The sequence below is a fragment of the Sulfolobus tengchongensis genome (assembly GCF_036967215.1).
Classification (GTDB): domain Archaea; phylum Thermoproteota; class Thermoprotei_A; order Sulfolobales; family Sulfolobaceae; genus Saccharolobus; species Saccharolobus tengchongensis_A.
The window spans coordinates 152501-210171 of record NZ_CP146016.1; the positions used below are offsets into that span (position 1 = coordinate 152501).

General features: G+C 35.1%; 56 protein-coding genes, 3 tRNA genes, 1 rRNA gene and 1 riboswitch (2 of these 61 running past the window's edge). Of the genes, 35 read left to right on the forward strand and 25 right to left on the reverse strand.

The features are described from left to right. Nucleotides 1-1566: ribosomal RNA gene (locus tag V6M85_RS00890) — 23S ribosomal RNA — on the forward strand; it begins 1485 nt to the left of the window's first position. Between the two features lie 891 nt (nt 1567-2457). On the opposite strand, the gene V6M85_RS00895 is transcribed toward V6M85_RS00890, so the two are convergent. Then, the gene (locus V6M85_RS00895) at nt 2458-3537 is read right to left on the reverse strand and encodes a HoxN/HupN/NixA family nickel/cobalt transporter (RefSeq protein ID WP_338601823.1); all 1080 of its coding nucleotides are present in this window, start codon (nt 3535-3537) and stop codon (nt 2458-2460) included. Nucleotides 3538-4144: 607 nt separating this feature from the next. On the opposite strand from V6M85_RS00895, the gene V6M85_RS00900 reads away from it, so the two are divergent. Then, entirely contained in the window at nt 4145-4975 is an 831-nt protein-coding gene (locus V6M85_RS00900; protein WP_338601826.1) for a sulfurtransferase, read from the forward strand. 357 nt (nt 4976-5332) lie between these two features. Here the strand turns inward: V6M85_RS00900 and V6M85_RS00905 are convergent, their stop codons facing one another. The 6 genes from V6M85_RS00905 to V6M85_RS00930 are packed head-to-tail and all read right to left on the reverse strand — an operon-like array spanning nt 5333 to nt 11788. After that, nucleotides 5333-7069 (reverse strand): proton-conducting transporter membrane subunit, encoded by a 1737-nt coding sequence (locus tag V6M85_RS00905; protein WP_338601828.1) that lies wholly within the window; start codon nt 7067-7069, stop codon nt 5333-5335. Further along, a complete protein-coding gene (locus V6M85_RS00910) occupies nt 7066-7671 on the reverse strand; it encodes an NADH-quinone oxidoreductase subunit B family protein (protein WP_338601830.1) in 606 nt (201 codons plus the stop codon). Before V6M85_RS00910 ends, V6M85_RS00905 begins: the two co-directional genes overlap by 4 nt. Further along, complete coding sequence (locus V6M85_RS00915) at nt 7668-8846, reverse strand: formate hydrogenlyase (protein ID WP_338601833.1); 1179 nt, start codon at nt 8844-8846, stop codon at nt 7668-7670. Before V6M85_RS00915 ends, V6M85_RS00910 begins: the two co-directional genes overlap by 4 nt. Continuing rightward, on the reverse strand, nt 8843-10186 hold the full coding sequence (locus V6M85_RS00920) for a hydrogenase 4 subunit F (protein WP_338601834.1): 1344 nt from the start codon (nt 10184-10186) through the stop codon (nt 8843-8845). The genes V6M85_RS00915 and V6M85_RS00920 overlap by 4 nt, the downstream gene beginning before the upstream one ends. A 4-nt stretch (nt 10187-10190) precedes the next feature. Next, complete coding sequence (locus V6M85_RS00925; protein ID WP_338601836.1) at nt 10191-10829, reverse strand: hydrogenase; 639 nt, start codon at nt 10827-10829, stop codon at nt 10191-10193. Between the two features lie 5 nt (nt 10830-10834). Further along, nucleotides 10835-11788: a respiratory chain complex I subunit 1 family protein gene (locus V6M85_RS00930; protein ID WP_338601838.1), complete on the reverse strand. Its 954-nt coding sequence runs from the start codon at nt 11786-11788 to the stop codon at nt 10835-10837. 15 nt (nt 11789-11803) lie between these two features. Beyond that, a riboswitch (Fluoride riboswitch) is annotated at nt 11804-11891 on the reverse strand. A 1098-nt stretch (nt 11892-12989) separates the two neighbouring features. Here V6M85_RS00930 and V6M85_RS00935 point away from each other — a divergent pair. The 7 genes from V6M85_RS00935 (at nt 12990) to V6M85_RS00965 (ending at nt 21458) form a co-directional block, all read left to right on the forward strand. After that, a complete protein-coding gene (locus V6M85_RS00935) occupies nt 12990-13391 on the forward strand; it encodes a hypothetical protein (protein WP_338601841.1) in 402 nt (133 codons plus the stop codon). A 141-nt stretch (nt 13392-13532) separates the two neighbouring features. Further along, the gene (locus tag V6M85_RS00940; RefSeq protein ID WP_338601843.1) at nt 13533-14225 is read left to right on the forward strand and encodes a TatD family hydrolase; all 693 of its coding nucleotides are present in this window, start codon (nt 13533-13535) and stop codon (nt 14223-14225) included. 54 nt (nt 14226-14279) lie between these two features. Then, the gene (gene fdhF, locus V6M85_RS00945; protein ID WP_338601845.1) at nt 14280-16259 is read left to right on the forward strand and encodes a formate dehydrogenase subunit alpha; all 1980 of its coding nucleotides are present in this window, start codon (nt 14280-14282) and stop codon (nt 16257-16259) included. A 192-nt stretch (nt 16260-16451) separates the two neighbouring features. After that, nucleotides 16452-17195: an SDR family oxidoreductase gene (locus V6M85_RS00950; RefSeq protein WP_338601848.1), complete on the forward strand. Its 744-nt coding sequence runs from the start codon at nt 16452-16454 to the stop codon at nt 17193-17195. Nucleotides 17196-17264: 69 nt separating this feature from the next. Further along, nucleotides 17265-18410: an extracellular solute-binding protein gene (locus V6M85_RS00955; protein WP_338601851.1), complete on the forward strand. Its 1146-nt coding sequence runs from the start codon at nt 17265-17267 to the stop codon at nt 18408-18410. After that, on the forward strand, nt 18385-19179 hold the full coding sequence (locus tag V6M85_RS00960) for an ABC transporter permease (protein WP_338601853.1): 795 nt from the start codon (nt 18385-18387) through the stop codon (nt 19177-19179). The genes V6M85_RS00955 and V6M85_RS00960 overlap by 26 nt, the downstream gene beginning before the upstream one ends. Nucleotides 19180-19295: 116 nt before the next feature. Further along, on the forward strand, nt 19296-21458 hold the full coding sequence (locus V6M85_RS00965) for a fibronectin type III domain-containing protein (RefSeq protein WP_338601855.1): 2163 nt from the start codon (nt 19296-19298) through the stop codon (nt 21456-21458). A 3-nt stretch (nt 21459-21461) separates the two neighbouring features. Here V6M85_RS00965 and V6M85_RS00970 read toward each other — a convergent pair. Then, nucleotides 21462-21558 (reverse strand) — tRNA-Pro (locus tag V6M85_RS00970). A 205-nt stretch (nt 21559-21763) separates the two neighbouring features. Between V6M85_RS00970 and V6M85_RS00975 the strand changes: the two genes are divergently transcribed. Next, a complete protein-coding gene (locus V6M85_RS00975) occupies nt 21764-21955 on the forward strand; it encodes a hypothetical protein (RefSeq protein WP_338601858.1) in 192 nt (63 codons plus the stop codon). Here V6M85_RS00975 and V6M85_RS00980 read toward each other — a convergent pair. Genes V6M85_RS00980 through thpR form a run of 3 tightly spaced genes read right to left on the reverse strand, consistent with a single transcriptional unit; the run spans nt 21935 to nt 24304 of the window. Further along, nucleotides 21935-22534, reverse strand: a complete 600-nt coding sequence (locus tag V6M85_RS00980; protein ID WP_338601860.1) for a serine/threonine protein kinase — start codon at nt 22532-22534, stop codon at nt 21935-21937. The genes V6M85_RS00975 and V6M85_RS00980 overlap by 21 nt on opposite strands. Next, the gene (gene cca / locus V6M85_RS00985; protein WP_338601862.1) at nt 22522-23760 is read right to left on the reverse strand and encodes a CCA tRNA nucleotidyltransferase; all 1239 of its coding nucleotides are present in this window, start codon (nt 23758-23760) and stop codon (nt 22522-22524) included. Before cca ends, V6M85_RS00980 begins: the two co-directional genes overlap by 13 nt. Beyond that, complete coding sequence (thpR, locus tag V6M85_RS00990) at nt 23720-24304, reverse strand: RNA 2',3'-cyclic phosphodiesterase (protein ID WP_338601864.1); 585 nt, start codon at nt 24302-24304, stop codon at nt 23720-23722. The genes cca and thpR overlap by 41 nt, the downstream gene beginning before the upstream one ends. 18 nt (nt 24305-24322) lie before the next feature. Here thpR and V6M85_RS00995 point away from each other — a divergent pair, with 18 nt between their 5' ends. Beyond that, nucleotides 24323-24889, forward strand: a complete 567-nt coding sequence (locus V6M85_RS00995; RefSeq protein ID WP_338601866.1) for an AAA family ATPase — start codon at nt 24323-24325, stop codon at nt 24887-24889. Then, nucleotides 24882-25319, forward strand: coding sequence for an RNA-binding domain-containing protein (locus V6M85_RS01000; protein ID WP_338601868.1), 438 nt, complete (start codon nt 24882-24884; stop codon nt 25317-25319). Before V6M85_RS00995 ends, V6M85_RS01000 begins: the two co-directional genes overlap by 8 nt. Here V6M85_RS01000 and rnz read toward each other — a convergent pair whose 3' ends face one another. From rnz to prs, 3 genes are read right to left on the reverse strand one after another with little or no spacing between them, the layout of a single operon-like run. Next, nucleotides 25320-26195, reverse strand: a complete 876-nt coding sequence (gene rnz, locus V6M85_RS01005; protein ID WP_338601871.1) for a ribonuclease Z — start codon at nt 26193-26195, stop codon at nt 25320-25322. After that, a complete protein-coding gene (locus tag V6M85_RS01010) occupies nt 26192-27139 on the reverse strand; it encodes a TRM11 family methyltransferase (protein ID WP_338601873.1) in 948 nt (315 codons plus the stop codon). Before V6M85_RS01010 ends, rnz begins: the two co-directional genes overlap by 4 nt. Further along, entirely contained in the window at nt 27136-28011 is an 876-nt protein-coding gene (gene prs / locus V6M85_RS01015; RefSeq protein WP_338601876.1) for a ribose-phosphate pyrophosphokinase, read from the reverse strand. The genes V6M85_RS01010 and prs overlap by 4 nt, the downstream gene beginning before the upstream one ends. Before the next feature lie 54 nt (nt 28012-28065). Here prs and V6M85_RS01020 point away from each other — a divergent pair, with 54 nt between their 5' ends. Genes V6M85_RS01020 through V6M85_RS01055 form a run of 8 tightly spaced genes read left to right on the forward strand, consistent with a single transcriptional unit; the run spans nt 28066 to nt 32457 of the window. After that, a complete protein-coding gene (locus V6M85_RS01020) occupies nt 28066-28833 on the forward strand; it encodes an ATP/GTP-binding protein (RefSeq protein ID WP_338601879.1) in 768 nt (255 codons plus the stop codon). A 32-nt stretch (nt 28834-28865) separates the two neighbouring features. After that, complete coding sequence (locus tag V6M85_RS01025; protein ID WP_338601881.1) at nt 28866-29603, forward strand: DNA polymerase sliding clamp; 738 nt, start codon at nt 28866-28868, stop codon at nt 29601-29603. Further along, nucleotides 29569-30561 (forward strand): DNA primase small subunit PriS, encoded by a 993-nt coding sequence (priS, locus tag V6M85_RS01030; RefSeq protein ID WP_338601884.1) that lies wholly within the window; start codon nt 29569-29571, stop codon nt 30559-30561. The genes V6M85_RS01025 and priS overlap by 35 nt, the downstream gene beginning before the upstream one ends. After that, nucleotides 30551-31006 (forward strand): hypothetical protein, encoded by a 456-nt coding sequence (locus V6M85_RS01035; protein WP_338601887.1) that lies wholly within the window; start codon nt 30551-30553, stop codon nt 31004-31006. The genes priS and V6M85_RS01035 overlap by 11 nt, the downstream gene beginning before the upstream one ends. Further along, nucleotides 31003-31290, forward strand: a complete 288-nt coding sequence (locus V6M85_RS01040; RefSeq protein ID WP_338601889.1) for a 50S ribosomal protein L44e — start codon at nt 31003-31005, stop codon at nt 31288-31290. The genes V6M85_RS01035 and V6M85_RS01040 overlap by 4 nt, the downstream gene beginning before the upstream one ends. Continuing rightward, a complete protein-coding gene (locus tag V6M85_RS01045; RefSeq protein ID WP_338601892.1) occupies nt 31290-31487 on the forward strand; it encodes a 30S ribosomal protein S27e in 198 nt (65 codons plus the stop codon). The genes V6M85_RS01040 and V6M85_RS01045 overlap by 1 nt, the downstream gene beginning before the upstream one ends. 2 nt (nt 31488-31489) lie before the next feature. Next, complete coding sequence (locus tag V6M85_RS01050; protein WP_338601895.1) at nt 31490-32290, forward strand: translation initiation factor IF-2 subunit alpha; 801 nt, start codon at nt 31490-31492, stop codon at nt 32288-32290. Next, nucleotides 32287-32457, forward strand: a complete 171-nt coding sequence (locus tag V6M85_RS01055; protein WP_338601897.1) for an RNA-protein complex protein Nop10 — start codon at nt 32287-32289, stop codon at nt 32455-32457. The genes V6M85_RS01050 and V6M85_RS01055 overlap by 4 nt, the downstream gene beginning before the upstream one ends. Here the strand turns inward: V6M85_RS01055 and V6M85_RS01060 are convergent. After that, nucleotides 32447-34741 carry an STT3 domain-containing protein gene (locus V6M85_RS01060; protein ID WP_338601899.1) on the reverse strand — a complete coding sequence of 765 codons (2295 nt, stop codon included), beginning with the start codon at nt 34739-34741 and terminating at the stop codon, nt 32447-32449. The genes V6M85_RS01055 and V6M85_RS01060 overlap by 11 nt on opposite strands. 2004 nt (nt 34742-36745) lie before the next feature. Next, nucleotides 36746-36831, reverse strand: a tRNA-Ile gene (locus V6M85_RS01065). A gap of 394 nt (nt 36832-37225) precedes the next feature. Between V6M85_RS01065 and V6M85_RS01070 the strand changes: the two genes are divergently transcribed. The 3 genes from V6M85_RS01070 (at nt 37226) to V6M85_RS01080 (ending at nt 39425) form a co-directional block, all read left to right on the forward strand. Continuing rightward, nucleotides 37226-38752 (forward strand): ammonium transporter, encoded by a 1527-nt coding sequence (locus V6M85_RS01070; protein WP_338601902.1) that lies wholly within the window; start codon nt 37226-37228, stop codon nt 38750-38752. An 82-nt stretch (nt 38753-38834) separates the two neighbouring features. Then, nucleotides 38835-38908 (forward strand) — tRNA-Ala (locus V6M85_RS01075). A 34-nt stretch (nt 38909-38942) separates the two neighbouring features. Continuing rightward, entirely contained in the window at nt 38943-39425 is a 483-nt protein-coding gene (locus V6M85_RS01080) for a MarR family winged helix-turn-helix transcriptional regulator (RefSeq protein ID WP_422398130.1), read from the forward strand. A 157-nt stretch (nt 39426-39582) separates the two neighbouring features. Here the strand turns inward: V6M85_RS01080 and V6M85_RS01085 are convergent, their stop codons facing one another. From V6M85_RS01085 to V6M85_RS01095, 3 genes are read right to left on the reverse strand one after another with little or no spacing between them, the layout of a single operon-like run. Then, nucleotides 39583-40779, reverse strand: coding sequence for an ABC transporter permease (locus V6M85_RS01085; RefSeq protein ID WP_338601905.1), 1197 nt, complete (start codon nt 40777-40779; stop codon nt 39583-39585). Beyond that, the gene (locus V6M85_RS01090; RefSeq protein WP_422398108.1) at nt 40776-43295 is read right to left on the reverse strand and encodes a hypothetical protein; all 2520 of its coding nucleotides are present in this window, start codon (nt 43293-43295) and stop codon (nt 40776-40778) included. Before V6M85_RS01090 ends, V6M85_RS01085 begins: the two co-directional genes overlap by 4 nt. Further along, a complete protein-coding gene (locus tag V6M85_RS01095; RefSeq protein WP_338601908.1) occupies nt 43292-43969 on the reverse strand; it encodes an ABC transporter ATP-binding protein in 678 nt (225 codons plus the stop codon). Before V6M85_RS01095 ends, V6M85_RS01090 begins: the two co-directional genes overlap by 4 nt. 90 nt (nt 43970-44059) lie before the next feature. On the opposite strand from V6M85_RS01095, the gene V6M85_RS01100 reads away from it, so the two are divergent. From V6M85_RS01100 to V6M85_RS01115, 4 genes are all read left to right on the forward strand, one after another. Beyond that, nucleotides 44060-45376: a class II fumarate hydratase gene (locus V6M85_RS01100; protein WP_338601911.1), complete on the forward strand. Its 1317-nt coding sequence runs from the start codon at nt 44060-44062 to the stop codon at nt 45374-45376. Nucleotides 45377-45568: 192 nt separating this feature from the next. Continuing rightward, on the forward strand, nt 45569-46015 hold the full coding sequence (locus V6M85_RS01105; RefSeq protein ID WP_338601913.1) for a hypothetical protein: 447 nt from the start codon (nt 45569-45571) through the stop codon (nt 46013-46015). Beyond that, entirely contained in the window at nt 46012-46428 is a 417-nt protein-coding gene (locus V6M85_RS01110; RefSeq protein WP_338601915.1) for an OsmC family protein, read from the forward strand. Before V6M85_RS01105 ends, V6M85_RS01110 begins: the two co-directional genes overlap by 4 nt. A 43-nt stretch (nt 46429-46471) precedes the next feature. Further along, complete coding sequence (locus tag V6M85_RS01115) at nt 46472-46804, forward strand: hypothetical protein (protein ID WP_338601918.1); 333 nt, start codon at nt 46472-46474, stop codon at nt 46802-46804. On the opposite strand, the gene V6M85_RS01120 is transcribed toward V6M85_RS01115, so the two are convergent. From V6M85_RS01120 to V6M85_RS01130, 3 genes are all read right to left on the reverse strand, one after another. After that, entirely contained in the window at nt 46794-47435 is a 642-nt protein-coding gene (locus tag V6M85_RS01120; protein ID WP_338601921.1) for a hypothetical protein, read from the reverse strand. The genes V6M85_RS01115 and V6M85_RS01120 overlap by 11 nt on opposite strands. Nucleotides 47436-47610: 175 nt before the next feature. After that, nucleotides 47611-48711 (reverse strand): lipoate--protein ligase, encoded by a 1101-nt coding sequence (locus tag V6M85_RS01125; RefSeq protein WP_338601923.1) that lies wholly within the window; start codon nt 48709-48711, stop codon nt 47611-47613. Nucleotide 48712: 1 nt separating this feature from the next. Beyond that, nucleotides 48713-49159 carry a glycine cleavage system protein H gene (locus V6M85_RS01130; protein ID WP_338601926.1) on the reverse strand — a complete coding sequence of 149 codons (447 nt, stop codon included), beginning with the start codon at nt 49157-49159 and terminating at the stop codon, nt 48713-48715. 114 nt (nt 49160-49273) lie between these two features. Between V6M85_RS01130 and V6M85_RS01135 the strand changes: the two genes are divergently transcribed. Together V6M85_RS01135 and V6M85_RS01140 are read left to right on the forward strand one after the other, a co-directional pair. Continuing rightward, nucleotides 49274-50305: a hypothetical protein gene (locus tag V6M85_RS01135; protein WP_338601929.1), complete on the forward strand. Its 1032-nt coding sequence runs from the start codon at nt 49274-49276 to the stop codon at nt 50303-50305. Next, nucleotides 50305-50589, forward strand: a complete 285-nt coding sequence (locus V6M85_RS01140) for a helix-turn-helix domain-containing protein (protein WP_338601931.1) — start codon at nt 50305-50307, stop codon at nt 50587-50589. Before V6M85_RS01135 ends, V6M85_RS01140 begins: the two co-directional genes overlap by 1 nt. A 13-nt stretch (nt 50590-50602) precedes the next feature. Here the strand turns inward: V6M85_RS01140 and V6M85_RS01145 are convergent, their stop codons facing one another. Next, nucleotides 50603-51517: an FAD-binding protein gene (locus V6M85_RS01145; protein WP_338601933.1), complete on the reverse strand. Its 915-nt coding sequence runs from the start codon at nt 51515-51517 to the stop codon at nt 50603-50605. 34 nt (nt 51518-51551) lie between these two features. Between V6M85_RS01145 and purE the strand changes: the two genes are divergently transcribed. From purE to V6M85_RS01160, 3 genes are read left to right on the forward strand one after another with little or no spacing between them, the layout of a single operon-like run. Continuing rightward, the gene (gene purE, locus V6M85_RS01150; RefSeq protein WP_338601935.1) at nt 51552-52028 is read left to right on the forward strand and encodes a 5-(carboxyamino)imidazole ribonucleotide mutase; all 477 of its coding nucleotides are present in this window, start codon (nt 51552-51554) and stop codon (nt 52026-52028) included. Next, the gene (gene purK / locus V6M85_RS01155) at nt 52000-53097 is read left to right on the forward strand and encodes a 5-(carboxyamino)imidazole ribonucleotide synthase (protein WP_338601937.1); all 1098 of its coding nucleotides are present in this window, start codon (nt 52000-52002) and stop codon (nt 53095-53097) included. The genes purE and purK overlap by 29 nt, the downstream gene beginning before the upstream one ends. After that, on the forward strand, nt 53094-53453 hold the full coding sequence (locus V6M85_RS01160; RefSeq protein ID WP_338601939.1) for a winged helix-turn-helix domain-containing protein: 360 nt from the start codon (nt 53094-53096) through the stop codon (nt 53451-53453). The genes purK and V6M85_RS01160 overlap by 4 nt, the downstream gene beginning before the upstream one ends. Nucleotides 53454-53477: 24 nt before the next feature. On the opposite strand, the gene V6M85_RS01165 is transcribed toward V6M85_RS01160, so the two are convergent. Together V6M85_RS01165 and V6M85_RS01170 are read right to left on the reverse strand one after the other, a co-directional pair. Next, entirely contained in the window at nt 53478-53999 is a 522-nt protein-coding gene (locus V6M85_RS01165) for a type 1 glutamine amidotransferase domain-containing protein (RefSeq protein ID WP_338601941.1), read from the reverse strand. Between the two features lie 83 nt (nt 54000-54082). Next, a complete protein-coding gene (locus V6M85_RS01170; RefSeq protein ID WP_338601944.1) occupies nt 54083-55981 on the reverse strand; it encodes an APC family permease in 1899 nt (632 codons plus the stop codon). A 275-nt stretch (nt 55982-56256) separates the two neighbouring features. On the opposite strand from V6M85_RS01170, the gene V6M85_RS01175 reads away from it, so the two are divergent. The 3 genes from V6M85_RS01175 to V6M85_RS01185 form a co-directional block, all read left to right on the forward strand. Beyond that, on the forward strand, nt 56257-56934 hold the full coding sequence (locus V6M85_RS01175; protein ID WP_338601947.1) for a DsbA family protein: 678 nt from the start codon (nt 56257-56259) through the stop codon (nt 56932-56934). Between the two features lie 11 nt (nt 56935-56945). Then, nucleotides 56946-57320, forward strand: a complete 375-nt coding sequence (locus V6M85_RS01180) for a CBS domain-containing protein (protein WP_338601950.1) — start codon at nt 56946-56948, stop codon at nt 57318-57320. Between the two features lie 109 nt (nt 57321-57429). Continuing rightward, nucleotides 57430-57671: the 5' end (the start) of a hypothetical protein gene (locus tag V6M85_RS01185; protein WP_422398131.1), read on the forward strand. Its footprint extends 262 nt past the window's final position; only the first 242 of its 504 coding nucleotides appear in the window; it begins with the start codon at nt 57430-57432; its stop codon lies off the right edge, out of view.

Here is a 57671-nt window from a genome sequence, read left to right on the forward strand (position 1 = left end):
TCAGCCGGGAGTGAGCCGGTCCTAAGGCGGGGCCTAATAGGTACCCGTCGAAAGGGAAGCGGGTTAATATTCCCGCGCCCTAGGGGTAGGTGCGGTAACGCAAGCCGGACTCCTGACGGATCTGGGTAGGGTGAGTGGGGCCACCGCCCCACCCAAGCGCTTAAGTCCCTGGAGTGCCGTAATGGTGAGAAGGGGACGAAGGCGTGATGGGGTTCCCTTTTGGGGACTTCACCCGATCCCAGGTCCCCTTGAAAAGGGAGTCCGGAACGATCCCCTAGGACCGTACCGAGAACCGACACTGGTGCCCCTGGGTGAGAAGCCCAAGGCGTCTGGGGGTTAACTCAGGCTAGGGAACTCGGCAAATTAGCCCCGTACCTTCGGTAGAAGGGGTGCCTACTGGGGTCGTAAACCGGCCTCAGTAGGTCGCAGTGACAAGGGGGACCTGACTGTTTAATAAAAACATAGGTCCCCGCTAGCCCGAAAGGGTGTGAACGGGGGCTAAATCCTGGCCACTGGTGGTTGGTGAAACTCGGGTACAACCGAGCGAAGCCCCACTGAAGGCCGGGGGTAACTCTGACCCTCTTAAGGTAGCCAAATGCCTTGCCGGGTAAGTTCCGGCGCGCATGAATGGATCAACGTGGTCCCCACTGTCCCAGCCTGGGGCCCCGTGAACGCCCAGAGTGGGTTCACAGTCCCGCAACTCCCCACACCGAGAGAAGACCCCGTGGAGCTTCACCGCAGCCTGGCGCTGCTCCCCGGGCGCCCATGCGTAGCGTAGGTGGGAGGGGTCGAACCCATCCTTTCGGGGATGGGGGACCCGAAAGTGAAACACCACCCATGGGTGTTCGAGGAGCTTACCTGCCCGTAGGGGCGGGGACAGCGTCAGGTGGGCGGTTCGGCTGGGGCGGCACTCCCGCGAAAAAATAACACGGGAGCCCAAAGGTCGGCTCAGGCGGTACAGAACGCCGCCGTAGAGTGCAAGGGCAAAAGCCGGCTTGACGAGACCCTTCACAGTACGGGGTCTCGACGCGAAAGCGCGGCCTAGCGAACGCTCGTGCCCCCACACGTGGGGGCCGGGCATGACAGAAAAGTTACCCCGGGGATAACAGGGTCGTCGCGGGCGAGAGCTCCCATCGACCCCGCGGTTTGCTACATCGATGTCGGCTCTTCCCACCCTGGGGGTGCAGCTGCCCCCAAGGGTAGGGCTGCCCGCCCGTTAAAGGGGAACGTGAGCTGGGTTTAGACCGTCGCGAGACAGGTCGGACTCTAAGGGTGGGGAGTGCTGGCCGCCTGAGGGGAAGGTACCCCTAGTACGAGAGGAACAGGGTACCGGGGCCTCTAGTTTACCGGTTGTCCGGTAGGGCAGTGCCGGGCAGCCACGCCCTAAGGGGTAACCGCTGAAAGCATCTAAGCGGGAACCCCTCCCCGAAAAGAGGCGGCCATGCGGGGTAACCCGCGAGAGCCCTCCTCTAGAAGAGGGGGTTGATGGGGGCGGGGTGTAAGCTCCAAGGGCGAAAGCCCGAGGAGTTTAGCCCGCGCCTCCCAATCGGGCGAGCCTTCTTGTCGTTGGCGATTCTAGGCGGCCCGGTAAATCCTAAGCCAGCAGAGGGCCCTTGTTAGTTTTGTGCAGGAGGTATTTGATTTAAATCTGTTGTTGGCATTATTATGAGATTTTTATAATTGACTTGCTGGTCGTTGCACTTTATGGGGGAGTTTTTCTAAAACTTACGTTACTCTTTAAGGATTTCTAGCAATAATTTAACAACGACTATACTTTATGTGGTATTTGTAAGCTATCTGGTTTGTCACATCTAGGTCCTTCAAAATTTACATTCTCACTATAGTGGTACGCTAAATTGTAATTCTAAGCTTAAGTATGCGTATAATGAATCTTCATAGTAAAGTATCTTAAGGCATATATAATAAAATGAGGTTATGCCAGAAATGGATGAATAGAGTTAATTTCTGATTACTAATGTATTGTGGACGTATTTGTAAACTACCGTGATTTGGAGTGATGTTTTTCTATATAGGGAATGTAAAAAGTAACGTAATTTTAAAAAACCATAAAAGCAATTTACAAGTGAAAGTGATTTTGATTTCTCTTTAGTATTTAGGGCTAACGTCATTAGTTTGTGGATTTTCTGAAAATTGAGGCTATTCTCTATATCAGGACTATTCATAGAATTATCGTCTAGTTTCCAAATGATACACACACTATTGAGCATTTATCAATGTTTGAGTTTTTGGCAATGTAAGATGGGGTTTAAAGTAAAGATCGACTATATTGTAAAGGGCTTTAATTCTCTTTATATGAGATATAATTGATTGTTAAAGCGAGAAAATTTAAGAAGAACCTCCCATCTCTATCTTGTGAGTTGATTCTTAGCATTTGTCAAGAGTATGAGGAAGATAGAAGATAAGGTTTCACGTAACTGTTCTTTCTATTCTTATAATTTATTTTACTATTTTCGCTTTGTATTTGTAAATTAGGCTGGATATTATCCATGTTAGTGCAAATGTACTTATTACGTAGTATCCTATTGTTTCCCAATACGTATTATTGAGCATTGCTATTTGATCCCAAAATGGACCAGATAAATTGAGTTCTGATTGTAATAAGCCTAGGATTTCAATGGTTCCTATACCTAGTGCTATTAATATTGAAATAAGGGTCATGGTTAGGTTGTACCATAATTTTCTAAGCGGTGATGTGAAAGCCCAGCCGTAGGCAAACCTCATAAATAGACCATCTGCGGTATCTACTAATGACATTCCCAAGGAGAAGAGTATTGGAAATACTAGGATTGTATAGATTGGTATGTGTGTGAATGTTGATGCTAATATTGCAGATACTGATAATATAGCGACTTCTGTTGCTGTGTCAAAGCTTAAGCCAAAAAGGAATCCTATTATGTACATTTGCCATTCTCTTGTTACTATTTTGAATAATTTGCTAAAGTATCTATTCATGAATCCTCTTTTTTGTAGGAGATTTTCAATAATTTTCTCTTTATCCTCGGACTTTATTTTATATATTTTATATAATTCATAGAATACTACTAGATTTAGTATTCCTAAAAGGTAAAGAAAACCTCCACTTATCAGTGTGCCAACTATACTTCCTAAGTTTTCAATTGACGGTATTTGCGATACTACGTATCTTGCAGCTAATATTAGTGAAAGTGAGAGTAAGAGTACTACTGTGGAGTGTCCTAAGGAAAAGAATGTTCCAACGAAAGCTGGGTTTTTACCCTCTTGTAGCATTTTTCTAGTTACGTTGTCTATTGCAGCTAAGTGATCTGCGTCTACTGCATGTCTTAGGCCAAAAGTATAAGATAGAACGCCTATGGTTGTGAAAGTACCTATAAGTTCTCCATTATCTGTTTTTATTGATATATCTCTTTTAGGAAGCGTATATAATAGGAAGAAAAATAGAATTATTGTAAGTATTATATTAGAGATGTAAAAAAGTCCAATTATGGTAATATTTCTATAACCAAATGAGCGGATTGTGTCTTTCAACTTCTTTGACATTTAAGGTATGGATACCCTATCCAATATTTAAATTTTCCTAATTTAGAGTCGTCATGGAAAGATAGAGTATTCAGTATTGTGATATTACTTATGAAAAAGGAGTAGAATATGGAGAAAATCCGTTTATAGGGATAATTTCTTGTAGTGGTTAATGGAGAGTCGCCTTATTGCCATTTGAATGTTAAAAATTAAGATAGGTTCTTTCACTTATTTACCTTATTTAGTTAGATATTGCTTAAATAGTAGCTGACGTTGATGATTGAGATTGCCAATAGCTAAGTATTCTAAAGTGTGCTTTTAGTTTCCAATTAGTTTGTGGGGGTTTTTCAAAACTTACGTTACTTTTTCCAAGTTCTCTTCATAGTAAAGAGAACGTACCAAACCAGATAGTTTCCTCCTACGGTTATTCAACAGTTTGATTGTTAGAGGCATAGCATGCAATGCCTACAAGTACTCCACAAAGCATACGCCAAAACAGCAAAACGCAAAATGATTTCGCATAAACGATACAAGTATAGCATTGTCGCTTCACAAAAATTGTAATTTTCTTTTCAAGTTGCAAGAAAATTTATTAAAAGCTTTTTAACTTAAGTTGCAGTTACATATTATGCTCATTGACGCCGAATGGCTTTACAAAAATTTAAAAGATGTGAAAATTGTTGAAGTTGATTTTAACCCAAAGATTAGTTACTATGAGGGACATATACCATCTGCCGTACTTATAAACTGGAGAGATTTCCTAAACGACTCGTCTAGAGATTTCGCCTCTCCCGAGAAGTTGAGTAAAATATTAGGAAATGCCGGTATAAGTGAAGAGGATTTCGTAGTTCTGTATAGTGATATGAACAATAGGTATGCCTTTTACGCCTATTGGGTTTTAAAGGCTTATGGTCACTCTAACTTGGGCATTCTTAATGGAGGAATCTACAAGTGGTTAAAGGATGGATATCCAATAGAGAGCGATAATGTGATGGTTAAGAAGCGTGAATATAAAGCTAAGAAACCTGATTGGTCTTCAAGGATTTTAGTTTGGGAGCTTCTTTCTAAACTTAGGCAAGTTACTTTAATTGATGCTAGGAGCAGGGAGGAATATGAGGGTCTGGTGACTGCCCCGCCTGAACATAAATGTGAGCAAACTCAGATGAGTGGTCACATTCCTGGGGCAATTAATATACCTTGGACTAGTTTGCTTAATGATGACGAGACTGTCAAATCTAAGGATGAATTAGAGAAGGTGTTTTCGGCAATAGATAAAAGTAAAGAAATTGTGGTCTATTGTAGAACGGGTGCTAGGGCTTCTGTAGTGTGGTATGTTTTGAAAGAGATCCTATCCTATAAAAATGTGAGGCTTTATGACGGTTCATGGGTAGAGTACGGAAATATGGTTGGAGTGCCAGTGGAGTCTTCGAATTCAAAAGATAATCAGAATGAAAGTTAAAGGTATTTAGATGTTTTGTATTTCTATAATACTTAAGTAGTTCTGCAAGAGGAATTTACGAAAAGGATGATAGTCTCTCCTTAAGTAATTTGATAGATGATGCTCCCTATAACTTATGTTGAGGTTTTCAATAGAATCTAAAGCGTGATATAATTCAAAGGTTAATGATGACTCTTGCGAGTACAATTTAAGTAATTCCCTTAAGAGTTCTGAGCATTCTTCTTCAAACACTGTTGTGCCATCTGTTGGAGGTGATAGATCTTCTCTATGTCCTTTCTGATTTCTTCTATTTTTTCTTCTTCTCCTCTATTTGGCTTTTTAATTCGTTTTCTTTTGAACATGAAATAGTCTCACCTTTCAAGTTATTATGGAAACCAATACAATGAGCGTGATTACAATATAAATTATATACCATGTGATAGAACTATTTATAAATGAGGCTGCGAAAATTTTACCAAATCTTCTTATATAATTAGCAAATTTATACATATACTCCCAAAATATGTCTAGTCCATAATATGGAATAAATTTTTCACTTGGTTTCAAAATTTTTCTTAGCATGAGTCTAATATTATTAGCCATTCCAAAGGCAGTATACTCATCTTGATGATCTGCTCCATTATTCCATACTTTAGTTCTTCTTATTTTAGGCTTTCCGAAGGCTATGTATGTTATTAGTGAAAAAATTGATATCAAAACTATAATGTAAAGGGGAGATATTCCGCCGAACGTATTACTATTAGCTTCTGTTATAATTACACTTCTCAGTAGTATTCCATACGAGGATACCGAGGTTCTATATGGGTATAGTAGATAAGGTAATATAAAACCTAGGGTAAAAACTATAATTCCAGATGCTAATATTGGGATTTCCATTGTCTTTTTAGTTTTTAGCTGAGTGCGCTTTAGTACGGAAGTATATGTTGTATATTTAACTAAAAGTGCCGTCGCAAAACCTTCACCCATCGCTATGGTAAACCCTACTGTTATCAGCGCAATAGAGATTATACTATGCAGTAAATATGAGAGCATGAAGAGATCTTCTAATAATAACCAGCTTGCTATACCTCCTAAATTTGGTAATAATCCAGACATTGATGATGCTAATAAGACTAGTCCAATTTCAATGGCTCTTATTTTCTTAGCTTGGGATATGCTTTGATTTTCTTGAAAACCAGATGACAAGAATAGTCCAGTTTTGGCTATCGAATGAGCAAAAGCATATAGAACAACTGTGATAAGAGAAATGTTTTCTATAAATTGAATATTAAGTTGTTTAGTTAGCATATATACACCTAAACCTACTAGTATTGCGCCGTTATTTTCAATTGTACTAAATGCTAGAATTCCCTTTATATTTTCATTTACGTATCCATAAAGGGCTCCAAAAAATACGCTAAATGCTCCAGAAATTAAGATTATTAAAGAGAATAATATTGGAATATTAAATGCTAAAAGAGCTAGTTTCAGTATCCCATAAACTCCCATTAGTGTCATCGTAGAGCTCAATATGGATGATAGATTTGACGGAGCAGTACCGTGAGCAATTGGCAACCACTCCGTAACTAAAAAAGGCATTATTCCCATTTTTATCATGAAACCAATGGTTGCCAGAATTAATGGTAATGGGGTTAATTCTGTGGTAAAGCTTAAAGTGCCAGATATCAGAAATGCAAATAAGATTAAAATTGTACTAAATTCGCCAAATGCCATGAAAATGAATGCTGGTCTATATTCCTTACTTGTTAATCCAATAGCTACATAAGCTGGTATTGTCATTATTTCCCAACCCGCTAAAAATTGGAGATAATTTTGAGAGATTAAGACTAGCACCATTCCTAAGATTGTTAGTGAGAACAAGGGCGAGAGCCATTTCCCGTAGTTATCATAATCTATGGAGAATATTGACGTTAATGCCCATACTAAAGATGAGACAATAGCAAACATAGATAAAATTCCGTTATAGTTATATATAGAGAGAAACAAAAAGGTAATAGAAGCCACTAGGGCTGCTACATATCCAGCTTTTCTATTAAAGAATGATATTAATACGCTTACTGAAAACGGTAATAATGTAATTAAATCAATCGTCATTTTCCTTTTACCTCCCTTAGTGCTTCGAGAATCGTATAGGGATTTGGTGGGCATCCTGGAATCTCGACTACAGAATCTAATGGAATTTTCTCTCCTAGTATTCCTCCTGAAACTGCACATGTTCCTAATAGAATAACTAGTTTAGGTTCTGGCATTGCATCGTAAGCTTTTTCCAATACTTCTCTCATTTTCTCTGTTAGTATCCCCATAACTACTAATGCATCAGCATGTCTAGGGGTATTAGTAAAGAATATTCCAAATCTTGTCATGTCGTATTGCGGTGCTGATATTAGCTTTAATTCTAAATTACACCCTCCACATGTACCTGAATCTATAGGATAAAGGTAAAACGATTTCTTGAAGAAAGTATTAATGGACTTAATTGTATATATCCTAGGGTTCAAGTTTGGTCTGTAATTTGGATAGCATAATCTACAGAATATACATCTTTCTTTTATCCACTTCTCATTTTCTATCGCATTAGTAGGGCAAACTACGTCGCCTTTACCCTCTATTTCAGTGCTCCATTCTGCTATATCTTTAGGCGATTCTTCAGTAAGAATCCCTTTTTTTAGACCCCTTACAAACCACCAATTTTTCATCTTATAATCACCCCTAATTCACTTATCCATATTCCGAAACTCTCAAAATTAAACTGAAAATCTGTAAAAATAGTGTCAATCGCACTTTTTAAAAAATAATTGAGATTAGATGAAGAAGGCGTGAAAACAGATACTGAAGCGATATAACTGTCATTTACTTTCACATAGTATGCTAAATCACCAGAAGGGCTTTCAATTCTTGCTAAACCTTCCCCTTCTTTAGCCTTTATTGGTTCTTTTATATTGCTACTCCCTTTCGGTATTCTATCGCTTAGTTCTATTATAATCTTAGCCGATTCAAGGATCTCATATCCTCTGACAAGGAATCTTCCAAAGGCATCGGCGCTATCAAAAGTTACTGTTTTAAAATTAAATTCATTATATGGCAATATCTCAAGTTCTTTTCTCGCATCGTAGGTAAATCCCGCAGCTCTAGCTACAGGGCCTATACTATTTATATCTCTTATTGTCCCGTTTTGCTGTAGTCTATCAATAAAGATTCTGCTTTCCAGTAAGCCATCAAAGATTGATTTGAACTCCTTAACTATGTTCAATACTTTAAATATATCTTCAAAATTGCACTTTACTTCATTGATTAAGTTTGCACCAAAGAAATATCTATGCCCACACATTCTTCCTATAAGTCTGTTAGTTTCCTCAACTAGATGAAGGAGATGATAGGTCGCTACATTTAGTGATGCAGCTTCGGTCAACCTTGATATTACGAATAAGTGATTTCTGATCCTTTCCAATTCTAGCTCTGCTATTCTTTTTAATTGTGTATGATAGTCTTGATCTAAATTTAAGGCGTCTTCTATAGCAAGTAAGAACGCTATTGTATGAGAGGCAGAAAATGGAGCGTTTATCCTTTCAATTTTGAGGATAGCGTCGTTTATTCTTAATCCCGTTATTCGTATTTCCCTCGTTTTATATGCTTCAGCCCTTATTCCTAATATTCTTTCTCCACTAGTGTTTATATCAAATTTGATTGGCTCTAATAATCCTCCAGCGGAAGGACCATATACGAATTTGAATGTGCCATAAGATAAGTCTTCTTGCGTGAGAGACTGTTCTTGGCAAGTTTCCTCAGTTATTACTTTCTCGTAAAGGCAATAATTCCCTATTATGCCTATTTTTCTTCCTTCACCCTTATTTGACCATCTATAATATTTCATAACGAGACACCCCATACTAATAAGAGTACGCCAATCACAAGCGGAATTATGGATGTGATAAGTGAGATTGTAGAGAGTAATACTGGTTCTTTGTGTATTCTATTTTCAATTTCTTTTCGCGTAAAGGCCATCTTAGTTATATTATAATTTATTGAAACAAATGCAGTAGAAAGAGAAATTATTAGCAGGACTAAGTCTATTATATAACCCTCTTCTATAAGCTTACGTAGTATGAAGAATTCTCCTATAAACGTTGCAAAGGGGGGAGTTCCAGTAACTGCAAGAGACGAGAGAAGTAGTGACGCAGTGGTTACTTTTAACCTACTGTATAGTCCATTTATGTTATTTATTTTCTTCTCTCCTAGTTCTTTTATAACTATTCCGCTTGAGTAAAATGCACCAGCTTTTCCGAATGCATGAGCTATGAGAAGTATGATAGAAGCTTTTGGTTCCCCTATTATTAGCCCAATAAGTGCTAAATTCATATTCTCTATCGTAGAATATGCAAACATTCTCTTGATGTGCCATTGGTAGGTTAATATTATAGATGTTGTTATGATTGATAATATGGCGAATATGAGGAAAATTTCTGTTAACGGATTTATTAGATAAACCATGTATAGTACGTATAATGCTACTGGCAATAACACCCCTGAAAATAAAGCACTTATTGGAGATGGTGCTTCACTATGTGCATCTGGTAGCCAAGTGTACATTGGGAAAATCCCTACTTTCGTTCCAAAACCCACTAATGCTAAGGCCACTGCAAGTTTGGTTAACGTATTATTTTCTGGTCTAGCTAGTATTTCAGTTATAATCAATGTATGGTAATTGAAATATATAAGAATTATTGAGAAAAGAGCTATACTCACGCCTGCAGATACAATAATTATATATCTCCAAGTTGCCTCTAGTGATATTTCAGAGGTTTCCGTAGCTATTAGCAAAGCAGATGTTACAGTAGTAAGTTCTACTCCTACCCACATTAACCCATAGTTATTTACAATTATCGTAAAAATCATGGAGGAGATAAAGAGATTCAGCAAAACATAATATAGTCTTTCACTCACTATAGTGCCCGTTCTTACATAATTAATAGAGTAGATTGAAGACAATAGATAGATTGAGGTTATCATAACTAGGAACAGTGTCGTAAATCTGTTGATGAAAAAGAAACCATTAATTGTAGGTTTAACCAGATAAAGGTATGCACTGATAATTAATGTAATTGAGGCTGATACTATAGTTAATATCTTAATTATTATTGTTTTATTGTGACTAAAAAAGAAGCCTATATTAGCTATAATGGGCGATATTAACAGAAGGTATACTAGGATCATTTAATCACCCCTTTAATTCATCTAATGTAGAGTGTTCTGTCTTTTCCAGTGTTAGGATTGAGGTAACTATCACCAATCCTAAAATATCAAGAAATATGCTTACCTCTATCAAGAAGGGTATTGGCAAGAGCAACACTCCGAAAAGAATTGTTGAATTTTCCTCTTCAATAAACCCTATAAACTGAAAGATAGTACTTTTTCTTGTTATAATCAGAAATAATCCTTGAAATAATAAAATAAAGGAAAAGAGTAATATTGAACTATTGCTAAACTCGACATTCAGACTAATTTTCTCTATAATGAGATAGTATATTATAATAGATGCTGTAGTAAAAAAGGCGAGATTTATTATCAACTCGGAAGCAATTCCCTTAGTAGATTCCCTTAGGCCAAGTTTCTCTTTTAGTCCCCTAAGTAGAAATAATGTTATAAGAAATGATCTGAAAACGACTATCGCGATACCTAAAAATATATAGTCAAAAGACGCTAAAGTGAAACCCATGTAGATGGCGATAGCAGAAATTAAAATAGATTGTATTGCTTGTGCATAAATTGCAGGTTTAAAGTAGGCCTGGCCTTGTACATAAAAGGCCGAAATTAATATGAAGGCAGAAAATAACTCCAAGATTTGTTGAGATATCATTTTTGTCACCCCAATAAAATAGTCAATATTAACGAGAGCAGAGATAAGAGAAACGCTATCGCAAGATAATCTTGAATTTTAAACAATCTTAATTTAGCTAACGTCGTATTTATTATAACGCTTATAGTTATCAAGAGCATCCACTTACCAAACATAACAGCAACGTCAGCTACAGATCCTAGGACTCCAGTTTGGAGAAACCATGGAAAAATGAAAACATTGAGCAGTACTGAGCCAAGAAGATATTGCTTAATGTAAGACCCCCACTTTAATATTGCAAGCAGCTTTCCACTATACTCGTATAGAATTCCATCATCTATCATTCCCATTTCGCTTAATCCTGAGCTCTCTACTGGAAGTTTTCCGGTCTCAAATAGCCATAGCATAAAAAACGAGATTGAAATGAAAATATGATCTAATTGAAAATAGTGAGAAAGATTTTGCGAAACGTAATGCAAAGTAATATAGGGATTATTGGTGCCTGTGATTAAAGCTACTCCAAAGAATACAGTTATCAATGTTGCTTCAGCTAAGAAGTTAAATGACAAAATTCTACTAACTCCTAGTACTACAAAATTACTTCCGCTTTCCAAGGATCCAATTATTTTAAGGAATGAGGCTAGAGAAAATAACAATGCACCACCTAGGAAATCTACCGTAGGGGTAAATAGTATCGGTTCTGGATACACTACTGGAATTACGAAAGAAATTAGTAGATATATGCTGAAGACTAAATACGGGGAATAGACAAATAATAATGACGAGTTGTCTGAAATGACAACTTCCTTTCTTAATAATTTTATTATGTCATAGTATGGTTGTAAGATACTAGGTCCTTTACGTCCTTCTATTACAGCAGTTACTCGCTCAAATATCCCTTGATAAATAGGTGAAATAAATATAGCAACCAATACTTGAATTAGTGTCTCAAATAATATTTGGGCCTCATTTGACGCCATACTTCCATCACCTTAGAGGAAGTAGGCGTCATCAGCCCCTTTCACAAACTCAAGGGGCGGTTCGGGGATAATCCCCCAGGGGGACGCCATCCCCCGCTTCATTGCATAAGCTCCACAAGAATAAGGGAAATTACACCATATTTAAAGTTTTTGTTTGAAATCCAGAGCATGCCCATAGCGTCGTCAAATAGCTAAAAATTTAAGGTAGCTATGCTCTCATTATAGAGAATGAAAAGTGGCATTTATATAAGATATAAAGGGTAAGAATAAATAAATTTAAAAGATAGAAATAATTTAGCCTTCATGACAATACTATGTGCATGTTCAAAATCCGTATAATCTTTCTCTACATGTTTTCTTTCATTATGGTTGAAAGATATGTTTGCAAGAATTAGATGATACTAACTTTCCTCAAATGTAATATCTTAATACGAATTTATATCCTAATTACTCTCATAATTTTAATGAGTAGTTTCTGCTTAAATGTAACTATTATATTAAAGATCTCTTTTTATATAGTAGGTATTTAATGATATATTTTATTTATATTAGGTTTACGTATATTCGTATAAATAGATACGAAGTATCGCAATAGAAGATACTATATTCTGAAAACATGCATAGATAAAGGTCTAATGTCCCTAAAATGCAATATCGTAGGTTTAATTAATTTTATTACTCTATAAAACGAATTTATTCCTTATGCAAATACGCTTAGCCGTTAGGAATAGTTAGAGACTTCGTAATACTTCATAGGTTTATAAGTTCTTATCGTTCTCTAATATTGCGTAGGATTTACGTTTAGTTTACTAGTAGTATATGAAGTAATTTCATTAAATAATATGTAATAGTATAATAATAAGCGAATCCATAATTTCTACTTTATGTGTTTTTCAAAACTTACGTTGCTTTTTTACATTCTCCTCATAGTAAAAAGAACGTTCCAAACCAGATAGTTTACAAATACCCCATAAAGCATGTAATTTCACAACAGTTTTCCCTTGATAATTAATTTCACATTAATGTTCCAAACACGAATTTTCTTAGATTATATGATTGACGTAATTTTAAAAAGTATCAATAATGTTTTGAATTAATAAATTTTTAATTGATAATTGCTATGTTGTAACTAAAGTGAAAATAGGGGAATAATATCGTAACAAACCTCTTATAAACTCATCTAAGATAAGTAATAATTATCATGATAGGTAAGATAATAGTCATATTTGCTATAGTGCTGATAGCGGTGTTTTTAATCACGCATACAAATTTATTTTACCATCCTCAAACTCCAGTTACTAAAGGTGAATATGAAGTAACCACTACTAATGTAGAGAATATAGTATCTTATCAGTTTTCTATAATCTCTAATACTTCAGTTAACTATACGATTCCGCTTAACATGGTCTATGGGAACGTCACAGTTGAAATAACGGGTAAAGGTTCCTATAATTTATCTATTCTTGAAAATTCGTCTTTAGTCTACTCTACTACAGTTAACGGTAACTTTGAAAAATCTTTTACGCTTGGAGGACAAATTAGGTTAGTGTTTTATTCTAAGCAAGGTATAGATGTTAATGTTACGGTAACTGACGCATATTAATCTGCCTTTTTCCCCTTCTTTCATTTCTTTTTTATATAAATTTATTTTTTATAGTTATAATTCTTACTTAAAAGTTTATGTTAATATTCTTGTTAAAACGAGTGAGTATACCTTTTTATTTACCTTTCGTCTTTCTAATTTGTGTACAAGTATTTTGATGCACATTGTCATTACTCTTACTTGAAAAAGAGATATGATGGGTTTTTGATTGCAGCAGTTTCGATGGATTATAACTCCTCATTGGATACGCTGTCCTTAAGAGATAATAATATCTTAGTCGGTGTTGGGATTCATCCGTGGCGTGTTCATGAGGAAAAGTTAGATTCAGTTCTCCCATTAATTTCCAAAGCCGATTTCATAGGCGAAGTTGGTTTAGATTACAGGTTAGCTAAGGCTCCTAAAGAGCTTCAAATCAAGTATTTCGAGGAGCAAATAAAAGCTGGTGAAGGTAAGCTAATTAACGTACATGCATTAGATGCGTGGGAGGACGCGTTTCGTATTCTGATAAAGAACGATGTAAAGAAGGCCATTTTACATTGGTATACTGGACCTAAAGAATTGTTAAAAGACATAGAAGGTGCTGGATATTTTATTTCTATCAATCCATCTGTTTCTTTTCAGAAAAAACATCAGGAAATATTGAGAAATTCCAGTTTGCGTATCTTACTTACTGAAAGTGATGGAGGGTACGAGTATAGGGGTAGGTTATTGGAACCAACTGAAATTCCTAATGCGATATCATTTATGTCAAGATATTTGAATATTGATGAAAATGAGTTATCCAGAATTATAAGAGAGAACTTTTACAAGGCATTTAACTATGTTAAAGGTTAGCATGCTACTTTTATCTACTTCTACTTCTTTAATTGACTCTAAAGGTTATTATATATGGAGGTTATAAAAACAATCTGCCCTTTTTGTGGTGTTGGATGTGGTTTAGATCTTTATGTGGAAAATAACTTCATAATCCGCTCTTCCCCCTCACGAGAGCATATTTTAAGTGGTGGTCATGTTTGCGGAAAGGGAGCTATTGCGTCTGAAGTTACCTATGCTTGGGATAGATTATTATATCCTCTAAAGAGAGTTAAGGATACTTTTATTAGGGTAACATGGGATGTCGCTATTAAAGAAATCTCTAGTAAATTAAAGGAAATTAAGGAAAAATATGGCCCAGAATCTATAGCTTTTTATGGTGGCTGTCAAAATACGCTGGAAGAAGTTTACTCTTTTATGAAGCTAGCAAGAGGCCTAGGTACCAATAATATTGATTCTTGTGCTAGAGTGTGTCATGAACCTTCTGCTATGGCTCTTAAGGAGGCAGTAGGTATTGGAGCCTCTTCTGTAGCGGTTAGCGAAATATTAAACGCTAAAAATGTTGTAATAGCTGGGGAATCAATCACAGAAAGCCATCCCGTAATTTCTCAATATTTAGTTGAGGCTAAAAGAAAAGGTACTAAAATTATCGTTATAGATCCTAGGGTTACTGGTACTGCGAAACTTGCAGACATGCACTTACAAATTAATAGTAGGTCCGATATTTACTTATTCAATGCTGTTGCAAATTATTTGATTTCAAATGGTCTTTTCGATAGGGAATTTGTAGTAAATCGAATAGAGAATTTTGATGAATTTGTGAGATTCATTAAAGGGTTTACGATTGAGGAAGCAGAGAAGGTAACCGGAGTTAGCAAGGATAAGATAATTGAATTTGCTAAAATTATCTCTAGCAAGCCAACAATATTTTCTTGGGGATTAGGTCTAACTCAAACTACTGGTGTAAATGCAGTCAAGGCTTATATCAATTTAGCTTTAATAACAGGTAATATAGGTATTGAAGGAGCAGGCTTACTGGTGTATAGAGGGCAATCTAATGTTCAAGGCTCTGGGGATATTGCAAAGCCAAACGTTTTTCCTAATGGACCTATGACAGAGGATAACGCCAAAGAATTGAGCAAAGTTTGGGGATTCCTCCCTCCACTAAAAGAGGGATTAAGTATAACTGAGGCATTCTTCGGTAATAAGATTAGGGCTATGTTTTTGATGAATTACAATCCAGCTCAAAGTTTACCGAATAGAAATAGGGTTATTAGTTTCTTAAAATCGCTGGATTTACTTGTGGTAATGGATCCATTCATGACAGAAACCGCTAAGTATGCTCATTACGTTTTGCCTACTCCTTTATGGGTTGAGAAAGAAGGCTCTGTTACAAATTTAGATAGACTAGTTAAATGGAGATTTAAGGCGGTTGATTCACCAGGAGAAGTAAAGAGTGAGTTATGGATAATTAAGAGAATTGCAGAGGAATTAGGTTTAAATGGTTTTCATGATGATCCCAAAATAGTTTTTAAGGAAATGAAGGAGGTAGTACGCCTTTATTCTAATTTGACGTTAGACGAAATTATGGATTATTCTTCAAATTCTAGATATCCTAATCACGAAACTGTAATGTATAAGGAGAGGTTCTTAACACCTAGTGGAAAAGCAAAACTGTCTTTAGTTGGGTTTGATAAGTTACAAGGTGAAGGACTAATTCTAATTACAGGCAGGAATGTTACCAGATATAACTCTGATGAATTAATAAAGAGAATTCCTGGATATTCTTCATTTAGCTCTAATCTTTATATTAACCCAATAGACGCTGAGAGCTTAAGTATTGAAGAGGGAGAAATGGTTAAGGTTATATCGAAATGTGGTATGGCGATCTTTAGAGCGAGAATTAGTAATGAGGTTAAGCCGGGTCATGTTTTCGCCTACATGCATGATCCGTATGTTAATAATGTTGTATGTGATGATTTTGATGAGATATCCAAAACCCCAAGATATAAGGCAACAGTTGTAAAGATAGAAAAATTAAGACATAAAATCTAAATTTTTGATGATATAAAGCTCTATAATGTATTCACATTATACTATCAGCTTTCTTCTCTTCCTTTTTTGTCATTGATTATGCTCGGATTTGTGTTGATTAATAGTAGTGAAGTATGATAGTTTACCATAATCTATACGTGGTAATCTGAATTGGAATAAACTATTTTTATTTTTATTGTAGAAGATGTTAATATGAGTGAGATTGCGATTGTTACTGGAGCTTCAAAAGGCATTGGTAGAGCTGTTGCAAAAATTCTTAAAGCAAATAATTATACGGTAATTTCAATTTCTAGGAGTAGGGCAGATATTGGAGATCTTATATATGAGGCTGATGTGAGTGACAAGAGTACGGTTTTCAAGATTGTAAATGAAGTTTTAGAAAAATATGGTAGGATTGATGTACTAGTTAATAACGCTGGTTTTGGCGTATATGGATCTTTTCTTGAAACTGATTTAGATGAAGAGGAATATATGATTAGAACCAATTTCTTGGCCCCAATATATTTCATGAAGGCGGTTCTTCCTCATATGGTATCTAGAAGAAAAGGCAATATCATTAATATAATATCAGAGGCTGCATACGTTTCCACGCCAAAATTAATAGTGTATTCCGGGACTAAAGCAGGGTTAGCAAGTGTTACTAACGGTCTTTGGGCTGAAATGAAGAAGTATAATATTAGAGTTAGTGGAATCTACCCTGGTCCAGTTAGGACTAATTTCACCTCTCATCCTTCATTTAAGAGGAGCAATAGCGATCCGTTTAGTAAGTATGCCGTAGAACCCGAAGAGGTGGCTAATGCAGTTCTAAAGGCAATAAGGACTGGTAAAAGGGAGATTTATGTTCCATCTAAATTAAAACTAGATCCCTATTTCCTTAAACTAGCCAATCTATTTCAGAACTTCACATATGATCTAATCAGCAAATATTTTAGTTAGTAAATTATATATCATAGTTTAGTAGTATCGAGAAAAGTTTATATGTGGAAATATTACTATCTATTCATAATGTCCTCAAACAAGGCTTTAACGAGAGCACAAGCTATCGTTATTGTAGTGATTGTAGTAATAGCAGTAATAGGCGGAGTTATTGGTTATTACTATTCTACTAAACATTCAGCTACTTCCTCGCAGATTACAACTAGTTCTACATCTACACAGAGTAGTGTAAGTAATACTAGCACTGGGTTATCACAAGGAGTTTCGGTTTACGTTGCTGGAGCTTATGTTGCAATACTTAATTATTTGGCTAATCAATTTCAAAATTCTACTGGAATACCAGTCCATGTAGTACCAGGTGGATCTTTTGCACTTGCTTCTCAAATATCTTCTGAGACGCCTGTGCCTGCAAATGTTTTTATCCCAGTAGCGTATATTCAAGCTGTTGAGTTAACTGGTAGTAGAAATCCGGGCTGGGCTATTGCGTTTTTATCTGATCAGATGGCCATAGTGTATTCTAATTATACTACGAGGTCTCCCTATTGGTCCCAACTATATTCAAATTATACAATGGCTATGCAGACTAACAATACCAAGTACTGGTATAATTTCTTCTATTTACTATCTACTAAATTTAGTTTAGGAGTAGCAAATCCAAATACTGATCCAGAAGGATTGTATGCCTACTTGATATTTCAAATAGCAGGTTATCTTTACGCTAATCATAATACGAGCTATTTCGTAGATCTTATTAAGGCAAATCCTAACGTAAAAGTCCAACCTAGTACTGCAAATTACGTTCCCTCATTAAAGTCAGGTACTCTAGATTTTACCTTCTCTTATGTATCTTATGCAGTATCTCAAGGTCTAGAATACTTGAAATTACCGCCATGGCTGAGTTTTGGCTATTATCCCAATGAAACCAATTGGTATAGCCAATTCGCTTACAATATATCTGTAAATGGGAAAACTTTAACAATCCATGGAAATCCAGTATATCTTTTTATAACCGTACCTCTAAATGCCTCAAATACGCAGGTTGCATACGAGTTCATCAATTTCATATTACAGCACGAGAGTGAGCTTTCTAAGTATCAAGTCACTCCAATATATCCTGCGCTACTATTTAACGAGACAAATAATATTCCTCAACCAGTAATTAACCTAGTGAGTTCAGGGGAACTGAGATATGCGGGTAACTTTTCCGAAATTTAGTAGTCTACAAGTAATTTCCTTTTTTCTTTCAATTTTCTTAGCTTTACCCACACTATATTTATTATTTTATGGTTATGGACCATTTTTTGTTAAATCCGTTGCATTCGGTAAATCTTTATTTTACTCAATAGCTTTAACCTTTTTTGCATCTGCCATAGCTATAGCTATAATTGTTTTCTTGTTTACTCCTTTGGCGTATTATCTAGCTCGTCATAAAAATCCAATTATAGAAACTTTGGTGGACGTACCTGCATCAATTCCTCATCCTTTGGTTGGAATTGCGTTAATTTTTATTGATAGTCCTACTAATCCTTTAGGTGCCTTTTTATATTATCATGGCATTGTTTTTTATTATACTTATTTAGGTCTAATATTAGCCCTAATTATAGTTTCTAGCCCCATTTATATTCGTTCTATGCAAAACTTCTTCGAGTCTCTTCCTAGGTCATATGAAATATACGCAATGAGTCTTGGAGCATCGGAATTTAGAGTGTTTATATCTATAGCCTTACCATTATCAGTAAAGGGAATAGTATCTGCGGGGTTGACTTCTATTGCTAGAGCTATAAGTGAGTTTGGATCTGTTGTAATAATAGCTCCGTATGTAACTGGTTGGATATTTAATGGAGCTTATGTGGCCTCTGTCTATATCTATAATGAATTCTTAACTTATTTTAACGCATCTGTTAGTGCGTCAGCATCCCTTTTACTTTTTTCTTTAATATTAATAGTGATAACGAGAATAACAAATCATTTTCTATCAAAATAAATTTCAGATGAGAAATTTTGTATATCATTTTTTAACCGATACCATTCCTTAGCGATAAAATCTTCTCCATCATTATGGAAATCCTTTTAAAACTTTGTGTAGTGAATAATGGTAATATGAAAAAACGGAGGATAGTTATTTTATTTCTATTATCGCTGTTATTATTTCAAAGTATTATTTTACAAGCCTCCTCGCAAAAATTCACTGTTACTTCCCAATATTTATCTTCCCTACCTTTTCCAACTTCTCATTCTGCAGTAGTATACTATAATGGTAGTATATACGTGATAGGTGGCGACTCATACCCAAATGAGGTTTGGATATATTCTAATGGGAGTTGGCATCTTGGGCCATATCTTCCCTTTGATATTATTGCAGCTTCAGCTGTAGTTTTCGATAATACAATATATGTCATCGGTGGCTATAATAATTCTGGTATAATTCCATATGTACTTAAGCTTAGTGGTAATTCGTGGGTTGTTGTAAGTAATAATATGCCGTTTCCATCATATGATACAATATCCTTTGTTTATAATGATGTGATATACGTTATAGGCGGGGAGAATACCACAAATCTAGTAGGCTATTATTTTCCACCTTCCAACGTAACAAGAGTGTTTTATCCAACTAATGACAGTTGGAGAATTATAGGTTATATGCCAGTACCTACTGTTGATGGAGGCTATGTGTTCAATGGAACTAACCTTATTATAGCTGGGGGATATATCGGTTATGGGGTATATACTAATGATATTCTAATTTACAACCCTCAGACCAATCAATGGCAAGTTCTCAATGGTGTTCTTCCGTTCTGGCTTAAAGGTGAATCAGTTGCATATTACAGAGGGATCCTATTTATAGTAGGAGGTTACGCTTTCACTGGAAGCTCTGGCGGTGTTAACAATGCAATATACGCTTATTATGGTGGAAATCTTTATAGAGTGGGCTATCTTCCAATTCCCATTTATGATGCAGGGTATACTCAAGTTGGTAACATGCTATATCTTGTTGGAGGTATTGGTAGTTCGCTAAGTGACGTTACAGCGTTGCAAGTCGTATCATTTAACTTTCCACCTCTTCCACCTAAGATTATCTCTTATTCTGCTGGTAATGAGAGTGTGACTTTGGGTTGGACTCCAGTTAAGTTAGCGACGGGTTATGAAATAATTTACTGGAATAACAATGGTTTTAACACCTCCATCAACGTTGGTAATGTTACCAGTTATACTATAATCAATCTCCAAGATGGGATGACTTACTACTTTGAAGTTCTTGCTTACAATTCAATAGGTTATTCATCTCCATCAAATCTTGTTTCCTTAACTCCTGCGTCTGTTCCAAATTCACCAATACTCACTTCTGTAAAATATGGGAATGAAAATGTAACGTTAGTCTGGTCACCTCCAAGCTTTAATGGTGGATATTCGATATTAGGCTATTATGTGATTGTGAAGAATCAGAACTCCATTGTTAGATCCTATTTTGTTAATTCTACTACTCTAACGATAGCTAATCTATCTCCTAACGTGACCTATAATGTTCTGATTTATGCTTCAAACAAACTTGGTAATAGTACTCCTTTAGTAATTACTGTTGTTCCAATAACTAAGGCTACTGTTTTTGCATTCATAACTAAGCTACAAGATGGTATCCTTGTAAATTGGTCAATAACTTTTCCCGCTAACGTAAGTTTAGAGCTGTATTATCAGAATGGTTCTTTACTATCACAAGTAGTAAATATTAGAAGTAATAGTTACATGTTTAAACTACCTCAAGAGGGCAATTATACATTAATTATACTAGCTTCTAACTCTGCTGGTGTTTCTAAATACACGTATAATATAGAGTATTACCTTCCTCCAGAGACTCCTCAAGTTTCCTTAATAGGATTTGGAAATAACCTATACATAGACTGGAATGACGTACCTGGTGCATTAACGTATTTAGTTTTTGTTAATAATAGTTTAATTTACCAAGGTCCTAGCACTAGTGTTGTGACCAATATTAGTAATGGTACCTATTTAATCAAGGTTCTTGCGGTAAATCCAGCTGGTGTTTCATCACCTGGTATAGCAGTCCTTCATTATAGCGGAGATTACATCACAGTTGTTAAAATGAAAATAGTTAATGTAACTATTGTAAATAAGATTGTTTCCGCTTCGTCTAGTAATAATGATGGTCTGAGTTTACAACAAAGTATTGTAATCATATTGTTAACCATAATGATTTTGCTAAGTATCGCCATAATAACTAGGAGTAGAAGTAGTAGTGAATGGTAGCAATGGGGCCGCCGGGATTTGAACCCGGGACCACCAGCGTTCTGGTGGTTAGGGATTTATCCCCAGGCTGGCATCCTAGTCCAAGCTAGACTACGGCCCCCTTAATAAAGTACATGGATGGGTTTAAAAATTAACCTATTGTTAATACCCACGTAATACTTTTACTTTCGGTCTACTCTCTCCCCTTTTTAACTACGTTTGTATAACAAGTATCACAGCAGTTTTGGCTATATTAAAATACTAAGATATATGTTAATAGGTGGTCTACAATTCCAATAAGATACGTATGCAGAAATTGTGGTGAAATGTTACATAGGTTTGAAAAAGTGGGACAAGATTTTTATGGGGTTAGAACGCCATCTGAGATCAAATCGATATTTGGTGGAAAATGTCCTAAATGTGGGCATGAATTAAGTGCTCCTACACTAGATGACATAAAGATATCACTAAAAAAAAGGGCTACTAAGTCAATGATTTTAGAACAGGTGAGATATTAACTCTTGTAACGATATTTCCTTCTTAGCATATTTAATTGCCAAGTCACGTCTATTTAGATAGTTCGATAATAATTTCGTTACATTCCGTGGATATACCTTTATAGTTACTGAATCATAATCTAGGATGTAAGTTCTATTATTACTTACCATTACGTTTTTCCACGGTCGACTTAATTCTTGATGTTCTATGAATTTATCCTCTAATATTTTAGCCCTATGGAGTAGATCAATTATAATTTCTTTCTTTTCGTTCCTAGACAAGTGTCTTCCGCTGATATACTCCATTAAAATGAAATTCTTGCCATAGTCGTAAACTTTTGGTGCTACTTCCTCTCCAGCTTTGATTTGCACTTTAGCTTCAAGTTCTAAGGTTTCTTTAGGAGAGTCTGTTCTTCTTATTTTCAACACTTTATTTTCATCAACCAGAACTACTATTCCCGTTTTCCCTTTTCCCAATATTCTCACTTTCCCTATGGACTTAGGCCCAAATGAGTAAGCATAGTCAAAACCAGCTTTTCTTAGTTCTTCCTCTATTTCTTTAGAAAAAGTAGGATAGATAAAGTGTTTTATTTCAACCAAGTTGGAGTTTTCCTCAAGAACTTCATTATTTGTTGGTCTTCTGGTTTCTGTAACCAATAAGTCTCAATATTATATTTCGCTTTTAGAACTATATTCTTTTTCACTATACTTTCAGCATCATACTCTTTTCTTTCTTTTATGGAATACAACCTCCCATCTTCTCCTATCCATATGTTTTCATTTTTATCTATAAAACTCTCCACAGTCGAAGCATAGAACGGTGGTCCTATATTTAGATAGTACTGTCCAATATCTTTGCTCTCCAGTTGAACTGCAATAGTAATTTCACTATTATCTCCCCACGCTTGCGTATCAATTACTTTGAAACCGTATTGTGTTAGTGCAGTGTTTATTTTGCTTATACTTCTCTTTATCTGACCCCATATTATATCTTCTGTAACCTTTTCCTTAATGCTTATTTTTGTAATTAGTATGTCACCTTTTATTCTCTCCTCAACTTTCCTTGATGGGAAGAAGAATTCTATTGATGGGTTTTTTAAATAATATCGTGAAGCTATTGAGAACGTGGCTATGTTTTTTAATGAGACTGCAGCTGTTACATTCCTTCTAGGATCCACTGGATCTGGCATTATTAACGGTTCAGTAAATGTCTTACTTGGTTTTATTAATTCTAATGTTATTGGTGGTTTCCATTTTGAGGCCTCTTCTAAGGTTTTCCTGAAGCTCCCATAATAAATTATTAAAAGTTCTGTTGCGTAGCCTGAGAATCCTTGTATTTTTATTTCGGCTCCGTAAACTCCTATTCCTTTCATAAATCTCTTTAATAACCTAACTTCATCCTTACCCTTTTCATCCAAGCGTGATGTCACATATTGTGTGTGAAATGGCGTTCTATCAACTGCAGTTATTGCCTTATCTCCACTTTCGACTCTTAATGCCGGTACTATGTCAACTTCTATTCCGTTAATGTAAACTATCACGTAAGGATGCTCTGCATACGCCAAGATATAATCTAAATCCCTAACTCTGTTTGTTATTTCACTTAACGCATTTCTCTCTAAGTATTCTTTACCTAAATCTTTAGGATAAAACACGAACACGTCTATGTCAGTATCTTGCTTGAGCCAAGTTCCCTTTCTATACGATCCTTCTATTTCAAAGTCTAAGCCTTTCAGCCTTTCCTTTATTACTTCGATAACTTTCTCTATTTTATTCTCATCTTCTCTAGACGGCTTTATTAGCTTTAGAACTTCCTCCTCTATCAATTGCTTTCACTTCAAATAATTTATCATAAATTGGGCCTTTTGGAGTTAACGTACTTTTGAAGAGAATTACGTTAGCTACTTCAAAATTCCCTACATCTATGTTTATGTTTTCATTAATTAAACTTATAAGATTATTAATTGAATTTAAACTCTTTACTCTGCCTATTGTTAAGTGCGGTGTAAATTCCTTTTCGTCCTCTGGCCTGATTTTTCTTCTTAGTAATTCATTAAGCAAGTAAGATCTAATTTGCCTAAGTTGTTGTTGTCCTTCGATCATTCCAACCCAAATTACTCTTGGTCTAGTTAGATTTGGAAATGCTCCTAAACCTTTAAGGGTAACGGTAAATTTGTCAAATTTTAAACCACTCATAGCCTCTTTAACGTCCTCTACTCTATCATCTCGCACCTCCCCCAAAAATAATAGTGTAATGTGAATGTTGAAAGGTTCAACCAATTTTATGTCGGCTCCAGTATTTTTCACTAATTCAAGTAGTTCTATTAGTTTAGGAAATTGCGGAACTTCTATACCTATAAAGAGCCTCATAATTTTTAAACCTCCATATTGAGTTATTTGGTGGTCACAATTAAAGTCATTTTGATTACTGGAATGCCGGGATCGGGTAAAAGTGAATTTTCGAAGATATTAAAAGAGAAGGGTGCTAGAATTATAGTAATGAGTGATGTGGTGAAAAAAAGGTATTCAATAGAGGCAAAGCCAGGAGAGAGATTAATGGATTTTGCAAAGAGATTGAGGGAAATTTATGGAGATGGAGTAGTTGCCAGACTTAGTGTAGAAGAGTTAGAAAGTAGCAAGTATAATCTAGTAGCATTTGATGGTGTAAGGAGTTTGGCAGAAGTTGAGGAATTCAGAAGACTTTTGGGCGATGACATATACATTGTCGCTATACACTCACCACCAAAACTGAGATATAAGAGAATGATTGAAAGAATGAGGAGTGACGATTCAAAGGAGGTTTCCGACTTGATTAGAAGGGATAGGGAAGAGCTTAATCTAGGTATAGGAGAAGTTATAGCAATGGCTGATTATATTATAGTTAATGACTCTACGTATGAGGAATTTAAGAAGCGATGTGACGAAGTAATAGATAGAGTGTTAAAAAATGGTTAAAGTTATGGTTGTTACTGAAGTAAGACCCTCAGAGAATTTAAATAAAGTTCTTTCCGCGATTATGAATTTCTTTGACTTTGATAAAATGAATATAAGAAAAGAAGGCATAATTGACATTTTAGTCTTAGAGTCGAACACTCTTAAGAGTTTACTTAAACTTCATAAAGCACTAAGGAATGAGAGAATTTTAGACTCTGCGAGAAAATATTTGATAAGAGGTATAGAAGGAAATACCATAGCCTTTATGATACATAAACAAGCGGCAGCAGTTAAGGTTTTAAGTTTTGTCGATAGTGATAAGGAATCTCCTTTGGGCGCAATCAAATTCTACATTCAATATCATAATCCTAAAGAAGTAGTAGATTGGTTAGCTCCTAGAACTGCACATGGTGTGCCTCTCTGGGAAAATCCTATACCCCCAGATGATTGATCATTTAAGCGTTATGTATGATAAGTCATCTGGTAATATGGACTTCAAGAATATTCTTCTAGCTTCTCTTAAATGCAACGAAACGTCATCATATCTAGGACTTATATGGGTTAGTGCCAATAATTTTACTGAGGCTTCTAAGGCGACTGTGGCTGCATCACCTACGTTAGAATGACCATAAGTATAAGCTGAAGGTTCATTTAGAAACGTTGCTTCATGAATTAACAAGTCCACGTTTTTTACGGAGTCAATTACAGATTGACAAGGTCGTGTGTCTCCAGTATAGGCTATTTTTAGACCTTTCTTGACTATTAAATAATCATCTGGTTTCAATACCTTGCCGTTAAATTCAACTGGATTTCCTTCTTTTAGTTTCCTTATTATCCTCCAATCCTTTATTCCTTCATCTCTTATTTTTTCTTCATTTATCTTAACCCTATCTTTCTCTATTATTAGATATCCTTGAGATTCTATTGTATGGCAAGTTTTAAATGTAGTTATCGTAATATCTGAATCACTATATGCGTCGATAAATTCTATTTTGAATGGTGGATAAAATTTAGAATATTCAAATGCGGTAAAAAGAAAATCCTTGAGTTTTCTTGGTCCTAGCAAATATAAAGTATCTTTTCTGTCCAATAATCCCATGCTAGCTATTAGACCTAATAATCCAAATACGTGATCTCCATGCATATGGGAAATTCCTATTACCTTTATTGAGTTTATTCCTAATTTATAACTCATTAATGTGTATTGCGTCCCTTCTCCACAATCTAATAAGATGTTTAGAGCTTCCCTTCTTATTAAAAATGCTGGCAATCTCCTTTTTTTTGATGGAGAACCTCCACTTGTCCCTAGAAAGAATACTTGGATCACTTCTTCTGCACCACGTATATTGCTCTAGTTAAGCTCTTATGCGAATATAGATAATGTAATCCTCTTAATATAAAACTATTTTCCCTTAACTTATCTATAAAATTGAATTTAGCATCAGTTGCAAACACAAGATATCCATCTTTAATTAAAGATTCAGCAACAGAAGAGAAGAACTCCTCATAAAGTTTAATTAACTCACTACCTTTACCTTTTGTCGATCTTCCATATGGGGGGTCGGTAGCTATTGAGGTTAGATTGTGAAATGGTAGATTGGTAGCAGATGAAAATAATAAATGACAGTCATATTTGAAATAATTTAAATTTAATTTCGCTTTATCTAACATTTTCCTATCTATGTCACTTCCTATACAATCATAATTTAACCACTTAGCCTCTATTACTATTGACCCCGTGCCAACAAAGGGATCAACTAAGATTTTTCTGGGTCTAGCTAAATTTACTAATAACCTTGATGTTTCAGCATTCATAGTCCCTGACTGGGAAAAAGGTTTTTTCTCATGTGCAATGAGGCTCTTGGAATCAATCTCTTCTTTTATCTTACCTACTATAATTACTCCATCAGTGAATATTAAATCGATTTTTTCACATCCCTTAGCTATTTTTATTCCACGTTTTATCTCGTAATTTAACACGTGGTGTTTATCTCTCTGCGATCCTAGTATGATGTCTTCTTTTATCCAGAAGCATTCTCCTAGTTCTTTAAGTTTTTCATTGATTTCTTTGGGGTCATCAGAGATATGAATTAGTTCACCGCTTCTCTTTATTCTAGCTGATTTCTTAGCTATTCCCTCTTTATATCCCTCAAATACTGCAACTCCACTAAAATAGGATACTTCAGAATCTTCACGGTTTATCAATGCTTTTAACTCAGCTAACGAAAGAAAATAGTTATTTCCTTTTAATACTGCATAACCCTTTTTCATAAGCTTAATGCTATTGAATGTGAGATGTCTATGGTTATTATATCTTTATCAGTCGTTTTAACAGTGTTAGTGCCTATTAGTGTCTTAACTCCCGCTTCTCTTAATCTTTCCTTTGCATCTCCCACTAGTAATAGATGGATACCAACGGCTATTACACTTTTAGCACCTAAAGAGTAGGCTAGCTTTGATGCTTGAGATATAGTTCCTCCGGTGCTTATTATATCATCTATTATCACAACGTCTTTATCTTTTAGGCTTACGTTTGGTGCTTCTTTAATTCTAACCTCCCCTGTATTTCTATCTCTTTCCTTCTCTATATAAGAATATGGTGCACCTATTTCTTCCGCTATTTTTCTGGCTCTCTCGAGTGCTCCTCTATCCGGTGCTAATATAAAGGGATTCGAAGTTAACTCCTTTATTTTCTTTGAAATTTGATGATAAGGATGAATTATTTTGAGTTCTCCTTTAAAATATGATAATTCTTCGGGTTTATGTGGCTCTACTACTACTAAAGAGTCTACCCCAACTTCACCTAGGATATGTAGTATAGTTTTTATGCTTACAGCTTCTCCATCTTTAAATCTCCTATCTTGCCTACTATAAGCTAAGTATGGTACTATGGCAGTAAGCTTTCTGGCGCCAAGATCTTTTATCGTCTCTGCAATTAAGAAAAGCTCTATTAAATGTTTATCTTGGGGATAATCAGTTGTTTGAACTAGTAATACATCCTCGCCTCTTATAGATAATGGAACCCTTATATAAGACTCTCCATCTGGGAAAATCTTGTTTTCCACTTTTACCAGTGGTATGGATAATATTTTTGATAAACTTTCATCTATTCCATTTGTGGCTGTACCACCTATTATTATCATTACTATTATGTCTAAGGAGAAGTTTTTAAGATTAAAAGCAGAGTGTAAACAGCTATGTATTATGTTTTTATACTTGGAACTGCAGGATCAGGGAAAACAACAATGACTAAAAATCTGCAAGATTACTTACTAGATCAAGAGATGGATACTGCAATAATAAACCTTGATCCGGCTGTTGAACATTTGCCATATACGCCAGATTTTGATGTGAGGGATTACGTTGATGCGTACGAGGTTATGGATAATTATCAATTGGGCCCTAATTCGGCTCTAATAGCATCTATAGATTTGATTTTAACTAGAGCCTCTGAAATTAAGTCTGACATAGATCAGATAGAGGCTAATTACGTACTTATAGATACACCGGGTCAAATAGAGTTGTTTGCTTATAGGGAAACTGGGAGGCTTATTTCCAAACTTATCAGGGGAAACAATAAGGCGTTAGGATTGTTTTTATTTGACTCATTTCTTGCTAAGGAAGCTAGAAGCTTCGTATCTTTATTACTTCTTTCAAGTTCTATAAAATTCAGATTAGAATTGCCTATCATAAATGTTCTTAATAAAGTAGACCTTTTAACGGATAAAGAGTTAGAACAGATACTTGGATGGGGAGAAAGTGCGGAGAATCTAATTGATGAATTAGGCAAAGTGGATGAATATTCTCTTGAGCTTATTAACTTACTAATAGAAAGTTTATCCTCTAACTTAATTCCGGTATCATCCGAAAAAGGTAGTGGTTTTGACGAATTATATGCAGAAATTCAAAGAGTATTAGCGGGAGGAGAAGATTACTTAACGGAGGAACCAAATCCTAAGTTATAAGCTTTATTAGTTTTTGAACAATTACATATTTGATGAAAGCTAAAGTAGTTGATGCTGTATCATTTTCCTTCATCTTAAGGACTGTTGGCGACTTTCTAAGTGAGGCTAACTTTGTCGTAAATAAAGAAGGCATAAGAATAAGCGGAATAGACCCTTCAAGAGTAGTTTTCCTAGATATATTTATGCCAGCGAGTTATTTTGAGGAATTTGAGGTGAACCAAGATAAGGAGGTTATAGGATTTAAGTTAGAAGATGTAAACGACATATTAAAGCGCGTCATGAAGGAGGACTCACTAATATTGTCCTCTTCCGAATCTAAACTAGTATTAACATTCGATGGCGAATTTACTAGATCTTTTGAACTTCCTTTAATTCAGGTTGAAACTATGCAACCGCCTTCCGTTAATTTGGAGTTTCCATTTAAAGCACAGTTACTCACCATAACATATGCGGATATCATTGATGAACTAGCAGATCTAGGAGAAGTCCTTAATATATACTCAAAAGATAATAGGCTCTACTTCGAAGTTGTTGGAGATATAGCTACATCAAAAGTTGAGTTATCAACAGAAGGAGGGACTTTGCTAGAAGCCTCTGGAGCAGACGCAAGCAGTAGCTATGGGATGGAATATGTTGCCAATACTACAAAGATGAGACGAGCTTCTGATTCAATGGAATTGTACTTTGGTTCTCAGATTCCATTAAAGCTCCACTTTAAGTTACCTCAAGAAGGATATGGGGACTTTTACATTGCACCAAGGGCAGAGTAATTTAATTAAGAATTTTTTTAGGCAATATTACTCTAATGCAAATCTTGAATTGCCAAAAGATATGGAGCTAAGGGAATTCGCTCTACAACCCTTTGGTTCAGACACTTATATCAGGCATCTTTCCTTTGTATCTATTGATGAGTTAAAAAATTATATTGTTAACGTGAATATTCCTCTTCACTTATTTTACTCTTCAGCTAGATATCAGTTACCAGCTGCTAAGAACATGGACGAGAAAGGTTGGATGGGCTCTGATCTACTATTTGATATAGATGCAGATCATATATGTCAATTAAGGTCAATTAGATTCTGTCCTATTTGTGGCAGTGAAGTTTCTTCTGAAAAATGTGAGAGAGATGGATCAGAAGCTATCGAATACACTGAGATGACTAACGAATGTATAAATAGAGGATTGGATGAAGCGAGAAAATTAGTTGATATTATTGAAAACGATTTTGGCCTCAAACCTAAAGTTTACTTCTCTGGAAATAGGGGTTTTCATGTTCAAGTGGACTGTTTTGGTGATTGTGCGCTTTTAGATTCAGATGAGAGAAAAGAAATTGTAGAGTACGTTATGGGAGTAGGTGTTCCAGAATATCCAGCAGGTGATGATACTGCTCCAGGATGGGTAGGTAGGAGAAATAGAGGTATAAAGGGTGTAGAGGTGGATGAACAAGTCACCATAGATACAAAGAGGTTAATCAGAATTCCAAATTCTATACATGGTAAGTCTGGTCTAATAGTTAAAGAACTAAATAGTATAGATGATTTTAAGCTTAATGAAAGTTTATCTCCTTTCAAAGGATTTACAGTATTTTTACCGTACATTACAATAGAAACTGAGGCTTTAGATAGAAGAATTAAATTATATAGAAATGTGCCAATAAAGATTGAAGCAAGCATTGGAGTTTACTTACATTTAAAAGGATTAGGTGAGGTAAAAGCGTATGTTAGATGAATTAGTAAGAAAGGAATTATCAGAGGATGAGATTGTAGAGATTAGTATAGAGGAACTGAATAAGTATTTATCGCTGATAAAGAAATCTAAGGCGTTTGTAGATTCAGAGATTAGAAAGGAAGAATTAAACCTTTTTTCAGAACTAGCAGAGTCTTTATTTGAGCTCAGGTTATCTAAGGTGTTAGAAGGTAAAAATGTTGAAGGATTTGACAAGTTTATATTTAATATCATTAATATACTAAAACAGTTTTATGTAGAATTATTCACTGGACGATATATAATCTATAATGATAAGATTTATTGTAGAGTCTTGAAACCATTAATATATAATGATCAAAAAGCCGAGGAAGGGGATATTATATTTTTACCAATGAAGGACGCACTACCATTAATTATAGCAAGTTATTTAATTCCCTGCAAAATAGATATTGAGGAGCAATTATGAAAGTCCCTAAGGTCATTAATACATATTGCCCTAAGTGTAAGACCCATACTGATCATTCAGTTTCCCTATATAAGAGTGGTAAGAGAAGAAGCTTAGCTGAGGGTCAGAGGAGATATGAGAGAAAGAACTTAGGATATGGTAGCAAGAGAAAACCTGAACAAAAAAGATTTGCAAAGGTTACTAAGAAACAGACCTTATTACTAAAGTGTTCTAAATGCGGTTACACTATAGTAAAAGAGGGGATTAGAGTAAAGAAATTGGAACTAGTGGAGGTGGCTAAGTAATGAGGAAACTAAGAATCCTAATACCGGAACCCAAAAGCAGATTTCTAAGGGTTAAATGTCCAAATTGCGGTAATGAGCAAACGATATTTAGTCATTCAACATTTCCAGTTAGATGTCTTAGCTGTGGTACTCAGCTTGTCTACCCCACGGGTGGTAAAGCAAAAATAGTAGGAGAAGTAGTTAGAATATTGGGTTAAAGATGATTTATAGCAGGAGCAAATTACCTTCAGAAGGAGAAATCTTAATAGCTACCGTAAAACAAGTTTTTGATTATGGTAGTTACGTAACATTAGATGAATATAGTGGTTTACAAGCATTCTTGCCTTGGAGTGAAGTAAGTAGTAAGTGGGTTAAGAACATTAGAGACGTTCTAAAGGAAAATAGGAAAATCGTAGTAAAGGTAATTAGAGTAGATAGGAGAAAAGGTACTGTTGACGTTTCACTGAAGAAGGTCACCGATGACGAAAGGAGAAAGAAAAATTTGCAGTGGAAAAAGATCCAAAGATTAGATAAAATATTGGAATTAGTTTCGCAGAAGCTTAAAATAAGTGAAAAAGAAGCATGGGAACAAGTAGCGTGGAAATTGGAAGCTAAATACGGTGACCCTATTTCAGCTATCGAAAAAGCAGTAAAGGAAGGGGAGAAAATATTGATTGATGCTGGAGTTCCAGATATCTGGATAAAGCCCTTACTAGAAGAAGCTTCAAAACATGTGGAGGAAAAGAAAGTTAAAGCATCTGAGCTTATAACTATAAGAACTAATGAACCTTTAGGAGTTCAGAAGATTAAGGATGTAGTTTCTAAAGTTTTAGAGAATGTTGAACAAGATTATGAAAATATATTGAATATTAAAATATATACTGTAGGTGCTCCAAGATATAGGATTGATGTCATAGGTACTGATCCAAAGGAGGTTTCAGAAGCATTAAGTGAGATACTATCCAATTTAATTAAGATAGGGAAAGAAGAAAATGTGGAAATAAGTGTGGTCAAAAAATGAAGTGGAAGATGAGAAAGTGCGCCAAAGATAAGATATATACTTTTAAAGATATTTGCCCTATTTGTGGATCCAAGACTATAATTCCACATCCACCAAGATTTTCTCCAGAAGATCGATATGTAAAATACAGAATAGAGTTAAAAAAGGGAATTAAACTTAGCTGTTAATTACTACACTTGGTTGTAATGCCACACCTGGTTGTACGAATTGATACACCATTACCATTATATATGTAGTATAGAATACTCCTCCAGAGCCACCACTTCCCACTGGGAATAAAGCTATATAGGCAGGTTGGAAATATAATAGCTGGACACGTGGTAATGGAGACCCGGTTATTGTATATGAGCTACTGCTAGGGATCAACTGGGTTGTAAATGGTGCTATAGGTTGTCCATATGGTAGTTGATATAGACTTTCTATAAACATTTGAACAATTAGCGAGTTATACGCAGTCGGTGTCCACGCGAAAGGCTCAGCTTGTGAAACCTGGGATGCTAATGTTTGTGCAAGTGTTGGATCTGTAGTAGCGTATGTATTGATTATCTGCGTGATTGTATCATTTATCTCAGTTAAGTTAATATATTCGTTTAAAGGATAGCCTGCTATAGTCGTCATTGCTCCCATAGCTTTTCCTATATCTCCTAAACTAGTCGTATAACCAAGGAATGGCCCAGGAATATCAGGTGGATATCCTAAATACCATTGTAATTGATTAGCAGTGAAAACTTCTGTTACTGCATCGTAGGCTATTATATAAACTGGTATGGTATAATTAGGACTACCATATGGATACAAGTGATAATCTTTTTCTAGTACATTTACTGCAAAGGACTCATTATTTAAGAACATCTCTGCCATGAGCTTTATTTGTGTTCCATTTAGTGTGTTATTTTCGTCTATTACACTTCTATTTGTAAGTACTTCTAACCAATACCCGTAATCCCACCAAGATAATATAAACGCATGTTGTGGCGAATGTGTTCTTATCCAGTTTATTGCTGATACCCATGAGTAGTTCGTTGTTAGAAAACTAGTTGCTGCGTTAGCAATAGCAGGAGGTTCATTACTTGCGAGCGTTGCCAACCCAGCATCTGCAATCAATGAAATTCCAATAATCCCGAGAATAACCGCAACCAATATTTTGTTACCATTTCCATATTTTGCTCCTTTTAATAGATTATCTGCAATGTAATATACTCCTAAGCCTCCTAATGTTGCTACCATATATGCAGTGTAGTTAAATAAGTACGGTTGTTCTGACGTGCCGAATATGCTCGCTACTCCTAATACTAGTAACCATAGTCCCGATAAGTTACCTTTTCTTATCGTGTAATACATACCTATAATTGATAGGAATAGCCCTATTCCGAAATCTTGAATCATCGAAGTTATTGGTTGCGGTATGTATTCCGCTACTGTTTTGTCTATTGGAACTGTGACTTGATAAAATGGATTAACTATAGCGTAATATCTTGATGGTATTGGCATTGAGGTTGGTCTTAATATCGCTAATCCAGATAAACCTAACGAGAATATGAAAATCAATACTGCTATTACTATCAAATTCCTTGACTCTGCTATCTCCTTAGGGAGTGTCTTACTCAAGTACATGTCTAAGTAAAGCATCGCTGAGATTAAAAGTAAGGACAAGCCATGCGCTAATCCAGATAAGAAGCCTATATTATTGGGCGCTAATGAGGTTAGAAATGCTGTGACAACTACTGTTACAGTGTACAAATTTGCTGTTATTTCATCATTTCTGTTTAGTAGAATCAGTAAAAATGCTGCTACTAGTAGACTTAGATCAATATAAGTGTACCCTCCCCATGATATCTCTGCTAAGAACAATAGAATACCAGCAGGTATTCCATACCATATGTTTTTCCTCTTTAACCCCTGATTAAATAAAAATATCGTAAACAATATAAATACAGCACCCCATGACGTCTTAGGTAATCCTCCTAATAGATTCTTGTACGTTAATGCTGGTGATACAGCAATTATCGCAGCTGCCATATAACCTGCTAACCTGCTATTTGTAAGAGATTCTATAGAAAGATAAGATGCTACTACGCCTAGTCCCGAAAGTAATATATCGGAAAATATAGCGACTGTATAAACTGCGTTCGCTCCATATGCTCCGTAAAAGGGCAATGATGCAAGTGCTACTAAGAAAGGTAAACCTATAGTGTTTCCTAATTCTATGAAGTAACCCCACGGGAACCAGCCCAATACATCTGGAGGTACTGCATACCAATTTCCGTGCACTTGTGCTATTAGCAAAGCGTTATAGAAAAGATACCAAGGGTCAAATTCATTAACTGCCAATGGCCAATTTGCACTTAGACTTCGTATTAGTATTGATACAAGTGAAAGTCCTATTATTAAGGGCAAATCTATAAGTGATGTTTTACGTAGATCTCTCCTTATTCCCTTAACTGACTGCATGACTGTAGTGTATTAAGTATTATACATTTATTAAACTTATTCCAAGTGTTAGAACAGTTTCAGTATACAGAGAAGTATAATTAAGAGCTTTATTAGAAAAATGGCACGAAGTAGTGTATTTATGGGTATCGGGGTTATTATTATTAACCTCTTTATTGTTTACTCCTTTCTCTATGCTCCATTTATGTTTTCCTCATTAAATATTCCATTTTTGCCTGGGCCCATCTATCGCCTTAACCCTCTGAGTTATGCTGAATCTTTCCCAGTGAGTGTTAATTCTACTTCTCTAACTTCTAACGATCCAGGTTATATCTTTATATACAATACCTCTGGAACAACAATGCTAAACGAAATTCTAGGTATTTTGAGCCTCAATGCTAGTCGAATAACCCCCGAAGCCTATTGGATAGTCTCTGATCTGGCAGGTTTCTTTTCTAATTATACTTTAGCTAATAATTATTCAATTTACTTTTTAACTCCAATTTACTATGATAATGTTACTGAACAGCCTAACTTTACGGAAGTTTATTTAAATATCTCCGATGTCTATGCATATCCGGATTTTCTCAGTTTTCCTCCTAGCGATAGTATCAATTTTAGTTCAAGTATAAAAATATTTGATACTTTATCTATACAAAGTTACGCAACTTGGTCTTTCTCAGATGTTGAATGGCATTATGGTGGCTCTATATCTCAGAATACAACTTATTATTATTACACAGTAATTTTAAATTTAAATAAATATGTAGTAGTTAATAACTCTCAATACTATTACGAGGGATCAGAAAGCTATCAAATAACCGTAAAACCTTGGGGATCTTCCCCTGATACAATTTGCACTTATGTAAATTACAACCTTGGTTATGAGAATCTACGTATTCCTATATTACTTAGTATTTCTGATACTTCAAGTAAACATAAGGTAGGAAATTATTCTTACGTAATAACTCCTTCTTACCCACCTAAGATAAATCCTCAATTTTACGGGTATCTATTCTACAATTATACAGTTTCGCTCTCATTATGGGTTAATGTTTTTAATGGCTCATTTCCATTTACTGAATTATTATTAAATGGTACTAAGGTCTATGAAACGCAGAATAGATATTTTAACTATGTGGTAAATTTGAGCGAGTCCAGCTATTCCCCAAAAGTATTTAACGTCAGTTTAATTACCTCAGATACTGTAAAACTGGGAGACTTTTCAATTAATAGATACTGGTCACCTGGATACATTCTGATTTGTCCTCAAGTTCATGTTAATACTGATGGTCACATAACAGTTGTTAGTTTATCCTTTAATTTACAAGATCATTTAATACAAAATCCTCCATACTGGGTATTTAATCATGTCCCGCAGAATTATATATTCAGAAATAATTATGCGAACAACTATTTACAAGAGATAGGTTATTATTATGGTCTTTATAAGCTACTAAGTGAAATTGTGAGTAATTTCACAACAAATACTAGCTACATTAAATATGTAAATTGGGAGTTACTATTCCTATCTTCTGAGATTTCGATGCAGATAAACTACACTAAGCCTGCACAAAACTTTACTGTTGCGTTAATAAGTAAACAAGGTAATGAAACTCAAGGATTTATGCAGATGGTCTTTATTATCTCTTGGTCTTTATGGTATACTGTTATTAATGGTTCCTATTACTTTCTAGGAAGATGGATTCCATGGACTTATGGAATCTTCACTGGGTTTGAGATTCCAGATTTTTATACTAAGACAGCTTTATTGCCTTATATAGTACTCAACAACTCTAAAGACGCTTATTTGTTGTATAATATCCAATCATTCAGGGTAACATCTTGGTGGTATGATGAGGCTACGTATAATAATAATTCGATTTCCATAACGCATTTTAATGTATTTACATCAATTCCATTAAATGGTAGCGTCATTTCTTTTAATAAATATTATAATTTTCATAATATTCCTATTTACATTCAAGTTTTAACTACTACTGCTAATATATCAAAATATGTTAATGGGCCCGGCGGGATTTGAACCCGCGACCTCCCGGTTTCTGAGCGCCCTATCAGCCGGGCGCTCCACCATGCTAAGCTACGGGCCCCTTCATTTATATCTTAAACTTATAATATAAAGCTTACTTAGACATACCTAAAGGCAAGATAGCTTAAAAAGTATAACTTTATTGCAATGGACTTATCTTATTTGATTGTCATTTCAGAATGTATAATTTATATAAAAATTGATACAAATTATAAATAATGTTTTTAAGAAGAAATCTGAAATCCAAAACTACTATATATTTTCAAATATTGAAAAATCTAAATGATATATAACATTTCTATTCAAGCAATATGAAAACATTTTAGAAAAAGGCTTCTAACCTTTCCCTATATGTGTGTACACTTTTCAAAGATATATGTGTATTTATATAGAGTTTCTATGCAGATATATGGAAATCCTTAATAAATATTTTGAGTTTCGATATCTAGGTAGTCATGAAGCAATGGAAGATAAAGGCAATAATTATTAGCCAAATTATATTGTTTTTATTAATTAGTAATGTATTAGCTCATTCTCAAACAACCAGCAATTCTACCGCTATTCAGCAGTTGAATCAGACGGTTCAATCTATTTTGAATAGAACATCTGCTTATCCTGCAGTGGCTGTCCCATCTTGGCTAGACACTGGAAGTAACGCCTGGATGTTAACTGCAGCTACGTTCGTTGGCCTGCAGAGCGTTCCCGGTGTAGCGTTATATTATGCTGGACTTTCGAAGAAGAAGTATGCTGTAAATTCAGCATTAATGATATTTTATGCGTTTGCCGCGGTATTAGTAATTTGGATGATAGCGGGGTATAACTTTGGATTTGGATATCCAGCCCTTCTTTCAATCAAAGGTTATGGCATATTTGGTTATCCTGTCCCAGCGTGGAGTGGGCTCTTTGAAGCGTCACAAACAACATACGGTCCCAGCGGTGCCCATGCCAACATACCTACTGCGACGTTTATTTTCTTCCAGTTTGTATTCGCCGCAATAACTCCTATTCTTCTAGCTGGTGGAGTATTAGAAAGAATGAACTTCAAAGCTTGGATGGTTTTTGTTCCTTTATGGTCTTTATTGGTATATAGCCCAGTAGCTTATTGGCTATTTGCAGGAGGATGGCTAAATCAGATGGGCGCTGTAGATTTCTCTGGAGGATATGTCATACATGTTGATGCTGGAATAGGTGCTTTAGCTGCTGCTTTGGCTGTAGGACCTAGATTAGCTTCCGAAAGGAAATTAGAAGCTCATAGTTTACCTTTAATATTAGTTGGAGCTGGATTAATATGGTTAGGATGGGATGGGTTTAATGGCGGTGATCCCTTAGGAGCTACGATTGACGCAGCAATAGCAGTTTTGAACACGAATATTGCAACTGCAGTAAGTGCGGTTGTATGGATTTTGATGGATATGAAATTCTTAGGGAAACCTACATTAATTGGAGCTACAAGTGGTGCAATAACTGGTCTAGTCGCTATAACTCCAGCAGCAGGCTATGTTAACGGATGGGAATCTGCACTGATAGGAATTGCCTCTGGAAGTATTCCATGGATGGCATTATATTGGTTAGAACCAAAGCTAAGAGTCGATGATACCTTAGGGGTCTTTTCGACGCATGGAATTGCTGGAATACTCGGTGGTTTGCTAACCGGAGTCTTTGCAAATCCTGCTGTGACTCAATTTGTAGCCCCTGGATTAAGGGGTGCATTATATGGTAACTTATATCAACTAGGTATTCAAGCACTTGCAGCAGTAATAGTATGTGTATACGACTTTGCCATAACATTTGGACTTTTAAAATTAATAGGTATATTCATACCACTGCAAGCTCCACCTCAAGATTTAGCCATAGGAGACTATGCTATTCACGGTGAGGTGGCTTACTCTGAATTATTAGCTAGTATACCTGAAACTGTCAAAGTTAAAGAACAAACTATCTTACCAAAGGAGGAAGAAAAGGAAGAGAAAGATCCTGAATAATCTTAATAATATGAATAATTTTTCTATATCCTGCGAATATTGTCTGAATACTTAATAACTTGTTAATTAATCTTTAAATAGAGGGCCGGTAGCTCAGCCTGGAAGAGTGCTCGGTTCGCACCCGAGAGGTCCCGGGTTCAAATCCCGGCCGGTCCACTATTATGATGAGCGATGGGCGGCTTGAGGTATGATGATCCATTGTAGCACTGATATTAAGAAAAAACTTTTTGTTTACAAAGTTAGATATTTAACTATGATAGTAACAACTAAATATTCGGAAGTTTGGGATCTCATAACTGGTTTAACAAGGAAAATAAACAAGGAAACTGATAAGGCTCTTGAACAAATTGGTCTATCATATTTTGAGTTTAAAGTGATGTGTGCTTTAGACGATGAAGGTAAGATTCCAATGAGTAGAGTTGCCGAAAAATATATGCTAACTAAAGCTGGGTTAACCAGTATAATTGACAGACTTGAAGAGAAGAATCTCGTTAAAAGGGTCAGAAGTGAGAGTGATAGAAGAGTAATTTACGTCGAATTAACAGATAAGGGAAGGGAAAAATTAGCTGAGAGTAGGAAAATTTTTCTAAATGTATTATCATCATTCCTGAGTAAATTAAGTGAAGACGAGATAAGGGAGATTGAGAGGATCTTTCTAAAATTATCTTCCTAACATGTTTATCTCTAAGCATAGCTAATGTGAATTTATAAGATACTGTAAATCTATTTCATATGTGTAATAATGCATAAATAATCAATCTATGAATGGTGGTGATTTGGACCAGAGATCCATGAAGGCAATTAAACAAATTCGTGCTAAACCGTATAATTTACTCATACCTTAATGCTTTATTTGGATCTAGTTTTGATGCTCTATAAGCTGGACCAAAGGCTGCTAATACACTTAAGATTGTAGAAAATGCTAGCACTTCTAACATAAATACCAGTGAGAACACTGGTGTAACTGAAAGTCCTTTTAAGAAGCTGAAACCTAGTCCAAAATGTTCTTGAGTAAGTAATGTAGCTACTAAAGAGCCTATACCTAATCCTATTATACTACCTATAAATCCCATGATACTAGCTTCAGTTAGAAATAGCAAAAGTACATCAAATTGAGTAAATCCTAAAGCTCTAAGTATCCCTATTTCTTTTGTTCTTTCAACTACTGTTGTGAACATAGTTGTGGTTACTCCCATGAACGAGACTACAAAGGAAGTGGCACCTGCAGATACTAATAATCCGTTAAGGGATTGTAAAGTACTGTCTATTAGTTGTATGAATTCTTCAGCAACTACTATATTTAAAGAGTCACCGAATTTTTGCTTTATTTGGTTAACAACATAATTGACGTCACCTAATGAACTTACAATTATTATAGCTCCACTATAGGAGCTTGAAATATCCTGACCAAACGATAACGGCACAATTATCGATCTATCTACATCTACACCCAAAAAACTCCCATACTCGTTAAGGATTCCAGTTACTAGAAATGTTTTACTGAAATTATTTCCATTATAAAATATTATTGTTTGTATAACTTGATTTATTTTTATTGGAGTATATCCACCTTGTGGATTTCCTAATTGGTATCCCACTACGGCTTCGTAGCTTACCTCAGCTCCAGGATAGTATCCTTGAGATAGACTCATGGCTGGGGCCGCGATTTTAAGTTGAGCTATATTAACAGCGAAAATTGTTGCCCCTTCAAGCCCATTTGAAGTTCTGATTAATGCTGGAAAAGAATAGAAAGGAATTACCATTTTAACTCCAAATATTGACTCTAACTGAAGTATAAGATATTGAGTTAAACTTAGCCCTCTTCCAGTTGGCGTTACAATGATGTCGTAAGGAGAAAGATAATTGGAAATCTCAGTAACTATTGTATGGGAATATCCTAGGACCATGGAATTTATTGATATTATAGTAGCAGGGCCTACTACTATACCAAGAATTGTTAATATTGCTCTTACTTTCCTCTCCCTTAGTGAGGTAAATGCATATGATATGAAATCCAGTATTTTCATTTTCTCAGTCCTCTCAGACTTAGATATACTATAATTATTACTAGAATAACTATTATTCCTAAAAATGATATTGTAGTTACTGGTATTCTTTCTTGATTATTTGTTGAAGTTGGGTACGATATGACATAACTTAGTACATACGACGTTATATTAGATTGGTATAACTCATTCTCATAAGATACGGTTATGTTGAACTTATAATAACCCGGAGGTAATGATAAAGTGAAGGAAAATGGCGTTGGGCTATTTGGAGGTATATTTCCAATATAAATTGAAGAGTAATTATTAACGGATACACTAACGTATTGCGCATTCTGTGATCCCGTATTTATAAGTAGTCCATTTATTACAAGAGTGTTATTAACAATCTGGGCAGAAACTTGTGTTATTTCCATCTTTACGAAGCCAGTGCTAAGTAGATTTAGCTGATATTGGTATGTTTGTGGGGTTCCTTGTTTTGATATGTAGCTTGCAGTTATTACAATTGGTATAGACATTGTTTGCGGTATCTGAGGAATCACGTACAATGGTATTGTATATATAAAATTGGGAGGCAAATATGGTATGTATAATTGGTTTTGTGATAGATAAATTTCTTGTGTGGGATAGCTTATATCTAATCTTATATCATATATTGTGAAGTTAGCTAGATTTTGTAATGTTAATATTTCAGTATTATTGGAATTATAATATACTGTAGTCTTAAGAAAAGAAATTATGAGTGGAGATTGTAAGGAAGTTACGAGTATTGGTATGGTGAATGTTCTAACTATTTCGCTGGTAAAATAGGTGTAAGCTAATTTTATAACTAATGGATAAACAGCTGGTGGTAAGCTTTGAGGAGCATAAATAGTATAATAATAAACTACTGATGTATTTGGCTTTATAAATGGTATGGTACTATTGACTGAGGCTATGATTTCTAGACCTTGAGCAATTGCAATTAGATTTACATTATAAACGTATTCCGGTCCGAGATTTACAACTCTTATGGGTATAACGTTATAGCTCCCCTCGTTTATTTCCGTGTTATTAGCTTCTATTATAACTGGGGCAGGAGGTAAGATGTATATACTATTATTTCCAGTTACCATCTTATCTTGGTTATAGCTTATTTTATAATCAAAATTGATTAATCCTACGGAAGCATTTGGTGTTATTTCAATTGGTATTGTTACTGGTATGGTATCGTATTGTGGAATTCCGGGAATGAAGATAAATGGTTGTAATGGAATTAAGCCAGATGGGAACTTATACGATATATTAACAGCAGTTATTGGATACGGTAATGGATTATAAACAAATAGCGTTAAGGGAATTACGCCTATACCAGGGAATGGTGTTATGCTTGAGTTCCATATTGCTTCAACTATTTGGGGTGTTTGATTATAATAAATATTCGCGTAAGTTAGATAAACTGTAGTTAACTTTTGGCCTAACGAAGTGTAATTAATTTCTATTGGGATAGGGTATACTGAGGGCAATATTCCTTGAGGAACGTATATTTTAAAGGAGTAGATTATGTTCTGTCCAGGTGATAAAAACGCTGGCATAAAATTTGAAGATATTATTACTAAATCGGAAATAGTAACTGGTCTCACACTTGCGATGAAGCTACTAACGTTCGTTGAGATATCTACTACTAGCACTGTTATATTATTTGGTGTAGATTGAATAGGATTAGAGTAAATATTGAGTCTAGCTTGTGGATATATCGTAATATTGATGCTTTGATTACCTTTTTGGCTATAATAGTACCCCAAGAAATTAGAAAACGAAAATGAGTAATTCAAATAGTATACTCCAGGTCTTATAATATTACTCACATTCACGATTGTGGAAATGAATTCTGGTTCGCCAGCTGGTAAGGCTGGTATTATTATAGCTAACCTTTGACTTCCACTTTGCGAGTATATCCCTTTGGGTAAGAATACTGTTAAGGTTACATTTAACATCGGCTCAGTTGTCGGATTAAAAACACTAAAAGTTAGGGGAATTAAACCTTCTCCTACTTGGGCAAAAGTTAACTGTTGTGTTGTTCCCCAGAAAACTTGATCCAAAATTGGAAAGGTTACATTATTTATCTCTATAGTTATTTCTTGTGCTATTTGGCTCTCTGATCCAGTAACGGCATTTTGGTATATTATTACTAATGGAACATTATATGTACCCGGTTTAGCGTCCTTTTCGACATTAAGAAAGAATGTTATTTGTGATGTTGTTAATGAGGATGAGGATACAGAACCATAAGCTATGTTATTTCCCCCTTCCGATACTATAGGGGTTCCAGATAAAATTAGATAGGCATACACTATTTGATATCCAATAGGTTGAGAAACTATTACGTAAAATGGCGTATCATTATAGCCTGGATATGCTAAAATCGGATTTTCTGGTGTCCCCCAACCCCAGCTAGAGACTACTATTGTTGTTTGTGAGCTTGTTAGTAGTATAGAAAGTAATGGTAGAAGAAGGAATAGGGATAGTAATAAAGAGCGTATTTTATGCTTTATCAACTTTCTTCACCAACGATCTTACCATCTTTGATGTATATTCTTCTTCTAGCATAACTAGCGACTTCCTTATCATGTGTAACTACTACTATTGTGGTTTTTAATTCCTCATTTACTCTTTTGAATATATCCATTACGATTTTGGCGTTAAAACTGTCTAAATTGCCAGTAGGTTCATCAGCTAATATTATTTTCGGATTCTGAGCCAAAGCGCGGGCTATGGCAACTCTTTGCTGTTGTCCGCCAGAAAGTTCACTTGGTTTCTTACTAGCTAATCCATCTAGTCCTACGAGTTTTAGCGAAGCCAATGCAATCTCTTCTCTTTTCTTTTTTGGTACACCCCTAGCTACTAATGGCAATTCAACGTTTTGTAGAATACTTAATCTAGGAATTAGATTGAAATTTTGAAATACAAAGCCTATGTATTCATTTCTGATTTTAGAAATTTCACTGTCACTTAGAAGCGTTATATCCTTTTCATAAATGTAAACCTTACCTTTAGACGGTCTATCTAATACTCCCAAAATGGATAATAACGTGGATTTTCCACTACCAGAAGGTCCCAATATTGCTAAAAATTCACCCTCCTCAATTGCTAGATTGATCTCTTTCAGTGCTACTGTTTTAACACTTCCTTCATAAACTTTAGTAACATTTTCTAGTTTCTCTACGTTCATATATTTGGTATTATATAAAGTAGGTTAAAGACATTTTTCAAAGGAGAACTATTATAAAAATTTAATATGATAACCGCATTCATTAATCTTATGAAATATACCGAGACTGCCCCTAAGCTTTTTATGAATACAGGGACGAGATTTCCTAGAAGGATCATATGGGCGATGGGAATATTGAAGAAAGCTTGTGCTAAAGTCAACTCAGATTTGGGTTTATTAGACAAAAGAATAGCAGATTCAATTATTAGGGCTACTGAAGATCTAATTGAAGGAAGGTTAGATGATAAAATAATTCTGGACGTGTTTCAAACTGGATCTGGAACTGGTCTTAATATGAATGTTAATGAAGTTATAGCTGAACTAGCATCTAGTTATTCTAACCTTAAGGTTCATCCTAATGATCATGTAAATTTTGGTCAATCCTCAAACGATACTGTGCCTACAGCCATACGAATAGCTTCAGTAGCTGAAGTTACAAATAGGCTACTTCCAGCCTTACAAAAAATTATAACTTCTCTAAATAGTAAGGCAGAACAGTATAAAGACGTCATAAAGTCCGGCAGGACACACTTAAGAGACGCCTTGCCAGTAACTTTAGGTCAAGAACTTTCAGCTTACGCTGATGCCTTTCAACACGAACGTGAACAAATTTTGAATATTTTAGAATATGCTAAAGAATTACCAATTGGTGGAACTGCAACGGGAACTGGTCTAAACACTCATCCAGAATTTCAAGAAAGAGTTATAAATGAGATAAACAGAATTACTGGGTTAGGTTTCAAACCGGCTAATAGGTTTAGGGCAATGAGACTGCTAACTGATTTATTATTATTAAGTGGTTCGTTAAGAAATATTGCAGTGAACTTGTATAGATTAGGACAAGATATAAGGCTAATGTTCTCTGGACCTTTCACTGGTCTTAATGAAATCGATCTTCCAACTCAAGAGGAAATTGCGGGAAGTTCCATAATGCCAGGGAAGACTAATCCAGTTACTGTCGAGGCGGCTTTATTAGTTTCCGCTCAAGTAGTGGGATTAGATCATGCTAATCAATTTGCTTCAATGCTAGGCGAATTTGAGTTATCAATGGGAATTCCATTAGTGGGATATAATATAGTTACTCAAGTTGATCTAATTTCTGAAGCCTTAGAAAAAATGTCAACGTTAGTTATTGATGGGATGGTCGCTAATGTGGAAAAGATGAAAAGATATGCAGAGTCATCTCCTTCACTTATAACTGTGCTTTCTCCAGTAATAGGTTATGACAAGGCTTCAGAAATTGGAAAGAAGCTTAATAAGGGTATGTCAATACGTGAAGCCTTAAGAGAATTGGGATATACCGATGAAGAGATAAATAAAATATTAGATTTAAGTAAGTTAGTTAGGCCGGGCTTTACAGCCAAGTAAAATCAAGGTTTTGTTATATTTATTTCTTTACATCTCGCTAGGCAATCCGATATATCTATAAATTTCCATTGACTTGTTGGAGAAAAACACTCGCGTATACAAGGATTATCTGTCTTTGCCATTTGATCACCATAATAAATTTGATAATTATTAGAGGAAAAATTTTTTCTATTTAGTTTTAAGGAAAGTTATATGAGGGAGAAAATAGGAAATTTAGAACTTGAAGTTGAGGCTGTAGTGGAGATTGATGGGGAAGAGTACAAGGTGGTAAGTGTACCAAATGCTGAGGAATATAAGGGATTTCCTCCTTCTTGGGAGTTTGTTAAGACTCATATGTTAACTTGGAGGCCGTATTTTAAAGCTAAAATGTTAAAGGTTAATGATCAATTAATTCCTGCTATTGACAAGTACTTACTTAATTTGGATGAGGATATGTATGAATTTTTGCTAGATATCTACTATACGTTTAAAGTAAATAAACCATCAATAGAGACTAACATTAGTACAGTGATCACAAGACAAATTGAAAAACTTGAGGAGAAGATGGGGAAGAGGTTTAGTGAGGAGGAAAAAACACAGTTATATATCAAGTATGGAATAGAAGCAGCAATTTTAAGGGATATAGGTGTGATGAGTTGACAATTGTAACTTTTACCGCGGAAGGTAGATTAGAAGGGGATAAGGTTATTGTAAATTTAAGTGATATTGAACTAAAAATAGGTATGTTAGGATCAGAGTATCCAACTCCAGAGGAGTTTTGCTTAGCATCAGCAATTTCTTGTATTATTTTGACAGTATACTATATAGCAAAAGAGAAAGGTGTATCAATAATTTCCATTGAAGGATACATTGAGGGAAAAATGGATACTAGTGGTTTTCAAGGAAAGGGCGATATTCCGCCAGGATTACAAGAGGTAAATTATGAATTAGTTGTTAGATCGCAAGATGATAGAATAAATGACATATTACAAGAGGCTGAAAGAAGATGTCCGATGAGAGATACACTGACTAGAAATGTTAAAGTAAATATTAAATGGAAAATCAAAAGCTAACCTTTTTAATTTCTATTAGTAAATATATACGGTGAGGTCATTGATGGTTGAAGAGGAGTCCATATTAAAGCCTGGAGAAAGAGAAAGAAGAGAGATCGTTGGTTATATTCAACAGCTTTTAGACATAGTTAATGATCTTATGTTAAAGTATAAAGACGAATTGAAAAGTATAGGCGTGATAAACAAACTGACTATAATACTTGAAGTAATTACAATGCATAAGTATAATCCAGAAGTATACATGGGTAGCTATTGGGATGAATTTGTAAGTATTATTAATACGATCAAGCAAGATCCTAAATTAGCAAGTGAAGTAGAAGAAGTAGAAAGATTAGTAGATAGAATTAATAATATAAGAAACGTAGCTAAACTTTGATTAAGAATTCTGGTAATGTCTCCTTAGCTTTCTTCAAGTGTTTTTCTATTTCATTTTTAGCTAGCTGTTTGAAAGGTCCCTTATACCATTCCTTTGCCTTAATTCTACTCCCGCTTCCTTCAGATGTTATGTAGAAGTCAAATCCAAATAAAATGTTAAATAGTGGAATTTTTTGTGAAGCAAAATACCTAACTATGTATCTAGATTCGTCTAGTTTTACGTTATAAACTGTTAAAGGAGTATCCCAGCTTATGATCCACTTTATTCTTAATAGATATACTCCTTCTTTAAGCGTAGACACTGTCTTAATCTGAGGTATAAATATTGTTAAAATTATGGGATTAGCAATCCTTTCATTAACGTTTTTTGGGGATAAAGGTATTAATATATCCGTAGTGTCACTTACAGAATTTTTTATCTCTAATGATTTCTTTACTTTAACGGAATATACTCCATCTTTTTCGTATTCTTCACAATCGTATTCCAATTCATTACATATATCTTCTACTATATTCTTTCCTTCTCTATCTAATTTAAATATAATCTCAGTTTCGTTAGATTGTATATTTTGCATTACCAAGAACTTCTTAATGTTCATGTCCTTTTCTAATGTCAAATCAATCTCTTTCATATATGTATTACATTATATTTGATAAGTAAAAAAGCTTTACTTTATTTAGGCATTTATGCATTTTAGATAAATATTCCTATATCTACTTATACATTTCTTTAACGGATATTATTCTATAATTTATCTACATAATCCGTTATGAAGATTAATTACTCTACAGAGAGGAAAAAGAGCTTTAAATTACTTCTTGAATTTCAGGTTTATTAAGGATCTCTGCTATGGCATTTGCTAGGTCATTTTCATCAAAACCAAATATTATGGGTTTCTTCTCATTAAATACATTAACAATTACTTCCTTTATTTCATCTATCCGAACTGGTACACCTCTTAATTTATCCTCTAAATATTCTATAAAACCCTTCGGCGACATTACGAAGAAATCACCAGAAATTGAAATCTCGTCTATTTTTCTATTTACAACCTTCAGCGTAATTCTCAATAACTTTCTAGCCTTATAATCCACATGGCAAAGGGCCACTGCCGATGAAATTTTTACGCACCTTTCCGTGTGAATGTCAGGATGTCTATTATCCTTGTAAAATATCCATTCTTCGTTAGCTTTTTCTTTAGCTAATTTTTCCCATAGCTCTATTTCCTCAGGCGTTAGTGTGCTTTCCTCAAATTTAATGCCTAGGTCTTTCTCAAAAGCTTCCTTTAATTTCTTATTTATCTCTTCTCTAGGTGGGATGTACCCTAATTCTTTTTCTAATGATGTTAACCACTCTGACATATCCTTAGCCATCTTATCTCTGAATTTTTCTGTAGGAACCTTTATGCATTTGCTAATCAAATCGACGTCAAGGCTTAACAATATGTTGCCGGCTATTACTACGGCATTACCATGGGTCATAGCTCCATTTCCACTGATCTTTTTTCCATTTACAACTATGTCTTGATCTCTTAAACTAGCGTTTAAGCCGTATGAGCGTAAAACATTAACAACGGGAGTTAAGAATTTCTGATATAATTCATTTGGATTTTTTGGTGCATCTTCTTGCCTGATCACGATAAAGTAGTCATGCTCACCTGGGGTTATTACAACAGTTCCTCCTCCTAGGTCACGTCTAACAACTGGTATTCCCATTTTTCTAGCGAATTCTAAGTCAACTTCTAACCATACTTCTTGATGAACTCCTACATTTACGAAAGGCTCCTTGGCGTAAAAAACTAAGAATGTGTTTTTACCCCCATTATTTATATATTCTGCCACAGCCACGAATGAAGTAATCATATGGTAGCCGTCTTGTGGAGGGAGAGATACAAATCTCCAACTCATTTTATAGCCTCTTACAAGTTAATTTTTCTGAGGCTATCAATTCTTTTAGCTTCTGTATTGCTTGTTGACCACTAAATAATTGTTTCAGCTCTTCTGGATTACTAATTTTCATTTTTACTAGCCATCCTTTTCCGTAGGGATCTTGATTAATAATAACTGGGCTCTTCTCAACTTCAGCGTTGACTTCGATTACCTCTCCAGTAACTGGTGCGGGAACTGGACCAGCCCATTTCCCGCTCTCCATAGTTGCTACTGGCCTTCCCTTCTCAACTTTAGTACCTTTTTTCTTTATTCTAACCTTAACTATTTTTCCCGCCATTGTTTGTGCTAGATCCGTTATTCCTACTACTATTGTATCAGAGCCTTCTAACCTAGCCCAAACGGTATTTTTACCTTCAATATAGTAGTATAAGTTTTCTGGTAATTCACAGTTTGATTCAACTACCATTTCTGATCAGTATTATAATAACTCCAATTAACTAAAAAAGTTTGCTTTAGAAAGCACATATCAGAAAAATGAGAATAACGAAATCTTATTTTTGATCACCTTGAATATTTGAACATGGAATCTAATGAAAGATTGCTACTTGGAAGTTGGATTATTTGGAGTGTTGCGTATTATATGTACTATCCCTTTATCTCTATATATCTATCGCATTTCGTAATGGAATCTAAACTCAGCCTATTTTTCGCTATTTTTCAAGCAGTTTCTTTGCCTTTGCCCCTAATAGGGGCTATGATAAGTAGATTCAACAAGGTTCTTCCAATAATTATCGGCATGTTAAGTGGTGGGATAGGTATCATACTTTTATCCTTTTCACGCAATATTTATGAGGCAGTCTTATTTATGACAGTTAATTACTTTATTTCGATCTCTTTCCCTTCTTATTATACCCTCATGTCTGAGATAGGAGAAGGCGTTATAACGAGGATATGGTCCTTGTCAATCATTCCATCAATAATAATGCCTAGTATAGGTGGCGTTATAAGTCAATATTTAGGCTTGAGAGCTCTATTTATAATAAGCGGTACCATATTGGCATCATCATTTTTGCCTATGCTAAATTTCAAAAAATACGCTTTAACAAGAGATCAGAGTTCTCTAAATCTAGTAGTAAATAGGAGTTCGTTTATAACTATCTTCCTAATTTTGCCCATAGCTATGGAATTTCCCTACCTCTATTTAGCTATTTACCAACATTTCGGCCTAACGAAGGAACAACTAGGGGTTATAGCAACCTTAGCGGAAATTTTGGGAATGATACTAAGTTACTCTGCGTCAAGATTCATGTCTGTTAAGAAGTACTTTCTTTCATTGTCTCTCCTTCTTTTTTCATTAACCTCTATTTATTTCATTTCTCCAATTTTTGGAATTTTCTTTGGTTGTTGGGAGGCTATAATACCGTTGACTCTTGAGTATTTCTCGTCAAGGAGAACTCCGTACGATTACGCGTTCATAAATCTCATGCAGGGGTTAGGCTGGATGTTAGGGTATCTAGTAGATTATTTTTTCCCAAATATAAGCCTTTTATTATTGAGCAGTGGCGTTATAGCTTTTTTATTAGCCTTAGCAATATTATCTAGTAAGAAGTGATGCTGGTGAATATAAAGGAACTAGCTATACTAACCTTATTATCAGAGGGAGAATTAAGTGTGAGAGAGATAGAGGAGTATACTGGACTTCCGCGTAAGAATCTTGTAAAAACCATAAAGAAATTAGAGAAGAAGGGATACATACAAAAGAAGGCGTATATAAGAGATGATGTAATAGTGGAAATAACAGAATATGGTATTGAGATGCTATATAAAAACTTCATTTACCTAAGAGATTTAGTAAACGAAATGGAAACAGTTCTATGCACTAAATTTGATTGTTAAATTAGTTATAGAATTATGCAAATATATTATAATAATCTATGATTCGCTTAAGTTTGTAAAAAACAGGGTTGGTATCATTACTAGGATAATATCTAAAATCCTTCAGTGAAGAGTCATCAGCTACATAAACCTTAAGAAGATTAACCCCATATATTCCATACATGTAATATGGAGAAACTTTTTCTACAATAGTTATAAAGTCCTCAATAAAGTCCTTTACTTCCACTACATAACCGTTTTTATTCGAAACTTCAGATATTACTGGGATTCCCTCATCTTTAGAATAATTTTCCAAATTATGCTCAATAGTATATGAAGCATGAAGTTCAAATGCTTTCTTATCTCCCTCATATTCGACTAGTAATGCGAGTGGTTTCAAACTTATTAATTTTTTCAACTGAAGTCTAAATTCCTTAATTTCATCTAATTCCCTCTCATAAATGAACACCCTATTAGGTCTCTGATACAATTTCATGTTAGCTTTCGTTATTATTCCCAATAAGCCTTGAGAACCTATAGCTATTCTCCATCTAATTTTACCAAAGACAGTTATGAAATCTACCCACTCCGTGAAATCCCAAGGCGTTCCAAAAGCTGTAGATATACTGGATGGCTCATTTAATGCTAAAAGCCCTCCTATACTTCCATCATAGATTGACGGGAAAAGTAGATCATTCTGTAAGACTTCTTCTCTGATCTTTTTTACATCGGCCCCGCTATCAGCTACTATTGTGTTACCTTTTATTTCAAAGTTATTAAGAGTCTCAGTAGTTTTTATCAATATATCGCAATTAATTTCTCTTCTTGTGTGATTACCAAATCCTTTCACTCCTATTTTTTTACCATTCTTCTTAGAATCCTTAATTAGTTGGTAGATCTCGTTTTCGTCGATAGGTTTTACTTCTATCACAAGTATTTTCTTTGCCAAAAAAGATATTTAACCCTAAAACCCACTTCCTAATGTGCCAAAAGTAGCCGTAATTATGGGAAGTAAGAATGATTGGGAATATATGAAAGAAGCAGTTGAAATTTTAAAACAATTTAATGTTGATTATGAGGTTAGGGTAGTTTCAGCTCACAGAACGCCAGAGTTTATGATGCAATATGCCAAAGAAGCCTCAGAAAGAGGTATAGAAGTTATCATAGCTGGAGCTGGGGGTGCAGCCCATTTACCTGGTATGGTAGCTTCTAATACACATCTTCCAGTTATAGGAGTTCCGATTCCCTCAAAAAACTTAAATGGTCTTGATTCCTTGCTCTCAATAGTTCAGATGCCCTATGGGGTACCTGTTGCTACTGTGGCAATAGGGGGAGCCAAGAATGCCGCGCTATTAGCAATAAGAATCTTAGGAATAAAGTATAAAGATTTAGCAGAAAAAATTAAAAAATTCGCAGAAAGTATGAGAGATGATGTCCTCAATACTAGACTGGAAGCCTAAAATCGGGATTCTAGGAGGAGGACAACTAGGCTGGATGATGATATTAGAGGGTAGAAAATTTCCGTTTACTTTTTACGTTTTAGAGAACGATAAAAATGCACCAGGCTGTAAAATAGCTGATAGATGTTTTTCTCCTCAAGAATATAGGGAATTTGTCGATAATTCAGATATTGTTACGTTTGAATTTGAGCATGTTTATGATAAGGCTTTAGAATATGCTGAAGATAATGGTAAACTCCTTCCTAGACTTAACTCAGTTGAATTAAAGAGAGAAAGATATAAAGAGAAACTTTTTTACAAGGAGCACAATCTGCCAACTCCTAGATTTTTCGTGGCCGAAAACGGCGAAGAGGCGTTAAAAATATTGAAGGACGAATTTAACAATACTGGGGTGATAAAGGAATCTAAAGGAGGATATGATGGGAAAGGGCAGTATTTTATATTCAACGATGTAGAAAAATATGATTTTCTTAGGGAGAAAAAGGATAAGATGGTCGTAGAGGAATATGTTAAGTTTGATTTTGAGGCTTCAGTTATAATTGTAAGAGACAAGAAGGGAGTCTTTATCAACTATCCACCCACGTATAATTATAATGAGAAAGGTATTCTAGTGTATAACTATGGTCCTTATAACAATCAAGAGATAGTTAATGTAGCTAAAAGATTATCTGAAGAGTTGGACTATATTGGCACTATGGGTGTAGAGGTCTTTGTAGTAAAGGGTAGGGTGTTAATTAATGAATTTGCACCTAGAGTTCATAATACGGGACATTATACTCTGGATGGTGCGCTTATATCCCAATTTGAGCAACATTTAAGAGCCATAATTGGAATGGATTTAGGTCCGGCAACCGTTATTTCACCCAGTGGGATGGTAAACATATTAGGAACAGATAGGATACCATCCGAGGTATTAAAATATGGGAAAGTTTATTGGTACTCTAAGGCTGAGGTTAGAAAGAGAAGGAAAATGGGGCATGTAAATGTAGTAGGAGATAATCTTGAAGACGTTAAGCAAAAAATTGATAAAATTATGCAACTAATTTATCCTAATGGGTTAGATTTATGAAGTTCAAATTTAAAATTTGGATTGAGACAGAGGGAGGCAAACCACTTATTGGTAAAGGTGGAGTGAGGCTATTAAGAGCCATTGAGCAAACCGGATCTTTATCAAGTGCCTCTAAATCTGTAGGGGTATCGTATAAGTTCGCTTGGGAGTATGTTAAAAGAATAAACGAAATTTTGACTGATTCTGTAGAGATGAAAAAAGGTGGAAAGAATGCCGGAGGCTCTAAGGTCAGTGATAAGTTAGACAAGATATTAAGTATATATGAAGAAGCAGAGAAAGATATTTCACAACTATTAGAGAAGTATAATAAGAAGATAAACGAAATTTTGAATGATGAAAAAATTAATAGCCAGTAGTTTTATATCAAGTCTCTTTTTTATTTATTTTATGGCTTTTAAGGCTTTAATTAACGTTGATGCAAACTGTGGTAAATCGCTGGGAACTCTTGATGAGATCAAATTTTCATCAACCACTACACTATCATCTATATACATTCCTCCCGCTGCTATTACATCATCCTTTATTGAGGCTACTGATGTTAATTTTCTTCCTTTAACTAAATTTGCAGATATCAATATCTGTGGACCATGGCATATTGCAGCAACTGGTTTCTTTAGCTCAAAGAATTTTCTGGTTATATTCTTAACTTCTTCTAAGGTTCTTATATGCTCTGGGCCTCTACCGCCAGGTATAACTAACGCTACGTAATCTTCTGGTCTGACGTCTTTAAATGATATATCGGAAACTACAGTATATCCATGTTTTCCAGTGACCTTACTATTAGCTTCCTTCCACGCTATTACTGGCTTAAAGCCCTCTTCCATTACTCTATAGAAAGGATATAACAATTCTATATCCTCGAACTCCTCTCCAACTAGGAACAAGACCTTCTTAGGTTCCATACTATAATTTCTCAAGCAGGACTAAAAAAGCTTATACTTAAAAAGAGGATTGAAAAAATTTAATTTGTTCGAAAAGAAAATATTTACCCCTCTTCCAACTGATCTTTGATTATGTGTTCTATTTCATCGGTTCTGAAACCACTATAAACTGCGGCATAATGGAAGGCAATTGCTATTACTGCTGCAACTATGGTATCCCATGGAAACGGTATCGGAGCTGCTGATCCTAATGGTCCAAAGCCTCCGAAGAAGCTTACTATATAAATTGTCAATATTAAACCTATTAACCAGAAGCCACTTCCTATGTATTGTTTGCCCTTTTCATTCACCATAACATAGCCAATTATGGTTGGCACTACTAACATTGCTAAGAATCCTAGGAAATATAAGATGAAGCTCGTAACTAGGTCACTTAAAGGAGTAGTCGAAGGTGCGGCGATTATGTTAACATAACCGAAATAGGCTATTCCTATATTAGCTAATAACTGGGCAATTCCTAATGAAATTCCCGCAGCTAAATTCATTTTCAATTCTCTTACGGCATAATACATCCAGAATATTGGAACTCCTACAAATAACGCTGTTAATACGTAATATAGTGTAGTAAACCCAGACCAATAAACTATTAATATTGCCGCAATAGTTGCTATTGGTGCAATTACACTAGCACCACTTATCTTTATCTTTCTCTTTAAATCTGGTGCAGTCCTTCTTAGAGTCTGTAGTCCAATTCCTCCCATTATGTATGTAAAGACAGTTGCAGATGAAATAAATCCCACTAATAAGTACCAGCTCGGGAATGGAAGTAAGAATATAAAGCCTAATATTAATGCAGCAATTAGCGACCATATAGGTATTCTGTGCTTATTTAATTTCTGAAATAGTTGTGGGAAATAGCCATCTGTGGATATGCCATAAAACGTTCTTGTTGTTGTTCCAATGTAAATTAACCCCGTACCACTAGGTGATACTACTGCATCTATGAGTAATAAATAACCCCAATATATTAGACCAGCTAAACCTAACGATTTACCCATGGCATTTATTTCATCGTAAAACGGTCCATGAGACCATGGACTCGATAGTAATCCGCTCCAATTGCCTGGGGTTATATTTGCGGCCTGCCAATTTATTGCGCCTATGAACGAAACTTGAAGCATTGTGTAAATTACAATAGCTATGAGAAGAGACAAGATTATTGCTCTAGCTACATCTCGTTGAGGATTTTTAGCCTCTCCAGCATATTCCACTGGTTGTCTAAATCCTAAATATGCAAAAACTATTCCAGTACTTGGTATTGCATAAAGCATAGCTGATGCCCCTACAATTCCAGAGGACGCTCCAGCTACTTGAGATGGAAATAGACCGCCATAAGAGGAGAAATTTTTCGCATTAAAAGCTATTAATAGTAAAAGGAAAGTAATAGTTGGCAATATAAGTTTCCAGAACGTTATTCCAGTATTCGTCTTTCCTAGAACCTTTATTCCGAAATAATTTATAAAGAAGAACACTATTAACAACAGAGTAGCTAATCCAACACCGGGAAGAGTCAATATTGTTACGCCAGAAACTGTAGCAGTCAGTAAGCTACTTAAAGATGGGCTAATAGTTGTAATGTATGTTATTGCAGCTTCAGCTTCAATTGCAGGTACTGTCATTGCAGATAATAAATATAAAAATCCTAGAATATAGCCAGTATAACTTCCGTGAGTATAATGAGGATATCTAACGATTCCTCCTGTTTTAGGTATAGCACTTCCTAATTCAGCATAAGCTAAGCCTATGAAAATTATGAAGATTCCTCCTATAATCCACGCTAATACCGCAGATGGGCCTGCGTAAGCTGCAGCATCTAACGCTGCAAATAGCCAACCAGACCCTATTATCGCTCCTAGACCTAAAAACGTTAAGTCTAATAGGGTTAGTTCCTTTCTTAATAATTTATCCGGATGTTCCGTCGAAACTTTACCTTGCTCTGTCATATATATACCTTCCGTACAAATCTTTTTAAATCTTTATCGTTTACTAATTATTTTTAATCTAAATATGGTCACAGATTTATTATAACTTTTTATAGTATAAACGTTACCTTTTACAATAATATAGTTCTAAATTACATATTATAATTGATTAACGTAATAAATATATTTAAATTAATATCATAAATATATAATATTATTGTATGAATGATGACGATAACATAAAGTTTTAATAACTCCCTAGGACTAACCTAATTCTGGCAAAAAGGTGACACGAAATGGTTGTAAAAATAACGTTCTTTCACGATGTACTATGCCCGTTTTGCTTTGTCACCTCAAGGAGATTAAGAAAGGTGGTAAGTGAGTTTAAGGATGACGTTGTAGTTAAACATAAAGCATTTATGATAATATCCTCCTTAGAGGATCTGAAAGCCGCTGCACCAACAGAAGAGGAAGCGAGAGAGATCTTCAAGCAGGAGTTCTCTATTATTAAGAGGTATTATCCAGATTATGATCCAGAAAAAATAATAAATAAGGGTAAAATTACTTGGGTTTGGTCCCTTCCTCCATTAATGGCTTGTAAGGCTGCTGAATATCAAAAAGGTGATGAAGGATACTGGGCTTACTTTGATAAAGCTCAAGAGAAGTTCTTTTTAGAGGGCGAGAATGTTAATGATGACGAGGTCTTAATTCAGATTGCGAAAGAAATAGGTTTAGATGTGGAAAGATTTAAGGCTGATTTTAAATCTAAAAGAGTTAGAATGTCGGTTTATGAGGACGAGGCTGAAGCTCATGCAATGGGAATTAGGGGAGTTCCAGCTCTTTTAGTTAACGATTATTGGCTTATAAGAGGGGTTCAAGAGGAAGATTTCATTAGGTCAGTGATAGAGGATCTTTTAACTAATGGAGGAGAACCAAAGAAAGTGAAACTAAAAGCTTATTGGGAAGCTACTTAAAAATTTTATACATGTATAAACCTATAAAGGACTTTATGACAACTCCTGTTTTTCAAGTCGAAGCTAATACCTCGCTCCAAGAAGTTTGTAAATTAATGTTAGAAAGGGGAGTAGGTTCTGTAATAGTAACAGAGCAAGGTACTCCTAAAGGTATATTTACCGACAGAGATGCTGTTAAGGCTATTGCAATGGGTTTAAGTTCCACTGATGAAGTTAGACTAGCTTCAACCATGGGAAATTTAGTAGTTGTTGACGAGAATACTGACGTTTTTGAAGCTCTGAAAATAATGGCATCTAATAAGATAAGGCATTTACCAGTTAAGGATAAGAATGGAAATATTATAGGAATGTTCGCAATAACTGATGTACATAGAGTTTATGGTTAACTAAAAATATTAATCTGCATTCATAAATGATACTAATGTGAAGATAGGGTATCTGCTTAACAATGAGGGAGAGCTCGCAAATCTTAACAGTGCAACAAAATTAGAAATCATGGACGGAACTAAGGAAGTAATAACATTAGCCTATGGGAAACTATCTGATATACCTAGGTTAGATGTCCTAATAGGAAGGAACTTCCTTCAAGGCGAAATTCTGTTTTTAAAGAATTATGTCGATTTTCTTATAGATAATAATAAAATGGCCAATGTAATTCCCCTTGAATTGCCTTTATATAAACGTGGAGCTATTTATCTAGGAACCTTTAGTTATAGTTCTGGAATATCATTTAGAGA

What these genes read in the sequence shown, in the direction of transcription:
- V6M85_RS00895 (WP_338601823.1), bottom strand. Translation starts at nt 3,537, where the DNA reads ATGTCAAAGAAGTTGAAAGACACAATCCGCTCATTTGGTTATAGAAAT.
- V6M85_RS00900 (WP_338601826.1), top strand. Translation starts at nt 4,145, where the DNA reads ATGCTCATTGACGCCGAATGGCTTTACAAAAATTTAAAAGATGTGAAA.
- V6M85_RS00905 (WP_338601828.1), bottom strand. Translation starts at nt 7,069, where the DNA reads ATGACGATTGATTTAATTACATTATTACCGTTTTCAGTAAGCGTATTA.
- V6M85_RS00910 (WP_338601830.1), bottom strand. Translation starts at nt 7,671, where the DNA reads ATGAAAAATTGGTGGTTTGTAAGGGGTCTAAAAAAAGGGATTCTTACT.
- V6M85_RS00915 (WP_338601833.1), bottom strand. Translation starts at nt 8,846, where the DNA reads ATGAAATATTATAGATGGTCAAATAAGGGTGAAGGAAGAAAAATAGGC.
- V6M85_RS00920 (WP_338601834.1), bottom strand. Translation starts at nt 10,186, where the DNA reads ATGATCCTAGTATACCTTCTGTTAATATCGCCCATTATAGCTAATATA.
- V6M85_RS00925 (WP_338601836.1), bottom strand. Translation starts at nt 10,829, where the DNA reads ATGATATCTCAACAAATCTTGGAGTTATTTTCTGCCTTCATATTAATT.
- V6M85_RS00930 (WP_338601838.1), bottom strand. Translation starts at nt 11,788, where the DNA reads ATGGCGTCAAATGAGGCCCAAATATTATTTGAGACACTAATTCAAGTA.
- V6M85_RS00935 (WP_338601841.1), top strand. Translation starts at nt 12,990, where the DNA reads ATGATAGGTAAGATAATAGTCATATTTGCTATAGTGCTGATAGCGGTG.
- fdhF (WP_338601845.1), top strand. Translation starts at nt 14,280, where the DNA reads ATGGAGGTTATAAAAACAATCTGCCCTTTTTGTGGTGTTGGATGTGGT.
- V6M85_RS00950 (WP_338601848.1), top strand. Translation starts at nt 16,452, where the DNA reads ATGAGTGAGATTGCGATTGTTACTGGAGCTTCAAAAGGCATTGGTAGA.
- V6M85_RS00955 (WP_338601851.1), top strand. Translation starts at nt 17,265, where the DNA reads ATGTCCTCAAACAAGGCTTTAACGAGAGCACAAGCTATCGTTATTGTA.
- V6M85_RS00960 (WP_338601853.1), top strand. Translation starts at nt 18,385, where the DNA reads ATGCGGGTAACTTTTCCGAAATTTAGTAGTCTACAAGTAATTTCCTTT.
- V6M85_RS00965 (WP_338601855.1), top strand. Translation starts at nt 19,296, where the DNA reads ATGAAAAAACGGAGGATAGTTATTTTATTTCTATTATCGCTGTTATTA.
- V6M85_RS00975 (WP_338601858.1), top strand. Translation starts at nt 21,764, where the DNA reads ATGTTACATAGGTTTGAAAAAGTGGGACAAGATTTTTATGGGGTTAGA.
- thpR (WP_338601864.1), bottom strand. Translation starts at nt 24,304, where the DNA reads ATGAGGCTCTTTATAGGTATAGAAGTTCCGCAATTTCCTAAACTAATA.
- V6M85_RS01000 (WP_338601868.1), top strand. Translation starts at nt 24,882, where the DNA reads ATGGTTAAAGTTATGGTTGTTACTGAAGTAAGACCCTCAGAGAATTTA.
- V6M85_RS01010 (WP_338601873.1), bottom strand. Translation starts at nt 27,139, where the DNA reads ATGAAAAAGGGTTATGCAGTATTAAAAGGAAATAACTATTTTCTTTCG.
- prs (WP_338601876.1), bottom strand. Translation starts at nt 28,011, where the DNA reads ATGATAATAATAGGTGGTACAGCCACAAATGGAATAGATGAAAGTTTA.
- V6M85_RS01020 (WP_338601879.1), top strand. Translation starts at nt 28,066, where the DNA reads ATGTATTATGTTTTTATACTTGGAACTGCAGGATCAGGGAAAACAACA.
- V6M85_RS01025 (WP_338601881.1), top strand. Translation starts at nt 28,866, where the DNA reads ATGAAAGCTAAAGTAGTTGATGCTGTATCATTTTCCTTCATCTTAAGG.
- priS (WP_338601884.1), top strand. Translation starts at nt 29,569, where the DNA reads ATGGGGACTTTTACATTGCACCAAGGGCAGAGTAATTTAATTAAGAAT.
- V6M85_RS01035 (WP_338601887.1), top strand. Translation starts at nt 30,551, where the DNA reads ATGTTAGATGAATTAGTAAGAAAGGAATTATCAGAGGATGAGATTGTA.
- V6M85_RS01040 (WP_338601889.1), top strand. Translation starts at nt 31,003, where the DNA reads ATGAAAGTCCCTAAGGTCATTAATACATATTGCCCTAAGTGTAAGACC.
- V6M85_RS01045 (WP_338601892.1), top strand. Translation starts at nt 31,290, where the DNA reads ATGAGGAAACTAAGAATCCTAATACCGGAACCCAAAAGCAGATTTCTA.
- V6M85_RS01050 (WP_338601895.1), top strand. Translation starts at nt 31,490, where the DNA reads ATGATTTATAGCAGGAGCAAATTACCTTCAGAAGGAGAAATCTTAATA.
- V6M85_RS01055 (WP_338601897.1), top strand. Translation starts at nt 32,287, where the DNA reads ATGAAGTGGAAGATGAGAAAGTGCGCCAAAGATAAGATATATACTTTT.
- V6M85_RS01060 (WP_338601899.1), bottom strand. Translation starts at nt 34,741, where the DNA reads ATGCAGTCAGTTAAGGGAATAAGGAGAGATCTACGTAAAACATCACTT.
- V6M85_RS01070 (WP_338601902.1), top strand. Translation starts at nt 37,226, where the DNA reads ATGAAGCAATGGAAGATAAAGGCAATAATTATTAGCCAAATTATATTG.
- V6M85_RS01080 (WP_422398130.1), top strand. Translation starts at nt 38,943, where the DNA reads ATGATCCATTGTAGCACTGATATTAAGAAAAAACTTTTTGTTTACAAA.
- V6M85_RS01085 (WP_338601905.1), bottom strand. Translation starts at nt 40,779, where the DNA reads ATGAAAATACTGGATTTCATATCATATGCATTTACCTCACTAAGGGAG.
- V6M85_RS01095 (WP_338601908.1), bottom strand. Translation starts at nt 43,969, where the DNA reads ATGAACGTAGAGAAACTAGAAAATGTTACTAAAGTTTATGAAGGAAGT.
- V6M85_RS01100 (WP_338601911.1), top strand. Translation starts at nt 44,060, where the DNA reads ATGAAATATACCGAGACTGCCCCTAAGCTTTTTATGAATACAGGGACG.
- V6M85_RS01105 (WP_338601913.1), top strand. Translation starts at nt 45,569, where the DNA reads ATGAGGGAGAAAATAGGAAATTTAGAACTTGAAGTTGAGGCTGTAGTG.
- V6M85_RS01115 (WP_338601918.1), top strand. Translation starts at nt 46,472, where the DNA reads ATGGTTGAAGAGGAGTCCATATTAAAGCCTGGAGAAAGAGAAAGAAGA.
- V6M85_RS01120 (WP_338601921.1), bottom strand. Translation starts at nt 47,435, where the DNA reads ATGAAAGAGATTGATTTGACATTAGAAAAGGACATGAACATTAAGAAG.
- V6M85_RS01125 (WP_338601923.1), bottom strand. Translation starts at nt 48,711, where the DNA reads ATGAGTTGGAGATTTGTATCTCTCCCTCCACAAGACGGCTACCATATG.
- V6M85_RS01130 (WP_338601926.1), bottom strand. Translation starts at nt 49,159, where the DNA reads ATGGTAGTTGAATCAAACTGTGAATTACCAGAAAACTTATACTACTAT.
- V6M85_RS01135 (WP_338601929.1), top strand. Translation starts at nt 49,274, where the DNA reads ATGGAATCTAATGAAAGATTGCTACTTGGAAGTTGGATTATTTGGAGT.
- V6M85_RS01140 (WP_338601931.1), top strand. Translation starts at nt 50,305, where the DNA reads ATGCTGGTGAATATAAAGGAACTAGCTATACTAACCTTATTATCAGAG.
- purK (WP_338601937.1), top strand. Translation starts at nt 52,000, where the DNA reads ATGTCCTCAATACTAGACTGGAAGCCTAAAATCGGGATTCTAGGAGGA.
- V6M85_RS01160 (WP_338601939.1), top strand. Translation starts at nt 53,094, where the DNA reads ATGAAGTTCAAATTTAAAATTTGGATTGAGACAGAGGGAGGCAAACCA.
- V6M85_RS01165 (WP_338601941.1), bottom strand. Translation starts at nt 53,999, where the DNA reads ATGGAACCTAAGAAGGTCTTGTTCCTAGTTGGAGAGGAGTTCGAGGAT.
- V6M85_RS01170 (WP_338601944.1), bottom strand. Translation starts at nt 55,981, where the DNA reads ATGACAGAGCAAGGTAAAGTTTCGACGGAACATCCGGATAAATTATTA.
- V6M85_RS01175 (WP_338601947.1), top strand. Translation starts at nt 56,257, where the DNA reads ATGGTTGTAAAAATAACGTTCTTTCACGATGTACTATGCCCGTTTTGC.
- V6M85_RS01180 (WP_338601950.1), top strand. Translation starts at nt 56,946, where the DNA reads ATGTATAAACCTATAAAGGACTTTATGACAACTCCTGTTTTTCAAGTC.